This window comes from Bartonella massiliensis (assembly GCF_902150025.1).
Taxonomy (GTDB): domain Bacteria; phylum Pseudomonadota; class Alphaproteobacteria; order Rhizobiales; family Rhizobiaceae; genus Bartonella; species Bartonella massiliensis.
The window spans coordinates 1-57,671 of record NZ_CABFVS010000041.1; the positions used below are offsets into that span (position 1 = coordinate 1).

General features: G+C 37.4%; 45 protein-coding genes, 2 tRNA genes and 3 pseudogenes (1 of these 50 running past the window's edge). 17 read left to right on the forward strand and 33 right to left on the reverse strand.

Annotation, left to right across the window (positions count from 1 at the left end; translation table 11 throughout):
• Positions 1-1,030: 1,030 nt before the first annotated feature.
• The 3 genes from FNZ60_RS09780 to FNZ60_RS08485 all read right to left on the reverse strand — a co-directional run bounded on the left by FNZ60_RS09780 (position 1,031) and on the right by FNZ60_RS08485 (position 2,593).
• Positions 1,031-1,204 (reverse strand): hypothetical protein, encoded by a 174-nt coding sequence (locus FNZ60_RS09780; RefSeq protein ID WP_185913550.1) that lies wholly within the window; start codon positions 1,202-1,204, stop codon positions 1,031-1,033.
• Between the two features lie 551 nt (positions 1,205-1,755).
• Positions 1,756-2,358, reverse strand: a complete 603-nt coding sequence (locus FNZ60_RS10300) for an MFS transporter (protein WP_246054765.1) — start codon at positions 2,356-2,358, stop codon at positions 1,756-1,758.
• The gene (locus tag FNZ60_RS08485) at positions 2,345-2,593 is read right to left on the reverse strand and encodes a hypothetical protein (protein ID WP_142417154.1); all 249 of its coding nucleotides are present in this window, start codon (positions 2,591-2,593) and stop codon (positions 2,345-2,347) included. Before FNZ60_RS08485 ends, FNZ60_RS10300 begins: the two co-directional genes overlap by 14 nt.
• A 270-nt stretch (positions 2,594-2,863) precedes the next feature.
• Here FNZ60_RS08485 and FNZ60_RS08490 point away from each other — a divergent pair.
• A pseudogene (locus FNZ60_RS08490) lies at positions 2,864-3,112 on the forward strand (Arm DNA-binding domain-containing protein); the annotation flags it as partial.
• On the opposite strand, the gene FNZ60_RS08495 reads toward FNZ60_RS08490, so the two are convergent.
• The 6 genes from FNZ60_RS08495 to FNZ60_RS08520 all read right to left on the reverse strand — a co-directional run bounded on the left by FNZ60_RS08495 (position 3,108) and on the right by FNZ60_RS08520 (position 9,830).
• Positions 3,108-3,413 (reverse strand): hypothetical protein, encoded by a 306-nt coding sequence (locus FNZ60_RS08495; RefSeq protein WP_210243984.1) that lies wholly within the window; start codon positions 3,411-3,413, stop codon positions 3,108-3,110. The pseudogene FNZ60_RS08490 and the gene FNZ60_RS08495 overlap by 5 nt on opposite strands.
• Before the next feature lie 201 nt (positions 3,414-3,614).
• On the reverse strand, positions 3,615-4,856 hold the full coding sequence (locus tag FNZ60_RS08500) for a DUF2087 domain-containing protein (RefSeq protein ID WP_142417156.1): 1,242 nt from the start codon (positions 4,854-4,856) through the stop codon (positions 3,615-3,617).
• A gap of 10 nt (positions 4,857-4,866) precedes the next feature.
• Positions 4,867-5,541: a hypothetical protein gene (locus FNZ60_RS08505; protein WP_142417157.1), complete on the reverse strand. Its 675-nt coding sequence runs from the start codon at positions 5,539-5,541 to the stop codon at positions 4,867-4,869.
• Positions 5,542-5,747: 206 nt separating this feature from the next.
• Positions 5,748-6,941 carry an MFS transporter gene (locus FNZ60_RS08510; RefSeq protein ID WP_142417158.1) on the reverse strand — a complete coding sequence of 398 codons (1,194 nt, stop codon included), beginning with the start codon at positions 6,939-6,941 and terminating at the stop codon, positions 5,748-5,750.
• Positions 6,938-8,128 carry a hypothetical protein gene (locus FNZ60_RS08515; RefSeq protein ID WP_142417159.1) on the reverse strand — a complete coding sequence of 397 codons (1,191 nt, stop codon included), beginning with the start codon at positions 8,126-8,128 and terminating at the stop codon, positions 6,938-6,940. The genes FNZ60_RS08510 and FNZ60_RS08515 overlap by 4 nt, the downstream gene beginning before the upstream one ends.
• Before the next feature lie 613 nt (positions 8,129-8,741).
• The gene (locus tag FNZ60_RS08520) at positions 8,742-9,830 is read right to left on the reverse strand and encodes a TIGR04086 family membrane protein (RefSeq protein WP_142417160.1); all 1,089 of its coding nucleotides are present in this window, start codon (positions 9,828-9,830) and stop codon (positions 8,742-8,744) included.
• Positions 9,831-10,820: 990 nt separating this feature from the next.
• Here FNZ60_RS08520 and FNZ60_RS08525 point away from each other — a divergent pair.
• The 4 genes from FNZ60_RS08525 (at position 10,821) to FNZ60_RS08540 (ending at position 17,652) form a co-directional block, all read left to right on the forward strand.
• The gene (locus tag FNZ60_RS08525) at positions 10,821-12,017 is read left to right on the forward strand and encodes a multidrug effflux MFS transporter (protein WP_142417161.1); all 1,197 of its coding nucleotides are present in this window, start codon (positions 10,821-10,823) and stop codon (positions 12,015-12,017) included.
• A 265-nt stretch (positions 12,018-12,282) separates the two neighbouring features.
• Positions 12,283-13,014: an alpha/beta fold hydrolase gene (locus tag FNZ60_RS08530; RefSeq protein ID WP_142417162.1), complete on the forward strand. Its 732-nt coding sequence runs from the start codon at positions 12,283-12,285 to the stop codon at positions 13,012-13,014.
• Positions 13,011-15,179: an isocitrate/isopropylmalate family dehydrogenase gene (locus tag FNZ60_RS08535; protein ID WP_142417163.1), complete on the forward strand. Its 2,169-nt coding sequence runs from the start codon at positions 13,011-13,013 to the stop codon at positions 15,177-15,179. The genes FNZ60_RS08530 and FNZ60_RS08535 overlap by 4 nt, the downstream gene beginning before the upstream one ends.
• 1,603 nt (positions 15,180-16,782) lie before the next feature.
• A complete protein-coding gene (locus FNZ60_RS08540; protein WP_142417194.1) occupies positions 16,783-17,652 on the forward strand; it encodes an N-acetylmuramoyl-L-alanine amidase in 870 nt (289 codons plus the stop codon).
• A gap of 526 nt (positions 17,653-18,178) precedes the next feature.
• Here FNZ60_RS08540 and FNZ60_RS09785 read toward each other — a convergent pair.
• Together FNZ60_RS09785 and FNZ60_RS08545 are read right to left on the reverse strand one after the other, a co-directional pair.
• A complete protein-coding gene (locus tag FNZ60_RS09785) occupies positions 18,179-18,325 on the reverse strand; it encodes a hypothetical protein (protein ID WP_185913552.1) in 147 nt (48 codons plus the stop codon).
• Between the two features lie 1,242 nt (positions 18,326-19,567).
• Positions 19,568-20,800 (reverse strand): porin, encoded by a 1,233-nt coding sequence (locus FNZ60_RS08545; RefSeq protein WP_142417164.1) that lies wholly within the window; start codon positions 20,798-20,800, stop codon positions 19,568-19,570.
• A 342-nt stretch (positions 20,801-21,142) separates the two neighbouring features.
• Here FNZ60_RS08545 and FNZ60_RS08550 point away from each other — a divergent pair.
• Together FNZ60_RS08550 and FNZ60_RS08555 are read left to right on the forward strand one after the other, a co-directional pair.
• Positions 21,143-21,233 (forward strand) — tRNA-Ser (locus FNZ60_RS08550).
• A 453-nt stretch (positions 21,234-21,686) separates the two neighbouring features.
• A pseudogene (locus FNZ60_RS08555) lies at positions 21,687-21,915 on the forward strand (Arm DNA-binding domain-containing protein); the annotation flags it as partial.
• 1,441 nt (positions 21,916-23,356) lie between these two features.
• On the opposite strand, the gene FNZ60_RS08560 reads toward FNZ60_RS08555, so the two are convergent.
• Both FNZ60_RS08560 and FNZ60_RS09790 read right to left on the reverse strand, forming a co-directional pair.
• On the reverse strand, positions 23,357-24,577 hold the full coding sequence (locus tag FNZ60_RS08560; RefSeq protein ID WP_142417165.1) for an MFS transporter: 1,221 nt from the start codon (positions 24,575-24,577) through the stop codon (positions 23,357-23,359).
• Positions 24,578-24,907 carry a hypothetical protein gene (locus FNZ60_RS09790; RefSeq protein ID WP_185913554.1) on the reverse strand — a complete coding sequence of 110 codons (330 nt, stop codon included), beginning with the start codon at positions 24,905-24,907 and terminating at the stop codon, positions 24,578-24,580.
• Positions 24,908-26,246: 1,339 nt separating this feature from the next.
• Here FNZ60_RS09790 and FNZ60_RS08570 point away from each other — a divergent pair.
• The 3 genes from FNZ60_RS08570 to FNZ60_RS08580 all read left to right on the forward strand — a co-directional run bounded on the left by FNZ60_RS08570 (position 26,247) and on the right by FNZ60_RS08580 (position 27,718).
• Positions 26,247-26,837, forward strand: a complete 591-nt coding sequence (locus FNZ60_RS08570; protein WP_142417166.1) for a hypothetical protein — start codon at positions 26,247-26,249, stop codon at positions 26,835-26,837.
• 243 nt (positions 26,838-27,080) lie between these two features.
• Positions 27,081-27,533 (forward strand): hypothetical protein, encoded by a 453-nt coding sequence (locus tag FNZ60_RS08575; RefSeq protein WP_142417167.1) that lies wholly within the window; start codon positions 27,081-27,083, stop codon positions 27,531-27,533.
• Positions 27,530-27,718 (forward strand): hypothetical protein, encoded by a 189-nt coding sequence (locus FNZ60_RS08580; RefSeq protein ID WP_142417168.1) that lies wholly within the window; start codon positions 27,530-27,532, stop codon positions 27,716-27,718. The genes FNZ60_RS08575 and FNZ60_RS08580 overlap by 4 nt, the downstream gene beginning before the upstream one ends.
• 1,483 nt (positions 27,719-29,201) lie before the next feature.
• Here FNZ60_RS08580 and FNZ60_RS08590 read toward each other — a convergent pair.
• From FNZ60_RS08590 to FNZ60_RS09795, 9 genes are all read right to left on the reverse strand, one after another.
• A tRNA-Leu gene (locus tag FNZ60_RS08590) sits at positions 29,202-29,286 on the reverse strand.
• Positions 29,287-29,693: 407 nt separating this feature from the next.
• The gene (locus tag FNZ60_RS08595) at positions 29,694-30,314 is read right to left on the reverse strand and encodes a 2,3-bisphosphoglycerate-dependent phosphoglycerate mutase (protein WP_142417169.1); all 621 of its coding nucleotides are present in this window, start codon (positions 30,312-30,314) and stop codon (positions 29,694-29,696) included.
• 17 nt (positions 30,315-30,331) lie between these two features.
• Positions 30,332-31,141, reverse strand: coding sequence for a 4-hydroxy-tetrahydrodipicolinate reductase (dapB, locus tag FNZ60_RS08600; RefSeq protein WP_142417170.1), 810 nt, complete (start codon positions 31,139-31,141; stop codon positions 30,332-30,334).
• 1,679 nt (positions 31,142-32,820) lie between these two features.
• Positions 32,821-33,513: a glutathione S-transferase family protein gene (locus FNZ60_RS08605; RefSeq protein WP_142417171.1), complete on the reverse strand. Its 693-nt coding sequence runs from the start codon at positions 33,511-33,513 to the stop codon at positions 32,821-32,823.
• Between the two features lie 140 nt (positions 33,514-33,653).
• A complete protein-coding gene (gene yihA, locus FNZ60_RS08610; RefSeq protein ID WP_142417172.1) occupies positions 33,654-34,298 on the reverse strand; it encodes a ribosome biogenesis GTP-binding protein YihA/YsxC in 645 nt (214 codons plus the stop codon).
• Positions 34,295-36,151: a membrane protein insertase YidC gene (gene yidC / locus FNZ60_RS08615; RefSeq protein ID WP_142417173.1), complete on the reverse strand. Its 1,857-nt coding sequence runs from the start codon at positions 36,149-36,151 to the stop codon at positions 34,295-34,297. The genes yihA and yidC overlap by 4 nt, the downstream gene beginning before the upstream one ends.
• Positions 36,141-36,533, reverse strand: coding sequence for a ribonuclease P protein component (gene rnpA, locus FNZ60_RS08620; protein ID WP_142417174.1), 393 nt, complete (start codon positions 36,531-36,533; stop codon positions 36,141-36,143). The genes yidC and rnpA overlap by 11 nt, the downstream gene beginning before the upstream one ends.
• Positions 36,534-36,652: 119 nt before the next feature.
• Positions 36,653-36,787, reverse strand: coding sequence for a 50S ribosomal protein L34 (gene rpmH, locus FNZ60_RS08625; protein WP_005864709.1), 135 nt, complete (start codon positions 36,785-36,787; stop codon positions 36,653-36,655).
• A gap of 466 nt (positions 36,788-37,253) precedes the next feature.
• Positions 37,254-37,424, reverse strand: a complete 171-nt coding sequence (locus FNZ60_RS09795; RefSeq protein WP_185913556.1) for a hypothetical protein — start codon at positions 37,422-37,424, stop codon at positions 37,254-37,256.
• 1,440 nt (positions 37,425-38,864) lie between these two features.
• Between FNZ60_RS09795 and FNZ60_RS08635 the strand changes: the two genes are divergently transcribed.
• On the forward strand, positions 38,865-39,926 hold the full coding sequence (locus tag FNZ60_RS08635; protein ID WP_142417175.1) for an Mrp/NBP35 family ATP-binding protein: 1,062 nt from the start codon (positions 38,865-38,867) through the stop codon (positions 39,924-39,926).
• A gap of 68 nt (positions 39,927-39,994) precedes the next feature.
• Here FNZ60_RS08635 and FNZ60_RS09800 read toward each other — a convergent pair whose 3' ends face one another.
• From FNZ60_RS09800 to FNZ60_RS08675, 10 genes and pseudogenes are all read right to left on the reverse strand, one after another.
• Positions 39,995-40,165 (reverse strand): hypothetical protein, encoded by a 171-nt coding sequence (locus tag FNZ60_RS09800; protein ID WP_185913558.1) that lies wholly within the window; start codon positions 40,163-40,165, stop codon positions 39,995-39,997.
• A gap of 1,391 nt (positions 40,166-41,556) precedes the next feature.
• Positions 41,557-42,339, reverse strand: a complete 783-nt coding sequence (locus FNZ60_RS08640) for a pyrroline-5-carboxylate reductase (protein ID WP_142417176.1) — start codon at positions 42,337-42,339, stop codon at positions 41,557-41,559.
• A gap of 77 nt (positions 42,340-42,416) precedes the next feature.
• Positions 42,417-42,662: a hypothetical protein gene (locus tag FNZ60_RS08645; RefSeq protein WP_142417177.1), complete on the reverse strand. Its 246-nt coding sequence runs from the start codon at positions 42,660-42,662 to the stop codon at positions 42,417-42,419.
• Positions 42,663-42,765: 103 nt separating this feature from the next.
• Positions 42,766-43,134, reverse strand: a complete 369-nt coding sequence (locus FNZ60_RS08650; RefSeq protein ID WP_185913562.1) for a YraN family protein — start codon at positions 43,132-43,134, stop codon at positions 42,766-42,768.
• A gap of 4 nt (positions 43,135-43,138) precedes the next feature.
• Complete coding sequence (gene rsmI / locus FNZ60_RS08655) at positions 43,139-44,026, reverse strand: 16S rRNA (cytidine(1402)-2'-O)-methyltransferase (RefSeq protein ID WP_142417179.1); 888 nt, start codon at positions 44,024-44,026, stop codon at positions 43,139-43,141.
• Between the two features lie 773 nt (positions 44,027-44,799).
• Positions 44,800-45,307: pseudogene (locus FNZ60_RS10305) on the reverse strand (integrase arm-type DNA-binding domain-containing protein); the annotation flags it as partial.
• A 277-nt stretch (positions 45,308-45,584) separates the two neighbouring features.
• Positions 45,585-47,234: an electron transfer flavoprotein-ubiquinone oxidoreductase gene (locus FNZ60_RS08665; RefSeq protein ID WP_142417180.1), complete on the reverse strand. Its 1,650-nt coding sequence runs from the start codon at positions 47,232-47,234 to the stop codon at positions 45,585-45,587.
• Between the two features lie 3 nt (positions 47,235-47,237).
• A complete protein-coding gene (locus tag FNZ60_RS09805; protein WP_185913560.1) occupies positions 47,238-47,393 on the reverse strand; it encodes a hypothetical protein in 156 nt (51 codons plus the stop codon).
• A 3-nt stretch (positions 47,394-47,396) separates the two neighbouring features.
• A complete protein-coding gene (locus FNZ60_RS08670; protein WP_142417181.1) occupies positions 47,397-48,317 on the reverse strand; it encodes an electron transfer flavoprotein subunit alpha/FixB family protein in 921 nt (306 codons plus the stop codon).
• A gap of 48 nt (positions 48,318-48,365) precedes the next feature.
• Positions 48,366-49,112 (reverse strand): electron transfer flavoprotein subunit beta/FixA family protein, encoded by a 747-nt coding sequence (locus FNZ60_RS08675; RefSeq protein ID WP_142417182.1) that lies wholly within the window; start codon positions 49,110-49,112, stop codon positions 48,366-48,368.
• A gap of 287 nt (positions 49,113-49,399) precedes the next feature.
• On the opposite strand from FNZ60_RS08675, the gene FNZ60_RS08680 reads away from it, so the two are divergent.
• The 4 genes from FNZ60_RS08680 to FNZ60_RS08695 all read left to right on the forward strand — a co-directional run bounded on the left by FNZ60_RS08680 (position 49,400) and on the right by FNZ60_RS08695 (position 52,424).
• Positions 49,400-49,624 carry a hypothetical protein gene (locus FNZ60_RS08680; protein ID WP_142417183.1) on the forward strand — a complete coding sequence of 75 codons (225 nt, stop codon included), beginning with the start codon at positions 49,400-49,402 and terminating at the stop codon, positions 49,622-49,624.
• Between the two features lie 6 nt (positions 49,625-49,630).
• Complete coding sequence (locus tag FNZ60_RS08685; RefSeq protein WP_142417184.1) at positions 49,631-50,515, forward strand: hypothetical protein; 885 nt, start codon at positions 49,631-49,633, stop codon at positions 50,513-50,515.
• A 170-nt stretch (positions 50,516-50,685) separates the two neighbouring features.
• Entirely contained in the window at positions 50,686-51,612 is a 927-nt protein-coding gene (locus tag FNZ60_RS08690; RefSeq protein WP_142417185.1) for a sulfite exporter TauE/SafE family protein, read from the forward strand.
• Between the two features lie 2 nt (positions 51,613-51,614).
• On the forward strand, positions 51,615-52,424 hold the full coding sequence (locus FNZ60_RS08695; RefSeq protein WP_142417186.1) for a TIGR02186 family protein: 810 nt from the start codon (positions 51,615-51,617) through the stop codon (positions 52,422-52,424).
• A gap of 22 nt (positions 52,425-52,446) precedes the next feature.
• Here FNZ60_RS08695 and FNZ60_RS08700 read toward each other — a convergent pair whose 3' ends face one another.
• Complete coding sequence (locus tag FNZ60_RS08700) at positions 52,447-52,728, reverse strand: DUF6460 domain-containing protein (protein ID WP_142417187.1); 282 nt, start codon at positions 52,726-52,728, stop codon at positions 52,447-52,449.
• A gap of 1,177 nt (positions 52,729-53,905) precedes the next feature.
• Here FNZ60_RS08700 and FNZ60_RS08705 point away from each other — a divergent pair.
• The gene (locus FNZ60_RS08705; protein ID WP_142417188.1) at positions 53,906-55,531 is read left to right on the forward strand and encodes an ABC transporter substrate-binding protein; all 1,626 of its coding nucleotides are present in this window, start codon (positions 53,906-53,908) and stop codon (positions 55,529-55,531) included.
• An 889-nt stretch (positions 55,532-56,420) separates the two neighbouring features.
• Positions 56,421-57,671, forward strand: the 5' portion of a protein-coding gene (locus FNZ60_RS08710; protein WP_142417189.1) for an ABC transporter substrate-binding protein. The gene runs 381 nt beyond the window's last position; 1,251 of the gene's 1,632 nt are visible here — the first part of the coding sequence; it begins with the start codon at positions 56,421-56,423; its stop codon lies off the right edge, out of view.

Genomic DNA, 57,671 nt, shown 5'->3' on the forward strand with positions numbered 1-57,671 from the left:
AAAAAGCACTTTAAAAATTGTTTTTTTTCTATTCAAAAGGCTTTTACGATAAGGACTTGCTGTGTTAGGGGCAAGGAAAAAACGCGTGAGATTCCAGTCATAATCAAGAACTTATTTATGAAGTTGTAATCTTAGATTATTTAATTTCCACTAAATCACTATCAGGCACCATAGGGTATTGAGAAGTTTGAACAAACGATTTTATTTTTGCAGAGCTTGAAGATTGAATAAATTGGGCTTTACTCATAAAACAAACATGGAAAAATTGTGATTTATTAATAATATCTTTTATCAGATAAGACGATGAGAGCGATGATAAAAGGGCATTTCTTTCAAGACTGTGACGTGAATCAATAAACAATAAAACGCCAACACCGTTCTCATGTTGATTGACTATAATGAGTTGAATATCTGTAGTCGAAAGAGTGCAGCCTTGAAGATTGAAGACATTGATAAAATTGTGAATAGAAATTGAAGTTCCCATAATATTATAGAAGGTTGGTGTTCTTCCTTTAAGGTGTAAGGTATGTCCATGATAACCACAATTACATGATTGATCATAGACAATATGAACAACATCACCTGTGGTGTGCTCAAGTAATGGTGCATCTTCAGGATAAAAAACAGAGACGACTCATTCGTTATTTGTAGGATTTGACTTTGCTTGAATGTGCTCGTAAAGATGATAAATATTACCATCGATCTGAGAACATTGAAAACCTATGGGACCTGTTTCTTGAGTGGTAAAGCTAAGAGGCTTAATACATAGTTCAGGGATGATGTTTTTTATTTTGAATAGAGATTCAGGTTGAAAGATTTCTCCAAGGTAGAATAAGTTTTTTAGAGATTTTAATTTTTTCTCTCGAGATACGATAATAAGTTTATCTGCAAAACTAGGAAGGCATATTATGGTATCGATAGAAAATTTTTCGATAGCTAAACTTAAAGTTTCAAGATTAACCATAGAAGTAAATGGATAATATGTAACTTTGAGAAGACGGCAGATTTCATGGGCAAATAAAAATCTGCCTCATAATCCTCCAGCTGTGAGGCAATTGGCAACAGATTTTACAGAGAAATCCTTAAAGATAGTTTCGAGTTTTTTTGCAGCAGTGTGTGTTACAAACTCATAATTAACCCACTTATGCTGAAGTGTTGTGGGTATTCTTGTTGTACCACCGGTAGCAAAAATGATATACGACATTGAAGTTCCTTATTTTTTCGTTTGTATGAGGCAAAGGCAAGAAGCAAAGGAGGATGCAGTAATAATCATGCAAAAAATAAAAGCGATATAATTGTTGAAATGGCTAATGATCCCTCCACTTGTCCATGAGCCTGCCGCTTGACCAATATTTGAAATAACAAGGATATAACTGAAAAGAACACTGGCAGAGAGGGATGTGATTGTTTTGTTTACTTGATAGTATATCTCTGGAATCATAACAGATTCATAGATACTGTAGGAAATTAACGCAGTTACAGCGGTAAAGGTGCCACCCATGAGGAAAAGTGAAGCAAAACTTCCCATAAGCCATAGCAGGTAGAAAGTTGCTTTATCGGAAAGGGTGAGATGTTTATTGATTATTCCTTGCCAGATACAAATACTGATCCCAACAAAATTCCGCTATAAGGAGCCAAATTGCTGTCAAATTTACTGAGAAGTGTTGTGGTGATGATAAAAATTCCCATGATAAACGTGCAAAGAAAAGCTGTGTCCAGTAAATAAACAATAGCATGATAACGCATGATTTCTTTTCAAGAAGAAAGAAGAGAGGCATTTGTTTTTTTATTCTTTGCAGGAGAGAATTTTTTATGAGGGTAATTGTAAACAATTTTGATGGATACAAAATAAAGATACAAACCAATGATTGCGAAAAATGCCATTAAAAAAGCAGATGCGTTACATTTTATAGCTATCGTTGCGACAAGAGGGGCTATAACGACGACAGCGTTTTGAAAAAAAGAATAAAGGGTTAATGCGCGTTTAAGAGTGCTTCCATCGAGATGTTCTGATAAAATTTCTCTTAAAAATGGCTTTGAAATTGCTTTTGAAAACGCTGTTAAGGTGAAAAAGGCCAGCCATGCAGAAGGTGTGGTTGACAAGATAACGCATAGGAAAGCGCTACTCCTTAAAATAAAAGCGATAGCCATGAAAAGTTTACGCGAAAATCTCTCCAAGAAACCTGTTGTGGTTACCATGAGAATGCTTTCAAGGATTACGGATCTAGCGAGATAAAACGCAACATTTGCAGCAGTTAAAAAAGAAGAGTTTCCAAGGATAGGCAAAACAAAGAAATAGGAAAATTCAGAAAGAAAAACGGTGCTATAGATGAAAAAAGTAATTTTATTTTTGCTCATGAAATTTCCATAGAAGTGCCGTTAAATGATCAAAGATATTTTGTTGTATCTCTTGAGGAAATTTTATTAGCTCTGTTTTTGCTGTACACATTTCGTTGAAATAGTATCCTTCCTGATTTACCAGACAGTTCACTGCAAGGATATTGTTTTTTTCTACGCTGTTTTGAGAACTATCGAGCATTTCAGGATAGAATTTTTCCTTGCCATATGCGCTTATAAAAGTTTCTTTAGTCAAGAATCGTATTTTTGCTCACCGTGTGCACCATTTTGCCAATAGTGCTGTCTCTTTGAGCTGTATGAAATTTCATAAAACAGAGTTTTCCTAATTAGATAAAACATTGATTTATAATGATAATCTAGCGTTATTCATATTGAATGAGAACCCCGAATAACGTAAGATTCTCTCATTTCAAATCTCTTTATTTTGAATCAATCAAAACCACTCATTTGCATATAACAAGTGGGATGAATGTGTGGATAAAATTTATATAAGAAAGGACTAAAAATGGCTCTTATGAACCGTCTTAATGCAAGGTCTGTCGCAACATTGGGGGCTGGTAAATATAATGATGGTGCTGGCTTGTTACTTCATAAGCGTAAAGATGGAGGTGCTCAATGGATTTATCGTTACACCATTCACGGGCGGCGCCGTGAAATGGGCTTGGGGGCTTTAAGAGATGTCTCTTTAAAACAAGCGCGTGAATTGGCAACGGGGTGGCGTTCTGTTTTACGTGAAGGTCGTGACCCCATTAAATACGACGGAAGAGAAATCGAGAAAAATGGTGTTTAATTTTTAACGCAAGCTTATCGAATAATATGCATTTTGCACGTGTTCGTGCGGCGGCATGTTGTACAGCAAATCTCTCTACGGAAGATTTCACAGTATCCCTTAATGCTGGATGACATTCTAACCCTAGATAGGAACATGACATACAGTCAATATAAGTTTTCCCTGATTGAGCAACAATACTGCGCCCTGATGTTTGCACAACAACTGTGAGATCATTAAGACTTTGAACGCCTATCTCCCCTTGATGGTTTTGACTACATTTCATTCTTTTTGTAACCAATTGATATCCCGCATTTTTACTTCTCCTCATAAAGCGCTTACAAAGAGGAGGGACGCATTTCTATAGATTGTCAATCTATGAATTGGATGAGTGATGTGTTTTATGTTTTTTTAGTGAGGAGGTATTCATTTTCTTGAAATAGAGAAGAAGAACGGTAGAGTTTGCTCATCATTTTTCAATGCTCTTTTAGCGTATGCGCTGATATTTGCCCCCATGGCGTTGTAAAAATCCTCTCTCAACGAGGGTGCGTCGTAATCGGGCAAAATCTATCGTGAAGAGGTTGCATATCTTAGAGACTTCTGTTTCGCTATAGATTTTATCCCTTTGAAAGGCTTGGGCAATTTTGGGCAGCATCTCTTCTGTTTCTAAATGGCGGTCGCTTAAATTTTCCCTCTCCCGCTCATGTTTATTTTCTAGCATTTTCCAGAGCGTCTCTTCTGCTTGAAATCCTGCTGTTGTGTTTTGAATAAGACCAAGATTCAAAAGACGATTGATCGATTTGTGAATGGTTTTTGCATCATAATCGATATGTTTTAGGATATCAGAAAGATTTTTCGCACCAAGGATAATGGCGGCGTAAACAGCGCGCAGTGTTGGTGAGGTCATGGCAGAAATCACTGAATTGCGGGTATATCGTTTTTGAAGGCTTTCTTTTCCCATGGGTAAAAGATCATTGCGAAGAGGGTGCTCGTTGATTTCGATGAGTTCTGCTTGGAGCGATTGTGTGCGGAAAATTTGCTCAGCAGGGGTGCATTTGCGAATAATCCCCAGACCACTTTGACGATATTTGTGGTTTTCAGGCAGTGTTAAAGCCTCATAGGTTCCATCAAGTCGGTAGAGAATTTCTTCCCACAAAGGAGTTCTCACACGGCGCACCCGCTGTTCTCCATCGAGAGCAACGGTTGTTGTCATGGTTGGTTCATGCAGACAGAGATAACCACCAGCGGTGATATGTTCCCAAAGTGTGGTAACAAATCGCACATCATCTGCGGGTGTTCCAGCATCAAGCCAAGCAAAATCTATGGGGCCCCAAGATTTAAGCGTTTCATCATCAAGAGAGAAGAAATTCTCATGGATAAATGTTACGGTGTCTTTTTCAATGTTGTCGTCTTTAAGCAGTTTTTGCCATGCTTCTTCAGCTGATTGACCTTCTGCTGAAAAATCATCAATGGTGATCAATTGTGGTTGATAATTTTCAAGGATGCCTGAAGGGTCAAGCAAAGCTGTACGTTCTTCCCAAGTGGAGGATTCTAAAAGTTTTTTATCCTGTTGCCATGCTTGTTTTGCTTTTTGCAGTGCTTTAGCAATAAAGCGTGTGCTATCCCCCGCACCGATTTCAAGAACGGTGCGCGGTCTTGCCATTTGAATGAGCGTATCAAGAATCTCAATACTGTTTTCTGTTCCCATACCCGGTCTTATCAGAGACATTTTTTTCTCCTTATCCTTTTACCAAGCGCAGCATTCCTGCTTTGACAAAAAATGTTGTTGTTGGTTCTATGGGGTGTTGGAGATCTATTGCTGTTGTGGCTTTTTGCAAGAGAGGTTTGGTTTTGGCATTGAGCCGGATTGTGCGCCCGTTGAGTTGATTAATGGCAAGAGTACCAAGAGGAGAATTGACAATACGACATGTTGGTTCTCGTACAAGAGCTGTTGCATGATCTGATGAAAAGGCTTGTTGGTCTGTTTGAATGAGACCGTGTCGCAATAGGGATATCAAAAGATTGTCCCCGTCAAAAAGGCAACCATTGAATTTGATTTCTTTCAAGGTTTGAACGGAACAGCCATCATGAAGCGCTGTAAATGTCCGCAAATCAAATCCACCAAAAGCTTTGTTTTTGGTAGAAACAACGGTGATAGGCTGTATTTGGCGTTTGCCAATGAGTGCTGGTTTATTTTTTATAATCTGTATATCCTTTGCCCATTGAACGTGTGCGAGGGGGGCTAATTTGCGTGGGTAGACGGCAAAAGAATGGATGGCTATGGGCGGTGTGGTTTTTTGTAAGGCAAGGGTGTGGATATTTTCATTTAAGTCATGTTGCATGGTATCTGCTAGTTGCCATACATAACCACCTGTTCCATGGTAAAAATTTAAGCCTATAGGATCTTGTTGCATGATGTTATTGTTTTTTCGCTTTAAAATATCAAGTTTTTGAAAAGGGTTGTTTTTTGCTCCACAGGCAGTGGTTTATCAAAGTCTTATATTAGTTGTTCTGGGGTTGCATGGGAGAAGACAATAATGTGATTGGAATTTTATTGAGATGTGATGTTCATGTCCTTTTTTTAGCAAGGTTTGCTTGAGGGGAAAGATGGCAAAGTTTGTTAGGCATTATTCCATTGTTTTTTTTGCAGAGCGCTGTTTATGATACAGCCTAATATGCCGGTGATCATGGTGGCGATGCCGATGATAAGGAGTGTGTATTGGGTATGGTGCACATGGACAAAACCTGCACTGATAAAACCAATGCATACGGCTGTTTGTATGATGAAGATATAGGCGGGCATTTGGTTGTTTCGTTGTTCTTTTGGAATAGCTTTCATCATAAAACTTGCCATGAGGGCATTTTGCACACCGTTGGCGCACCCAAGGATAAAAAAGGACAGCATCATCAGCCATATAAACGGTGTTAAGGAAAAACAGAAAATCGACAAGCCAATGGTTGCGGCAGCTAGTGATGCACCGGCAGCATTGCCAAGGCGGTGAAAAAGGCTGGAAAAGCAGAGTGGACCGACCACAAGACCAAGACTTAACATGCTTGTGATTATTCCATAGGTTTGTGCACTAAACTGTAGCTCGGTGCGGATGCGGACAATCGACAACACATTGAGAGCCGAAGTGAGGATGATGGTGATAATGAGGGGGGAAAGAGCATAGACAACATTTTTTTTACGCAAGAGCCCTGTTAAATCTAGTCCCTTTTTGGTCTGTTGTTTTGGAGGTATTGTTGGCGCAGGTGTTTTTAAACTTTTAAAACAGACTATGGTGATCAAGGCTGCACAGAAAACCATGATGGATAGTGCAAAGAGCCCTTTTTGTCCGTTTGATAGACCATACAATGCACCCCCCAACAGAGGTCCGGCAATATAGCCAAGATTACGAATTGTTTGGATAAGGCGATTGATGCGGTCTAATTGCTGATCATTTTTTGCCAATTCAGGTACCGCAACAAGGATAGCAGACCAAAAGAGTGAACCCGCACAGCCTAGTGCAAAAGAAAGGGCAATATAAGCCCAAAACTGGTTAGCGATTGCGGCTGTGGCTATGAAAAGTGCTTCAAACAATAAAACAACCGTGATCGTGTGTGCTGACTGAAAGCGATGCAAAAGGCGAGGGGCAATGGGGCCTGCACAAATTCCTCCGATAAGCCCTGCAAAAAGCAGCATGGAAATGGAGGCTGTACTTTCTGCCAAGTGTAAAGCAAAGGTCACCTGAGCCGTTTCATCGGCAAAGCTGCTAAACCCCAAAATGAGGAAAAGTCCTATTTGGGCAAAAATCATAGATTTTTTCTTTATCACAATGCTCCCCAACATGCTAAAGCTTTTACAGCTTTTAAAATTTCTTCCTGCGCATATCTATATGGTTTATCGTTTAATTTTGCACTATCTAATTTTTTTCCTGATGAAAGTTGAGAAAGGAAGTATTCTAGATGAGAGCTATACTCAAAACAAGCGCAATGCCCATTTGCAGCGATGAGGAGTTCATTTGTTTCAGTTAAGGGTACCCATTGGAGGGTTGCAGATGCGCGAAGAGTAATTTCATTTTCAATTTCAGAGACCTTAATAAGGGGGCGACCAACACATAGACGCGAACTTGTATCGTTAATTAATTGAGAAACCAGCATATGACGTTTTAAGGTACCATTTGCGATGGCAGAGCTTAGCACAGAGTGTTGAAAAGCATTGTCAGGGTTTAAATTTGCTCTTCCTGATGTGCGGATATCATGTCGCGTTCGATCATTAAGACGAAGTAAATGCGTGACATAATTTTTATGGTGTTGTGCATCGTGTGCTGTTTCCCAAAAAGCGACATTGATATTTACAGAAACCTTTTCTCCCGTTTCGGCAACATGGAAAGCATCATGAGGGAAATAGGCAACACGATCTGTTCGATTTTGCAGCGCAATTGCTGTTGATTTATGTTCTTCATATTCAGGATATTTGAGCCCTTGAAGGTCTTTTCGTGTGTTGGGCCATGTAAACATTGTTTTACCATCCTGTAGAGTAAAACCAAAATTGTGAGCGTGATCCACATGGACGCCAACATGGGTAGAAGAATATCGGCCGATGAAGCAGTCAATATCCACACGTCCACCGGGTCTAAACCCTAAAGAATGTGCTAATTGATCTGCAAACTGTTTTGCCGTGTCCCACAGTACAGGGGTTGCAGCATATAACCCGTAATACATGACCGCCCAGTCTTTCCCTTCGGCATATTGGTCAACGCGGGCAGTATATCCTTCTATAGTTCTGTCCGTATCTAAAACAAGAAAGTTTGGAAGAGGATGTGGACTCCGCACCCCATTAACCACTGTTATGACTTCGGCTTTATGACTAAGAGCTAAGAGTTTATGAGAACGTAGAGCGTATTGCCTTAGAGCATCCAACACATCCCTTTCATTGAAAGGGATGTGTGAAGTTGACAATTCAGCCGCTTGCTTAGCCCAAACCTCTCGGGAAAAGCTCTCTGAAAATAATTCAAACATGCTCTTAAATATGCTTAATTTTTTAAAGTTGGATGTATCAATAGATCTGTATCAACGATATATTATTAAACTTTCAGCGAACCATTCATATCAAGCTCATCTTGATAAACTTGAATATCGCTACGCTGTGCATATTTAGTAGTCATCATAATTGGCATAACTTCATCATCAGCCAATTCAACAACATCTTCTACTTGATCTAAGTGAAATATTCATATATTCCTCCCCTTATAATTGATAAAAATACGCGATAGTTTAAATAAAAAACCAGCACATTCTAGCATATGGCATGGATTTATTTTTTTGTCAAATGTTATGTTGATTGAAAATATTTCTTTCTCTTTTGAAGAGATATACTGCATATAATGAAGAGTGCTCTGTATTCTTATTAAAAAGATAGATTGTTCTTTTCGAGGATTTTTGATTTGTAGGGAAGATGAGCACGCTGTATCCTCATCAGTCGTTTTCAAATTTAAACTTTTAAAGATTTTGTTTGGATATTGTAAGGCAGTGTATAGGTTGTCCTATTATATAAAAAGCTTTTCAAATCGGTGTAAAAAAAGCTGCACAGATTTGTACAGCTTTTTTGCGTTTGTTTTTAGATCTGGAAGTTTCAAAGTTTGAAAGTATCTTTACGGCTTCTGTAACCATAATAACCACAAATACTGGAAATAAAAGCGCCTATCAGACTGCCTAGAAAGCCCCACCAGCCCATCTTTGTGGCTGTGTTTGTGACTTTTGTGACGGTATTTTTGGCGTCCTTGATGGTCTCCTCAAGATTGTCAGAGAGGGTTTCAGCCCGTTCTTCAAGAACTTTTATTGCTTTTGCAGTTTTTTCCTCTGCACTTTGATAAAGTTGAACGGCACGGTTGGCGGCCGTTTGGGCATCCGCACGGCTCATCCCATCTTTTATGAGGGCATGGATGATATCGTCTTTATCAAACTTTGCTGTCAAATCTTCTACGCGATCAGAAAGGCGTTCTTCTAGATTTTTTAAGGTCGTGCGATAATGAGAAGGATCATTTTTGAAAGCGGTTATTGCAGAACCAATATCGTTGAGCGCTGTCTGATAAGATGTTTTTAAGCGTTTCGGATTAAGGGCAGGAATGTCACTTTTATTGAGAAGGGTGCGCAACTCGTTGCCAAGTTGGTCAAAATTGATGCCACTGTTGCTGTTTTTTGTTAAAAACTTTGCAAAATCCTCACTGTTTAATTTTGTAAGCAGGGGGGAAATATTGGTTTTGAAACCGTCTATGGTCTTTTCGATCATCGAGCTGTTTTCTAGGGCAGCTTTCGTCCCTATTTTTGCTGTACTTGAAACTACGTGAATGGCTTGGAGGGTCATTAGCAGTGTTATGAGAGCCCAAGTTAAGAAGCCATGAAGAGCTCCAGCGGTTTCAGCAAAACGCCCAGCCACCAAACCTCCCAAAGCAAGGCTTATCAGCATAACGATAAGAGAGCCAATGCCCATCGAAAAGAAAGAGTCTCCAAAAGGGGAGGACGAGGTGAAATCCATTTGGCTCAAACCTAAGGCTGCGACCAGAAAAGAGAGGCAGATTGAGGTGGCAAGAGCTGTCACCAGACCGGCAAAGATGGCGGACCATGAAATGGGGGGGTGAAAAAAAGGATATTCTGTCTCTAGGGATGTTTCGCCTAGAAAATTCGTATCGAAAGGTGTGTTTTCGGGAATGCGGGTTTCCATGTTTTATCTCCTTGAATATGCTGGAGATACAATGCCTTATTGTCCATTATGTTCCAAAAGTGATGGAGAGATGCCAAAAATGAATAAGAAAAACGCTTCAACATTTTATGAGAGAAAAAATATTGAAGATAGATCATTTAAAATGATCCAACTTGTGCTTGGAAAAAGGCATGTTGATTCTTATGCTGTATATTATCATCGTATCTCTCACGGGAGAGAATAATTTTGAAAAATTGAATTTTGTCGTTTATTGGTTTCTAGCTTATAAAGTGCGTGGAATATCTGCTTGCTTTGATTAAGAATATGACTGTTCTTATGTGAGGCGTGTTTTATAAAATGGAACTAGAAAGTCAGTCGTATTTCAGTGAAGAATAAATATCAACTCAGAATATTATAAGAGCTCATGGTTTAAGATCAATAAAAAGGCGTGTTGACTTTTTATTCTAGAATATCTTGGGGTGTTTGTTTTTTTGTAGAAGTGTCATTATACTCTGTGGTCTGGTAGAGCTAAACCCTTTACAATCATGGTTTGTGTTGATAGGGTCCTTTGGAGCTGTTGTTGCATTATACGCTGTGTTTATCCCATAGTGATTGGGGGGTGGAGGCGTGAGAAATTGTTTTTCTGCTTTGCGTTTTATCGATTAACCTTGATGGATAGGGTATGAAAACTTTTATGGATATTGTATGGAGGGGGAGGATTGTTGCTACGAATAGAGATTCGTGCTTTTGCTTATGATAGCAATGAAAACAGCAGCGAAAGATTACAGCAAAGTGTGTATAAAGAAGCTTATTCATAGGTGGATTATTTGCATGTGAAACATGTAGAATAGATTTTTAATTATTAAAAAATAATAGAAATTTTATTTCATAAAGTAAAATAATAACACTTTTAATTGTAATTGTTTATCTATATAAGAAAAAATATCATTATATTTGTTATTATTAACCTAATAATATTTAATCTATAAATTTAAAAGTGTGTCTTTATTTATGAATCGTAAATATACTTTACCATTTATTATACTTATTGTATGTTTATCGACTGGGGGATTGATCTCTACGGACATCTTTTTACCAGCACTGGGAGATATGCGTCAGTATTATCAAGTGACTCAATCTCAAATTCAAAATGCGGTGGCTGTTTTTTTGTTTGCATTGGCACTTGGACAGCTCATTTATGGACCGCTCAGTGATAATTTTGGACGTAAAAAAACACTTCTATTGGGCTTATTCTTATGGTTATTGACGACAATTGGTGTGATTTATACGATTCATATTCATGCTTTTCTTGTATTACGTTTTTTGCAAGGTCTTGGAGCTTGTGCGGGGCTTGTCTTAAGTCGCGCGATTATCAATGATTTATTGGATAAAAAAGCAGCAGGAAAACTTTATTTGATTGTTTTTCCTTTTATTGGGATGTCGCCAGCACTTGCACCTTTCATTGGTGGACTGTTGATACAAGCTTTTCATTGGCAGGCGACTTTTATCTTTTTAAGCTTTTTTATATTTTTGACCATTTTACTATGTTGTTTTGTGCTCACCGAAACTCTACCTCTTCAAAATCGACAGCCTTTTTCTCCGGTAGGATTTATGAAGGGATATTTAGACGTTCTCAGAAATAAACAATTTATTTTTTATGCACTTATTCCGTGTTTTTCTTACGCGGCCTATTTTGCTTATATTGTGGAATCGCCTTTTTTGCTGACGACTTTGGGTTTATCGCCGATACACATTAGTTATAGCTATATTGGTGTCTCAGTGCCCTATATTTTGGGAAATTTTTTGGCGCGATGGTTTTTTGAACGCGAGTCTATGGAAAAGACTGTGGGGAGAGGGTACATTATTTTTACTATAGGGGGGGTGCTTTTTGCTTTGCAAATGTATCTAAGCCCATGGCCCCTTGTGACAAGTTTTATGGCTATTGCTGTTCTTACTTTTGGCAATGGTTTTTTATTGCCATTAGGGACAGCGTTGGCTATTTCATCGCATCCACAAGCTGCGGGAGCTGCTTCTGGTGTTATGGGCTCTTTGCAATTAGGAAGTGCAGCGCTTAGTGCGGCGGTTATCGGAAAAATCTCTGGTCATAGTCCACGGGCTATGGCAACGTTGTTGGCAGTGTGTTGCGTCATTGGTTTTATCATTTATATCCAAAAAGCGCGTGATTTTATGCCCTCAGAAACAAGCTGAGTGAAAGCATAAAAAGAGCCTATTATGTGGAAATTTTTTTAATGTTTTCACAAATGGGCTGTTTGTTATTGAATGAATTTTTGCTATGAAGTTAGTTGATTGCGTGAATTTAAAATTTGTCATAAGTTTCGTATGAATTGGACAAATTGATTGGTATGGGGGATTTTATGGGGAAAAAGTTTCAGCATCTTGGTATGTTCATTATATTGCAGGGGAAGAGCTTTGACGCTCATGCGTGTTTTGAAACAAGGGAAGGCATTGATCCATGAGCCTTTCTATTGTTATTCTTTCTCCTGTGATGCCGATTTGGGATCGGGGTATTTTTTGTTCTCCATTGACAAAGCTATGCTTGAGAAAAGGATTTCATGTGACGCTGTTGGATACACTTTCTCTTTTTCCTAAGAGGGATCATTTTTCCAATCATTCTGCTGTTGAGATTTTATCTTTTATGACAGAAAAACTGGAAAAGTATTTGCAAAAGCCCACGGTTCTTGTAGGATTTTCTATGGCAGGAATGTTGGTGCAAATATTGGCTGCAAGGCTGCCTAATGTTCAAGCAGTACTTGCTCTTAATGCACCAGGCTATCCAGATAAGCCTTTGCAACGGCGTTTTGGAGATATTCTGGCTTGCTTAGAAAAGAATGATTTGTCGCAAGCTTTAGCAATACTCAATGATTTTATGCACCCTCGTGGCGTTATAAAAAAACGCGTTGCCTTGAAAATTCCACAAGATCAAAAAAACATGGCGATTGAACGGATGACAAGAGGATTTAAACTATTATTGGCCATGGACGCTCGAGATGAGATTGTTCAATATAAGGGCAAATTTTTAGCGTTGGTGGGGGAAAAGTCGCAACTGGCAACGGTTGATAATCAAACAAAAAGCCCCTGTGTTAATCATGAATATCGGATTATTTCTGGCGCCGCTACGCGTTTGTGGGAGGATAATCCTCTCATGACGAATGCCGTTATTAGCGAATGGATGGAGGGATTATGAAAAAGAAAGTTCTTGTGCTTCCCGGTGATGGTGTGGGACCAGAAATCTGTGAGGCGTCGTTGAAGATCTTAGAGTCATTCCAGTTGCCTATTGAATTTACTTATGGTGAGATCGGTTGGAAATGTTGGGAACAAGAAGGGGATTCTGTTCCACAAGCGACTTGGCAAAAAATAGCAGAAAGTGACGCACTTTTACTTGGTACTGTGACAGATCAAGGAAAAGAAACGGCTTTAGAAGAATTGGCACCGCATTTGAGAGAACAAAACCTTGCTTATGTTTCTCCACTCCTTCAGCTTTGCCAAAAGTTAGGTTTGTTTGCCGATATATACCCTATCAGATATATTATGGGGTCTCGACGGCCTTTTCAGTTTTGTGTTATTCACGAAATGATGGAAGGTTCTTCTTCTGAGGTCGATTTTCGGGGGATTACGCCTGAAATAGCCACTTGGTTACAACATCCCAATTTAGAAAAATATGGTCTTGAAGAAGCAGCATGGACAGTTCATTTGCAAACACGTTTTAGTTTGGAGCGGTTATTTGAATATGCTTTTTCTTATGCACGCAGACAAGGGTTTGGGCGGGTTACTTTTGCTGATAAACCCAATGATATGCGAAAAAGTGGACAATTTGCTCAGGAAATTTTTGAGAAAATCGCGCAAAACTATCCAGAAATTAAAGCTGATATTCATCATGTTGATGCGGTTGCTTTGCAGATTGCAACAAAGCCAGAACAGTTTGGGGTGATTGTTGCTGAAAACATGTTTGGCAATATTCTCTTTAATTTTGCCGCTGGTGTGATGGGCGGGTTGGGGTTTGCTTCTCGTGCAATTATGGGAAATCAGATGGCCTGTTTTAAACCTGCTCATGAAAGCACACCATGCATTGCGGGGCAGAATAAAGTAAACCTTTTTGCGATGTTTTATACGACGGCTTTACTGTTAGAGCATTTAGGCTTTTACGAGGAAGCAAAACAATTGTCTCAAAGTGTTGATCAAGTTATTCAGGCTGGAAAAACGGTTCCTTATGATTTAGGAGGCAGTGCTTCACCCCATAAAATGGCTGAAGCTGTTGGCAATTCTCTAAAAAATTCCGTTTATCGTGCGGCAATTATCACCGTTGGTGATGAACTCCTTTCAGGACAATATTTGAATACGAATTTACAAGGTTTAAGCCAAAGCTTGGAAAAGAGAAATATTCAAGTCACACGTCATTTTGTTTGTGCAGATCAATTACAGCAAATCAGTGAGATGATCGTTTCTTGTCTTGGACAAGAAGATCTTATCGTGATCAGTGGGGGATTGGGACCTACCTCTGATGATAAAACACGCGATAGTGTTGCCCAAGCTGTCAGACAACCTTTGGTGCATCATGAAGATGTTTGGCAAACCATAAAAAGTCAATTAGAGCGGTTAGGAATTGCGCCAGATAGTAATAATGCGCGTCAAGCCTTATTTCCGAAAACAGCAACAGTGCTTGATAATCCTACAGGCACAGCGCCAGGTTTCTCTCTTTCTTGTGATGAAAGTATGCTGGTTGTTTTGCCTGGTCCACCCTCACAGGCTCTTGCTCTTTTAGAGGATTATTTACAGCAAAATAAGAAGAAATATTCTTCGCTATCACGGGCAAGCTATGCTTGGACTTTGATTGGAACTGATGAAAGTACCCTTGCGCATTGGGTTGATTGTCACTTTGCCAATGCGCCCTTTGAACGCCATTTTTTATGGAAAAGCCCTTATATTTTGGTGCAACTGGTTGGTCAGTCTTCCACCCCCTTGGATCAACATTTAATCGAAGAATTTGAAAATCATTTTCGCCCCTATTTGGTTGGGGCAGAAGTGACCACGGCGTCTCAACAACTCGCAAAGTACGCAGAGGTGCATTGGTTGATCCATGATCAACATCTTTTAAAATATTTTAAACCCATAAAACAAAGTACCCAAAATGTTCCGCAGATGGAGGTTGAAGTTCGCTTATCACCTTCCATCGATATCTTAGAAAAGCAGCAGGAAAGTCTTGGACATGCAACCATAACGGTGCAGATGAAAGGCTATGGTGAGGATCATATTCTTTTTGCTTATACGCGACCGCTTTTAAGTGTCGTCTTACAAGAATATGCCGCTTGGTTAGTTTTAAAAAGAGTTTTGCCAACGCAAAAAAACAAATGATATTCTATAAAGAGGTAAAAAAATATTACTCCAATTATGGCATTTTCTGAAACATTAATCGGAACATTAAAGAGAAGGCTGTTTTGAGCTCTTATTGCATGCGACAAAATGCTCTTAACTAACCTTATAGAAGGATATCTTTTTTTGCTCATCAATTTTGTAAGTTAAGGCGTCAATCATACGAGATGCATGTTTCGTTTTTTCCTATCATTCGACAGACCATTTTGAGCAAGAAAATCGCGAGAATGTAGAAAACAAGAAAACATTGTGAAACAGAAGGTGTGCTCGTTCAAGAACCTTTAGTACTTTGGGTCAAAAATATGTAAAACTTGTTTTTGCATCATGTTGCTCTTTTATATTCTCGCGCTAAAATATATTTTCGCGCTAAACATTGTTCATAGATTATCATTCATCTGAGCTTTATGAACTCTAGGGATATGTGCGGCTTCTGTAGGGAGGAGTAAATTAAAGCCTGTTATGGAGGTGGGGAAATGTGTTGTATAAAAAGCTGAAATATTTCTCTAGTCCATTGGCTGGTACATTATTTTCCTTATTTTATAATGTTGGATATTTTATAAAGCATGGGCTTTTTTGTGGCCTGTAAATCAGTATTCAATCTTTAATGGTCCAGCATGTTTTTTTAATATTAATATATTTCAGCTTGTTAGGGTATATTCAGTTTTGTATGCTAGACATGTTTGTATACTAGATATGGGGCAGGGGGAGATGGCGCGCTCTATTTGTGGAATCTCCAAAATGAGCATACGTCTCATTTTGCAAGAAGATAAAAGTGCAAAGGTGAAAAGCAGTTCCCATTTTTATTATCATTCTGTCATTTTGCTTTAAAGCTTTCAAAAAGATTCCACAGCTGTCTCTTTAAAAAAATGAAGGTGTCTATTGCCTTATGCTTTTGTTATGCATGTCTTTTAATGGATTAATGCTTTGTTTGGAATGATTGTTGATTGTTTTATAACTGAAATACAAATCTTTTCTATCGTAAGCTTTTCTTATTTTAAACTTTGATACATTAATCAAGATCCATGTTTCTTGTACATTACAAGGGGGGCTGTGTCGATAAAACGCGTAAAGAACAAGGACAAAAGTGTTTTATGAATCCTCTCAAGGGGCAGAGAGCGTGCTGTTTCGTTAGCAGTCAATAAGCTGTTGTAAAGGCTTCATAAAACTTTATTCCTGATGTTTGTGTGTGGTGCGTGCACGAGATGGTTGTAGGGCTTGAGGCGGTAATATTTTTTTCATTTCATAACAGGAACAGCTATTTTTACTTTAAGATATGACAATTTAAGGCATCATCATTTTACACTTTCATTTTTTTCGATTGATCGTCTGTAGAATTTTTTTAGAAAAATATGTGAGAGGGTGTGTTTGTGGATGCTATCAAAAATATTTTGTGCGTGTGTGTACGAGGCGAAATAAAAATGTGTTTTTATTGTTTTAGAAGAGCGTTGGTGTTTTGGATAAACAAATTTTTGGCATAATTCTCAGTATCTAAATGGAAGGTTTATTGCAATTTTTTTCAACAGTGCGTCTTCTATTTGTTGTGATGTGCGATAGTTTTTATACAAGTGAAAAAGAAAGAGCCTTTATGTATCAGATTGATTACAACAGTTATCGTTCTGTCAAGAGTTTTAATCGTCGTGTTCGTTTTCTTGTCATGCATTATACTGCCATTAATTTTAAAGCCTCGGTCATGGCACTGACAGGAGAAAAGGTTAGTGCACACTATCTTGTTCCGGATCCTTCAGAGCAGACATATCGTGAGGCAGGATTTAAGGATATGCGTATCTTTAATCTGGTTGATGAAAACGAGCGTGCATGGCATGCGGGTGTGAGTTCATGGGCTGGGCATAGCCATCTTAATGATTCATCTATCGGGATTGAAATTGTTAATTTAGCGACCGGTCGTTCTCAGCCTTCAGAAGAGGGGGGGATTGGGAAGGATACACACACCGTAAAGCCCGTTAATGATGAAAATGGATTGCCGGCTCATGTTGATTTCATGGCTTGCCATAATGAGGCGTTTAACTTTCCTCCTTATAATCCCATACAAATTGATGCCGTTAAGGAACTTGCATTGAATATTCTTCAACGCTATCCTGATATTATGCCAACGGATGTTGTGGGGCATAGTGATATTGCCATTGGCAGAAAAAGTGATCCAGGTGCTGCTTTCCCATGGAAAGAACTTTATTGGGCAGGGATAGGGGCATGGTATGAGGATGAACAAAAAAGTCACTATCAAGAACAATTTTCTAAGAGTTTTCCGTCCAAAGAGGAGGTGTTGGCAAAGCTGAAATGTTATGGCTATGATATTTCAGTTGCCTGTACTGAAATGGGATACAAAAATTTAATTCGAGCTTTTCAACTTCATTTTCGTCAAGAAAATTATGATGGGATTCTCGATGTTGAAACAGCGGCAATTCTTTATGCGTTGGTTGATAAATATTTTTCGTGAATTCAATGTGTTTGAATTAAAAGATATTTTATGAGGATATGGGAATATTTTTTGTTTCTTAAAAGAATTTTCCTTTCGCTGATTAGCTTCATATAAAGAAGAGCTTTATCGTTTTAAAAATCGTATGCAGGGTATAAGCTGTTTCATGGAAAGATATGTTATGATTGTCGGTGAGTCTTTTTATTCTTAAGGCAAGCAATTTTTTTGCCTATTGGTTTGATAAAGTTTCTTGATTGTGTAAAAACTATGTACAGAGGCATTTTTTAGAACGGCAAGCTTTTACAAAAAACTTTATGGTTGGCAGAGATTGCGTTTTGCTATTTCTTTGTCTTAAGGCTATTTTCTTTTAAAACTGTAAAGTTGCGCTGTTAAGTAAAACAAAACGCCCCCCAGTTGCCAATTTACGTGCTTTTTTTAAAAGAAACATTTCTCAATGCTCTTAATCCCGTTTTACGACAGTAGTTTGTGAAGGGTGTCATGATCAAGCCCCATGAAAGAATATAAAATCTATAGAGCACCAGCATTTTTATGCTTGATGAATAGGCTTATAAAGAAGTACGCCAGCACCATCACATACTTGCCTTTGAGTGTTGCGGGCCATCCCTTGGGTTTGTAAGACGGTTGATGAAAAGCCATTTTTAGTTCTTTTTGCTTTAGCAATTTTTACCTCCACACGACCATCCCCGCTTTTGACGTGCAAGCCAAGTGATATGAACTGATTTAATATGAGAGGGGTTGTGATGAGAAAGTCTTACGATATTCGGCGTTATAATTCAAGGTAAAAATGATTATTTATCATTATAAATCAATGTATTATTGCCATTCGAGGGGCGTGCTCCTTATGCAAGATAGAATGGCTCAAAAAAATGGATTCTTATTGTACGTTTACCGGTCTGTTTTGAAAAATATTTTTTTGTGAATGTCATGCACATATTTTATGTACGGCATTTGTAAAGGATATATAATCACTTCTGTAAAGTGTGTCATCTATAGCGCATCGTTATCCTTACGCTTCATAAAAAATCAAAGGGGGGCATCACACACTTTGCCAACGTCCAATGTTGCGACAGTTCTTAATTTTTGAACGTTCTTATTATAGGCATTTGGTGTTCTTTGTTATCCAAATTTTATCCACATGGATTCTTGCTTGTGGTGTGTACAGAAAATAATTTTGATTGATTCAATATGGAAGGCTTTGAAATGAGAAAATCCTACGGCATTAAGGTTTCTCATTCAAGTTAAGGAACAATGAATTATCATGATCAATCAATGTTCTGTTTGGGGTGTTTTGTCTGTTTTTAATATCTTACCCTATTATGCCATAAAACACCGTCATTGAAATTAAAAGGGGTGAGAACATAAAGAATAGAATACTTAAATATATTAAGTATTTTAAAAATAGAGCGTGTAAAGATTCAAGGTAAGACTTTTCTGTAGAGCCGCAAGATATATCATCAGTAATCAGTCAATTGATCTCCCTCGAGCAAGTCGATTGTTTTTTTACAAAGCTAATGTTGGAAGGAGCCTTCGTTCTTTGAGCGAGGAGGATGCGGTCTTTGTTCCGTGCCGTTAAGCTGACTCTTTAGGATAAAACTTATTCGAGAAGATTATATCTAAAATGACTAAGGGTAAGATATAAATGACAAAAGAGAGCTCAATTGTGAAATAAAGTAAAGGGGAACGCTTTAAAGAGTAAGGAAGAAATTATTGGAATTGATGAATAAACCCCGCGTAAAGCCGCTTTTATCAAGTACATCAAGTTTATTTTCTGAAAATGTTTTTATAAAACTGAAGCTGTTTTTGTCAGAAAGATTAAGAAAATAACGATCAGAGAAAGATGCTAATGATATGTGGTTTCAAAAATAAAAACTGGCAACATCAGTTACCAGTTTTTCAAAGCTGTAGCCTAATAGAATTAGAATGAACGCTGTAAACGGATCATACCTTGGAAAGCACTTTTTCCATGAAAGAAATGTTTTTCATTATTATTTGCATCTTTTATAACGCGGTCATCGTTCCAAGAAACATAGGTCAATTCAGGGGTAATTACGAACCCTGGAACCAACGTGTATGCAATATTGACAGATGTTGCAAAGGTTTTTACAGCACTATAAGAAACTTGAGCATTCAAATCTGCTTTTGGCGTGAGTTTGTAAGTCGCACCTGCCCAAGCAGCCCATTTACCACCCCAGTTTGCATAGATCGTTGTGCTTCTGCGTGATAATTCACCTGGATTATCTTTATCTTCTGTGTAGTAATCGGTACCATTTTTATAGCCAGCCATTACCCATAGATTGAAACGATCGTTAACATTGAAATCCGTACGGATTTTTCCAGCCCATTTTTTGTAGTAAGCATCGTAGGCAGCAACGGCTGAAAAACCACCCCATTTTTGCATAAACTTTATACCCAAAACAACATTGGGGGTGTAGTTTTTAATTGCTTTACTTGGAAGAGTATCGTTTGTTAGAGAAACAAGTTTACCATCTTTCTCAATATATTGACCCACATACTCGTCGTTTCCACTTCTTAATTCTGCTACTCCAGGAAGTTTATCTGCGTTATTGCCTATTTCAGCGCCGATAATAGCAGAAAAGCCGGAATCACCATTAAAGGTATAGGAAATAAAATTGGTGCGTGTTGTGCCGGCAGGCGCTATGCTGTCATCATTGAGAACATTTCCATAACCACCAACCCAGGTGTTGAAAATGGTATCATCAAGACCTACACGGAAACCACCCAATTCAATATAAGCGGCTGAAAGTCTTGCTCCAGCTTTATTGGTACCATCACCCCAGCTTGAAAAAATTCTTGCATATGAACGAAGAGTTCCCATTTCTGTTTCAGAAGCGGCTTGAAAAACAAGAGTGAGCCGTGATGATGCACTATAGGTTTTTCTTTTGTTTTTCAGTTCAGTTTCGTTGGTTGCATCGATATTATCACCGCCGATAAAATCAGCACGAACACTTCCTGATAAACGCATGCAGGTTTCTGTTCCAGGGATATAGAAATATCCTTTTCCGTAGGCGTCACAAACGCGAATATATTCTACTGGTTCAGGTTCGGCCACAGGGGCTGAAGCAGCGTGTGCTCCGGAAATTGCTAAAAAAGCCGCTGTAGAGCTTAAAAAGAGGGATTTTATATTCATATGGAATCTCCGAGGTCCGTTTTTTTTTAAAATTTAATCTTTTCTTAAAGAGAATTCTTTGTCTAATAAGAGAATTTCTTTGCCTAATGCATTAAAGACAAAGCAAAACACGCGATACTCATTGTTCTAGCTATACTAATCTTTATTAAAGTTTCAAATATGAAATTACTTTTTTGTAATGTATCCATGTACTATTCTAGATGATGTGGTAAAAAAGACACAATTTTTGTTTTGTTAATTTTTGTTCTCTATGAAATCAATATAAGGAAAAAAATTCAAATATTTGGGAAAAAAATCGAAAATGTCTTGAACTTTCTGTTGATACCATTTATGCCTCTCCTTGGAGAGGTGGCCGAGTGGTCGAAGGCGCTCCCCTGCTAAGGGAGTAGGGCTCAAAAGGCTCTCGAGAGTTCGAATCTCTTCCTCTCCGCCACTATTCAATAAAATCCTAGTGTACATATACAAGGTGTATATATGAAAATGTATTATATATAAAATCAGTGTATGATATATGTGATATAAAGGTGAGGAAAGTTGGCTTCCTTTAACTTTTTTAACTTGTTTTTCTATCTCCTTTGCACCTTTTTGTCGTTTTTTCATTGCTTCTATTGCTAGCCGTTGATGATTTGTGCTCTTTGTTTCAAGAAATTCCGTATTATCTTTAGTCCAGCCAAACAGTGTTTTCATTCACGCAAACTTAAGGGTTTGCAGGCAAGAGGTTGATTTGTAATGATAATCTAGCGTTATTCATATTGAATGAGAGTTCCGAATAACGTAAGATTCCCTTATTTCCAATCTGCTTATCTTGAATCAATCAGAATCACTCATTTGCACATAACAAGTGGAATGAGTGTGTGGATCAAATTTGGATAGGAAAAGACTCAAAATGGTTCTTATGAATCGGCTTAATGCAAGATCTGTCGCAACATTGGGGGTGGTAAATATAATGATGGTTCTGGCTTGTTACTTCATAAGCGTAAAGATGGGGGTGCTCAATGGATGTACCGTTATACCATTCACGGTCGGCGCCACGAAATGGGCTTGGGTGCGCTTTGAGAGATGTCTCTTTAAAACAAGCCTGTGAATTGGCAACTGGGTGGCGTTCTGTTTTACGGAGCAGCGTGTAGAGCCGTTTGTTTTTTCATATCGGGGGCTTGGTGATATTTCATAAAACAAGTGTCAAAAACTTTTTTTAAAAGGGTGAAAAATTAAAGTGAAATCAATCAGAGATGTTGCAATTCCCATAGGCTCCATGCAAATCGCCATACCAATTTATCTTTATGCCGATTTATATAAAAGGAGCATGATCTCGTGAAAAAAAAACGTGCGAGAACGTCAAAGGATTTATTTCAAAATTTCAAAGGCTTTTATTGATAAAAGAAGGCGAAACTTTGTTATCAGATTGATGTTTTATCTTTTTGAGCGAAGAATTGCTGAAAGACTTTTATGAATATAAGAAACAGCACGAACGCCGATAAGAATTAAGCAGATGTAAAGCGAGATGTGTTCGGGATGTTATTTTAAATGTGTTTTATATCATCTATTATCATTTCCAATAATTGGGGGGTATATTTGTTGTTTGATGACGTTGTTTGCTAAGCTTTTGCTTTTTCTATGGTGGGTCAAATCAATACCGACTTTTAACACAGTAGCATAGGTTAAAGATAAATATTTAAGGCGATTGATTGCTTTAAACATTGCATCTGCTCTTATAGATTAAATAGGGAAAAGATAGGGTAACTTGTTAGCAAATCATTTTTTTTAAAATGGGAAGATCATTTCATTAAAAAAATATGAAAGTGGAAAAGATAGAAATCAGTTTCCATCTTTATCATCACCTTCATGGATTTAGCTTTACAACTGTCACGAATCTTTAACAGTCGTATTCGTTCAATAATGGAGATTATGTACTTCACGCTTTTGTCTATTCCGTTTAGGAGTATACGCCCCGCGTGTTGCCAATGGACGTATTGCCAATGTATGTGCTGGTTTGAAAGAGATCTCTCTCAACACTTCCAAGCTCATTTTGCAATATGGTATAAAATGCAAAAGCTTTGGTGAATTATAGAAAGCTCGCATATCATTTTGGGACTTGTTAAGAAACAAGGTGCCACAAATCTATATTTGCTGCCATGTTGTCATAGGCTTTATCTATGAGCATTCATAAGTTTTTTCTTTTCTCAATTGTTTTTACTCAACAGAAAAATAGTCAAAAATATAAAAAAGCTTAATAAAGAAAAGAACCGCCTGCCAATGAAAAGCTTGGATCAAAAATCCACAATGAAGAAGTGCAAGTGCTGACGATATTCCAATAAAAGAAAAAATAGTCAAATGTGTTTTTTTCGTTTATGATGTGCAAACAAAAGATTTTGATTATTTCAACATAAAAACAGATGTGAAAAAAATCTTACGATATTTGAGTTCGTATAAATTATTGCTTTATGGATGCGTTGTCTGTTGAAAGCTTGATGTGTCAAAGGTTACAAGAAGCCTAGATCTTTTTGAGAGAAAATCTTAAAAAACATCGTCGATGATAATTTTATCGTTTTCCTCTTATCAAGAAGTGTGAGCGTGTTTCATCCATCTCATGACGATTACACCACATAGGAAAAAAGTAAGGGTCGGTAACATGAGGTAATAAGAGGGCGCAACGTTTGCAGGAAGAAAAGAAATAATACTTAATACGGTGATTGAAAATATTCTTCCGCTAAAAGATACCGCACCAACAATACCGGAAATATGTTGCCTTTGTGTTTGATTCAGTTCGGAGAAAAATAAGCTTTTTGCTCCTATCGGTACCGTGCAAATAAATCCATGGATTAAAGAGAAGGCAATGACTGATACCGCCGTTTGATTGCTATGGACGAAAAAATAAAGTGCGATGCACATCAGAAAAGAAAAGAAGGAAAAATATTTGATAGAGTTCTTATATTTTTTATCAAGAACATGATATTTTGCCATCAGTAAATTTGAAAAATACTGTGCTGAAAAGGCTCCAATATGACAGCACATAAGGACCAACATTTGCGAACCATTAAGGTGAGCAATTTTTTCCCCCTTGCCAAGGATAATTGGTTGCCAGAAATGATAAATAATCTGAATTCCAGCGCTAAAAAGACACATGAGGAAAATAAACCATGCGTCTCCTACGGTGTTTTGAAAGATCCACAGCGTTTCCTTGGCATTATGCAAGATTGTTTTTGTTTTATGTGTTTCAATCGTTGTTTTCTTTTCTTCAGGAACAATAAGGAAGATCAAAAAAATAATTCCCATCATGAGGCATGAGAGAATATATCTCATAAAATATTGTCCAGAATAATAGATCGTTCCAATGCCTACAACCCCACTGAAAATACTTCCGAAAGAGTTCACTTGGTGATAAAGATGAGCATAATGCGAAAAGTGATCATGTTGATCACCAAGAGAATGGTAAATCCAGCCGTCAATGGCACTGACAATGATGCAAATGCCTGCCGCATAGAGAATTTGCGCAATAATAAGCGCTGTCATATTAGGGGCTTGAAGACAGAGAAGATAAAATATTCCGGTCATAAAGACGCCAGCTATTACGGAATATTTACGTCGATATCTGTCCGCTAAAACAGCACAAGGAAAATCAAGCAGCAGAATGGTTGTGGAAAAGACAACTTGAAGCAGCGCCAGTTGCGCGAGACTAACTCCCATCGACATTAAAAAAATCGCATGGTAAACACCAATGAGCATACGTATGGCATTATAGGAGCCATAGGTGAGAGCAAGGGTGCGTGGTCTATTCATTTATGTTGTTCCACAAACCTTACAGTGAGGATTTTTCTTTAGAGAACGTTCTTCTATGAAGAGTTGGTTGCTCCATATTCCTACACGGCGATCAGTGGAAAGAAGGCTGCCATAACCGCCCAAAAATTTCAGAGCATCATTGGCACACATGGCGGCTGAAAGAGCATTCACAGGAGGAAATATAGCCACTTTGAAGTTATTATTAATCGTAACACAAGCGTCATAAATAAGATGGTCGCTTTTTTCCGGAAGACTGCCTATAGATGAGCTACATGCATAGCAACCAGTTTGTCCAGGTATATAAAATAGACCAAAGACAGCTATAGTCATTAACGTAACCGGAATTTATAGAGGCTTGTTTATTCTTTACGCACCATTCATTGATCCATAGTCCTAGCTGATCAGGTGAAGCAGCAGAAATGATCCATAAATCAGCTTTGGGTAATTTGTTGATATCCTTTTTTTCAGTCACCACCATTTGTACCCCCATTTCTCTTTGACTGTTTTGCTGTTTCAATTTACGTTAAAACAACAATTGTTTTTCAGAATCTTTCTCTTTTATTCAATAAAAAATTATCTTGCAAGGTTCGTCACTTTGATGACATCATTATTAATAAAAGACAATTTCCCATGCATCAGAGGAGGTATTCCTATGCATTAGAGGATACAAGCATTGCTGATTCATCATTAAATTCCCCCTAAAATGATGACACTTTTTTTTGCAAAAAAAATATGCTGAAAGCAGGCTCAATGCCTAGTATAACTTTGAAGGTGAAGATGATATCCTAAAAGAGCACTCTTAATAGAAGATAATAGAAGAAATTCTTTGATCGGGCAGACAGAGCAAAACAATCGCTCAGAATAAAAAAGCCCAACACATGATTAAAGTCTTTATCTCATGATGAATAATGACAAATTTTAAATTTCATTGATGCTCTTTTTTGTGATCTGCTGCGCTTTTGTGACCCACTGCGCTGTAAAAAAGGTTAAACTCTCCCAATTTATGCCTCTCATTTATCATTGATCATAAACATTTTTAAAAACTTGCTCTAAAACGGCATCCTTTTACGAATAACAATATATACTGTCTCTTAAATTATAATCTTGCTTATTCATGTGCCTCTGCTGATAAATCAACTGTTCTTTAAAAAAATCCGCTTGAGAAAAATGCAGCCTATCCGTTTCATACTTGATGATCTTTTAATTAATTTAAGGAAGATAATATAGAAAATGAATAATTTTGAATTTTTGTAAAAAAAACGCAATTTTTTACGGCTGCTGTTGGAATAAACAAAACTCTCTTAAAAGGAAACCTCTATATCATGGCTTTTATACCATTGATTGTGTTTCATCCATTTTGATGAATGCATCAATTTCATAATTGTTAATATATAAATTAATCAAAATATTAGTTTTGATTAATTTATCATATCATTTTAAATTCTTTTTAAAGCCCGTATAAAGTGATTAAACTTCTCGTATAAAATAACAGAAAAGTTTATGGTTAATCTGTTGAATAAATTATTTTTATCAGTTTATTTAGTTTATAGAATATTTTATTGGTATACAGCTTATCATTTTTATCATAGATTATCATTAGTAGATTTAATAATTTTTATTATATATATTTTGATACGAATTTAGGTATTTTGTACGAGAAAATAGAAAAATGTTTACAAAAAAAGTTCCGTTGAGAGAAAGCTTATTGCTAGTCCTGTTTTTGCTGACATATCTTATGTCCGTCTCGTGTGGCTATACTGGCATAAGTGAATTCTTTTGTTCTAAAGTCGTTAAGGAACGGGATGATGCTATTGAGAAGTTAGCTTCAGTTGAGTTTGAAAAAGCAAATGCCGAACGGGGATGGAACGATACAATAAGGTTATTAGGGATAGTGGTAGAGGATTTGCAGAGAAGTGCTCTTGAACAGCAGGAGTTCCATTTGGCATTGCTAAAAGGGATGCCAAATAACAAGCAGCTTGCTTATAAATATGAGCTAACTCAAAAACGGAATACAGCAATTTTTGAGCGAATAAAGAAAGTTCTTACTTTATTTGAACATGTTGAAAAACGAACAGAAGCTTTTCGAATGCTCAATGAAGCGAACAAACTTCAGAACCAATCTCAGTCATTAGATGATTTAAAAGTGATATCTCAACATGACGAACATATTAATAAATTAAATAAAGAGCTTGAGAAGCTGGGTCATGAAATTGATGGTTTAAACAACAAGCTTCAAAATTTGAAAAAAATATCGGGATAAAGGAACAGCAGTTGTCCATTGATGCCATGGAAAAGAAGGCATGAAATGTTCAATGATTTTATTAAAGAAGGAATGAACGGTGGGATTTGCCATAATACTCACTCTATCCGTTACGGTTATTATAGGAACTCTTTGTTTTTTGTGTAACAGGAACTGCGAAAGAGCCGAAAGAGCGCGACAGAAAAGATATAGAGAAGTAAAAGAAACATGCTCTGAAAATGAAAGAAGAAAATGAGTTCAATTATGACAATACAAGCCCCCCAACCATTGTGTGAGACACTTCAAAATCCAGATAATAAGGTTTCGGGCGTTTCTTCAGCATTTGACAAAGAATCGAAAGTTTTAGCGTTTAAAGAAGCTATGGTACTTTCATTGAAGGACTATAAAATAATTTTCTTCATATTTGTTATCGGTTTAGCAGTGGATTCTGTTATCCAGGTGTTTTACGAAGACATTATCCAAGTATTTGATGTGGCTATTACCCAAACATTGGATGGAGTCAGAGAGTTCGATATTCTGACTTTTATATGTATTTTGATCCTATTTATTTTGATCTGTTGTTGCTTGGCTATTCCGATTATTTTAATTTTACACATACGATTGACGAAGAAGTTGAAAAAAACACTTCAGCAGTTAGAAGACACTCTTCAGCAGCGAGATAAAGCTCTTGCGCTACAAAAAGGGAGAGAAAAATGACAGCTCTTATGATATTATTTGTTTTTATAAATACAATTATCGATTGTATTTTTCAGATAGCAATCATTATGCTTTGTTATTCTTTTACGAAGCGTTCAAAATTGTATAAAAAGGTTATTGCAGAATTAGAAAAAGTGACAAGAGAGCGAGATGCAGCAGTCGAGGGATTATTCGAGAAACAATAATAAAAGCAGCACAAGGTTCGAATTTTTTTATGGAATACGTTTTAATTTTAAGCATGGAGATGTGTAATAGCGGTGATTGACGATACCATCTAATGGTTTAGATAGAACAAAAGAAGAGGGGGGACAAAACTCAAGGTGTGTGATTAGAATTTTTCTCATGACAAGTAATTTTACACTCTATGTTTCTAAGTTTTTTTCTTGATCCATGGAAGTGTGAAAAATAAACTCTCCCAATATTATTGAGATAAACTGTTTTGAGCTTGCCACTCAGCAGTATTCTCTTGTATGAATGAGAATGTGTACGGAGATTTTTAAAATGCATTTCTGCTTCGTTATAGTCTGTATAATCCATTTTCTTTGAACTGTTACGATTTATCATTTTGTGCTTATTTTCCAATTTTGAGGATTTGAAGTTTAGTGAATTGCGGGGTATTTTGTTGGATTATAAATAACAAAGCGTAAAAAATTGTTTTTCATCAATCATGATATCGGTTGTCGAAATATAATATATGAGCCCATTTAAGGAGCGTCTTTTTGTTGGGGGGGAGAGATAATGATTATCAGACTTTATGATTAAGGGGCTTTTATCTTGATTTAACAGGCTTTGTAGGGAAATTAAATTTTCCCTTATGATTTTAAAAGATATAGTTTTTTAACATGAAAGCCCCATCTTATTTTGAGGTACGAATGATTGTCATGAGAGAGATTTTTAGAGACTTGTATTTAAAAAAAGTAAAGCTCTTTTAAAACACTGGTAAAGTCAAAAAAATATCTCGAAAAGACGTTTTGATTTGCAATCATTGAGCGAAATCTCAAAAGGGTTTGTTCGATTTACAAGAATATTTTTTCTTCTAACAAAACTTTTTAGATGTTTACATCATTTGGTAAAATTTTACGTAAACTTTGCGATCACTCAGAACAGCTTTTAAATATGGTTGAAATTAGACTGTATCTGTAGCGTTTTTGTCTTCTGTCGAAGTTGGCAAAAAAATCAGCACCCATTAGTATAGAAGACAAAAATCATAGAGCTGTATGCCTTAGATCAAGAGAAAGTTTCTCTGTTAGAAAAGAAGCCTATATATCTCAAAAGAGTTTCACAATCAAAACTTCTGATTCATTTAGACGTGAAGCTGCTGGCATGCTTTTTAGAAACTTAGAGAATTTTTCACAAAAGGACTTAATAAAATTTAAAAAACTATTGGAGAAATTCAACGAAAAAACAGGCGTCTTATTATAGGGGCATGTTGCAAAATCCTATTCCAGAACCTTATTATGTAACCCCTAATTATTAAAAAATATAAATAAAGTCAACTTGTTATACTATACAAATGATTTGAACTCTCTCATTCACAATCGCAATATATAGATAATGGTGCAATTTGGTAACGTTATGAATTTTATATATTAGGTGGTTCAAAAGGTGGCTTTATTTTTAATAAGTTTTTGTGAGCTCACTGAAAAAATACAAAAAAACGCTATTGAATGGTGCCCAAAAGAGGACTCGAACCTCCACGCCTTGCGGCACAGGTACCTGAAACCTGCGCGTCTACCAATTCCGCCATCTGGGCTCATAAAGTTCATCTAAGCTTGTGAAGCAATTCTGTCAATAAAATTATCGATAGTGCTGTCAAACATTATGTTTTGGTACGGGGTGGTAAAGCTACTTTTATGTATATCATGTATGGTATAAAGTGTCATGTTGTTGATACCTGATTTTCGTTTTTTATTCATCAAGGATAAAATAACAAAATTAAACGAAAGAGTGAGAGCGAAACTATTCGGAAAACCAAGAAGCCCATGAGTTTTTACAAGTAAGTGCATGGCAAGAGAAATGCATTTGATGGACAAGCTGATGGACCTTTAGGGGGGAAAGTTGAAAAATTTATCCTTCATCGTGGGGAGGAGAGGGAGCTGTTTATTTGAAAGTGGAACAGTATTGGATGATATTCTCTCACTCCATTCAATTTTTAAGAATTTAAGGTGTGATGATCGTCTTTGATGAAATGGTTGAATCGGGATTAAAGGTGTAAATAATAGGAATGCCGGTTGCTAATTCTTGAGAGATAATTTCTTCACTGGTAAGACCTTCAAGCGCCATAATAAGAGCACGAAGAGAATTTCCATGCGCTGCGACCAAAACAGTTTGAGAGCGCAAAATATGTGGCTGGATATGGTAAAGATAATAAGGCCAAATGCGTGCACCGGTATCGCGTAGGCTTTCTCCATTCGGGGGGGCGACCGTATAGGAGCGGCGCCATATTTGTACCTGCTCTTGCCCCCATTGTTGGCGCACTTCATCTTTATTTAAACCAGAAAGTTCACCATAATTACGTTCATTTAATGCGGCGTTTTTGATCACTTCTAAATCGGATTGTCCCATTTGTTCTAAAATATGCTGAGCCGTTTTTTGGGCACGTTGTAAGGCTGATGTATAAGCAATATCAAACTTCAAACCAGATTCTTTCAGTTTTTTTCCTGCTGCTATCGCTTCGGCATGACCTTTTTCTGTTAAGTCAGGGTCTTTCCAACCGGTAAAAAGATTTTTGAGATTCCATTCACTTTGACCATGACGGATGAGTACAAGTGCGCGTCCCATTATGAATTTCCTCTATTTTATTGATTGTTTAATCCCAAGACATCGAGCATTGAATAAAGACCTTTTTTATGGTTTTTGGCCCACAAAGCTGCTTTTAATGCACCATTGGCAAAGATGGAGCGTTCTTGCGCTGTATGGGAAAGAACAATGCGCTCATTTGAACCGGCAAAAATGACACTGTGTTCGCCAACAACCGTTCCACCGCGTGAACAAGAAAAGCCAATGGAGCCTTTTTCGCGTTGACCTGTATGCCCATTGCGTTCATTGACACGTACATCTTGCAGCATAACATTGCGACCTTCAGCTGCAGCTTTCCCAAGAAGAAGAGCTGTTCCAGAAGGGGCGTCAACTTTGTTTGCGTGATGCATTTCATAAATTTCGATATCAAAATCATTGGCTTCTAATGCTTTGGCTGCTTTCTTTACAAGGTTGGCTAAAAGATTTATTCCAAGGCTCATATTTCCGGATTTGACAATTGTGGTATATTGGGCAAAATCTGCAATCTTTTCTTCTTCTGTTTGGCTAAATCCTGTGGTGCCGATAATATGGACAAGTTTTTTTTGAGCAGCATAATCAGCATAAAGAATACTGGCTTGGGGTTGTGAAAAATCTAAAATACCTTCTGTATTTGAAAAAGCATCTTCGGGATCATCGGTGATGCGAATTCCAAGAGAATCTGAACCAATTAAGGCACTGACATCTTTTCCTACAAAAGATGAACCTTTGCGTACAAGAACAGCACAAAGCTCTACATCTTTCCTCTGTCGGATTGTTGTAATGAGTTCACGCCCCATTCTTCCATTTGCACCAACAACTGTAAGGCGCATTTTTATCTCCTTGTGATACTTTACTGCCCCGTAGTATAGGCAAATTCTTGTCTTCTTTCCAAGGGTTCTTTTTCTTTATAGGAAAAATTTTTCTGCTTTAATTTATTCTTTTGTGTCGTAAAATTATCTCATTGAGAATAAATGATCTAAGATCTATAAATTTACAGAGAGAGGTTTTTTGTTATGTTATGTGATGGAGAGCGAAAGGCTTATTTATAAAGCCTAAGGAAGGTTGCGCACGTGCTTTAATTTTATTTCTTTCGTTCTTTAGTGGGGCCGCGATCCTCATGCACCACGGTTCTCATGTAAAAGAAAACGCCATTGATTTGCACATTCACGGGCTTTTTTTAAGAAATATTTCTCAATGCTTTTAAAGTTCATTTCACGATGGCGGTTTGTGAATGGTATAATGATAAATCTATTGAGCGCTCACATCTTTACGCTTGTGAAGAAGCAGTTCGGTATCATTGTTATATTGGTCCAACCTTTGAGTGTTACAGACCAACCCTTGTGTTTGTAAGACGGTTTATAAGAGCCATTTTTATGATACAGTTTTTATCTGCACACTCAATCTCACTTGTAATGTGCAAACAAGAGATACAGATTTAACATGAGAGAATCTTACGATATTCAAGGTTCTCATTCAAGTTGAATAAAGATAAATCATCATTATAAATTAATAGATTGTCCTTATGTGGAGGTGCATTTCTCATAATAGAACACTCCAAATAAAATACACTTCAAGGGGCAATTGATTGCGCTTGTCTTAAAAGAAAGAGGGTCTCAATGCTCTTAAAACTCATTTTATGATGAGACGTGTGAAGGCTAACGATAAAGCCTAATAATATAAAATCTATTCTGCACCACTACGTTTCATAAATAAGAGAGCACTCTATGTTTGTTCAGTCGGCAATATGGCTTGACAGCCCTTAGGATTTGTAACGATTCATCGGTATTTTTATTCTTTTTTATACAATTTTTTTCATATACTAATCCCAGTAGTGCTGTAGAAGAAAAAGATTTTAATTGATTTAAATGCGAGGAGGATCATACGTGAAAAATATTGGGAGTTTATGATGCAATTTAAAAATTTATCATTTTGCATCAATATTTTTTATTTATGGATAAAAAACACATAGAAGGGGGAAAACAGAAAGGTATCTGAGACGCTGAATTTTTGATACACGGGCGTTGGTCGGATTTTTTATCTTTTAGGCAAGCGTGTTGAAAAAATTGTTCTTTTGTAAAAACGTATGATGGCGCTAGGGCGCTTTTTTTATTTAGAGTAAAGAGTTATGTATGTTATGGAATGCATTTTTTTCATATATTGGGGAGGAAATCAAAGGATAATATGTGCTCAGTATTGTTATTTTAGTTTCTTCGCTTTCTATGGTGCTACAGCTCTTGTCTTTAAAGAGAGACTTTCAAAGCCTTTGTTAAATATCTTTATCTCTAAACTGATCTTTTTGTGATACGGCAAAAAAGACTTTTTGGGATGTATGATAAGAGGACTTGAAAATAAAAGATTATGATGGATTCTGTTTTTTTGTTTAATAGGAGTGTGAATTAATCTATTTTTGTTTATAGGTATGCATATTTATACGTAAGCGTAAAAATTCATAAACGGAGAAGTTTCTTTTAGGCAAAAGATCACTTTTATTTTTGTTTATGAGAAGAGACTAGAAATCAAGATCAGCATAGTGAGCACTTGCAACAATTCCACGGACACGATCTGTTAAAAGAGAACGAAAAGAAGGGCGTGATTTAATCCGCATGTACCAGTCTCTGGCAGCAGGGGATTGTTCCCAGTCAATTTCTCCTAGAAAGTCAAGGACAGAAACAGAAGCTGCCGCTGCTAAGTCTGCATAGGATAGAGTAGAACCCACTAAGCTATCGCGAGAGGCACAAAGCCAATTAAGATAGTTCATATGGGGGGGAATATTAGCGCGAGCATTGCGTAAAATTTGTGAATTGGGAGCGCCACCCCCAATGGCAAGAGGCATTTCACGTTTATGGATTCGTTCTCGTACAATATGGCGCGTTGCTTCATTTTCAAATTTATTTAAAAACCAGTCATTAAGGCGGCGTACTTCTGCACGATCTAAAGGATTTTCTGGAAAGAGTTTATTTTCTTGTCGTAAACTTCCATGGGTTTCATCTAAATATTCGCAGATAACAAAGGGGCCTGATAATGGAACCTCCTGTTCATCGAGAAAAACAGGAACATGACCACCAGGATTGAGAGCAAGAAATTCGTGTCTTCTGGCCCATTCATATTCTTCAATCAGTTGCGTGGTTAAACCATATTCCCCAAGAATGAGGCGTATAAAGCGCGAAGCAGTGGATAGAGGAGAGTGAAAAAGTGTCAGCATAATTTACACAATTAAGTAGAGTTGATGAGAATTCTTTCAAGTCATCTTTTTTTATAAAGATGCTTGATTGGAAGTACAAGATCATTAGCAGTGGCTCGTAATTATGCTTAATAAATTGTTAAGAATATGAAGGTGTTCTTTTATGCAATGCTTTGCAAAATGGCAGTACGTAATTCTTCCAAACCGTATGCTTTTTCTGAAGAAGTGGCAAGGATCTGTGGATAAGCGGCTGGACGTTTGAGAAGTTTTGTTTGTGTGGTCATCATTAATTTTTCCAAGGCATTTGATTTGATTTTATCACTTTTTGTCAAAACAATTTGGTAAGAAACAGCCGCTTTATCAAGGAGTGAAAGAACATCTTCATCATTATTTTTGATTCCGTGCCGTGAATCAATCAAGAGGTAGACACGTTTTAAGGTTGTGCGCCCCCGTAGATAACTAAAAATCAAATTTGTCCACGCATCAACCAGATTTTTAGGAGCAGCAGCAAAACCATAACCAGGCATATCGACCAAAGCGAAAGGAGGAAGATCTTCTTGTTGTCCACTAAAGCCATCGGGGACAAAATAATTAAGCTCTTGAGTGCGTCCTGGTGTATTTGAGGTCCGTGCTAAGCCTTTTTGCTGGACGAGTGCATTGATTAAAGATGATTTTCCAACATTGGAACGTCCTGCAAATGCGATTTCGGGTGGCCCTTCAGGGGGGAGAAAGCCTATTGCAGGGACACCACGAATAAAAATCCAATTGCGAGAAAAAATTCCAGAAAGGGAAGAATCTCTCGTCATTTCTGTACTTCTTTTGCAGCCTGCACTTCTTTTTTGGGTGATTTTCTCCACATGGCTTTTAAATTATCAAATAGCTCAATTTTGGCTCCTTGACGCTTCATTATGATACCTTGCTGAATGATTGACAATATATTGTTCCATGCCCAATAGATGACAAGACCAACGGGGAAAGAGGCAAGCATAAAAGTAAAGACAACGGGCATCCAGGTGAAGATCATGGCTTGGGTTTGGTCTTGCGGAGCGGGATTCATACGCATTTGTAAAAACATCGTTATTCCCATAATCAAAGGCCATGCACCAATCATAAGAAATGCTGGCGTTGTGTAGGGCAAGAGGCCAAACAAATTAAAAAGAGACGTTGGATCAGGGGCTGCTAAATCTTTAATCCAGCCAAAGAAAGGGGCATGGCGCATTTCAATGGTGATATAGAGAACTTTATAAAGAGCAAAGAATATTGGAAATTGAACCAACATTGGCCAACAACCGGCGAGGGGGTTAATTTGTTCGGTTTTATACAGTTCTATGATTGCTTGTTGCTGTTTGTTTCGGTCATCGGGATATTTTTCTTTTATTTCTAGCAATCGCGGTTGCATCAGCTTCATGCGTGCCATAGATTTATAAGATTTATTGGCGAGAGGGAAAAGAAGTATCTTTAAGAGCACTGTGACAAGAAGGATGGCAATACCAAAATTTCCTGTTTGCTTATAAAGAATGTCGATGAGAGCAAACATGGGTTTGGTGATGAAATCAAACCAACCCCAATCGATTAAGAGAGCAAACTTATTAATTTTTAGATCATTTTGATAGTGATTAATAATTTCAACTTGTTTTGCACCTGCAAAAAGACGATTTGTAACGGTTTTTGTTTCATTAGGGGCAATCGTTAAAAGCGATCCTAGCAAGTCAGATTGATAATGCGTTTGCAAACGATCAAAATAAATAAAACGGCCTGTATATTCTTTATCTTGTGGGGGGATAACGGCTACAGCCCAATATTTATCCGTAATCCCAATCCAGCCTCCTGTGACTTTGGAAAAAGTCACGCTCTTTTGTCCATTATCAGGATTGGGATCAAGTTCTGCTAAGGTTTTATATTTTTCAGTTTTGAGAGAATCTCCCGCAATACTGATCATCCCTTCATGCAGCAAATAGGTGGCATTTGTATGTTCTGGTGGTGCTGCACGTGCAACGCGAGCATAGGATGAAAGATGTATCGGTTCATCGCTTTCATTGCTGATAGAATCCTTAATGGTAAACATGTAATGATCATCAACAGAAAGGGTGCGACGGAAGATTTGTCCTTGTCCATTATTATAAATTAAAGTGATGGGGGTTGAAGGGGTTAGAGTTTTATTGTTTCCCTCTATTTGCCATAGAGTATCAGATTGTGGCAAGGCTTTTGCTGGCAAAGATGCACTTGCAAAACCAAACTCAGCAAGGTAGGTCGTTTTGAAACCTTTAGGATTTAGCAAACCGATTTCTGGTGATTTTTTATCGACTGTTACACGATATCTTTTGAGGTGAAGATCATCAAATTGAGCACCAACAAGATTAATAGAGCCTTCAAGTTCATTGGTTTTGATCGCAACACGTTCTGTTTTGGCTAATACAGCTTTGCGAATTTCAGGAGTCATTGGTTGCTCAATGATTGAAGTTGCTTGATGCGTTGAGGTATCATCAGAAAAATTCGTCGTGGCATTAGAAAGGGTTGATTGTTGCTTTTGCTGTTGTTGTGCAATGATTTGTTGTTTTTGCAACTTTGCTTGTTTGGGAGCGACATGAAGAAATTGCCATGCGATAAGCACTAGGAAAGATAAGCCAATAGCGATGAAGAAATTGCGGTTATATTCCATTCGTACACCCTTGTTGTCGTTGCTGATGTTTTGTTTTTGGTTTTATTCGCCGATTTAATTCATTAATCAAAGAGGGGAAAGGGACATGTAATACATCACGATATGCCACAATGACATAGTCTGTTCCTGCTTCCATATGGTTTGCGACACCAATTCTTACGGCTTCACGCAAGCGCCTTTTGATACGATTACGTTTTACAGCATTACCGTTTTTACGCGTAACAGTGAAGCCCACACGTGCAACAAGAGAAGATTTTTTTTCTGTTGTTTGTTCACGAGATTTAACTTCGAGTAAAAAGAAAGGACCTCGTCGTTTTTCTCCTGTACGGACAGCTAAAAAATCTGCTCTTTTGCGAATGCGGCAGGGATGTTTTTTCTTCATAAAAGAACATTTCGCAATTTCACTAAATGCTTGGCTGACCAAGCATTAGAAGTTCATAAAAAAAGCTTCACAACGAAGAAATGGTGAGCAATCCTTCACGGTTGTGAAAATTTCAACAGTTAAGCAGAAAGCCGCTTACGTCCACGAGCACGTCTTGCAGCAATAACTTTACGTCCTCCAGCTGTGGCCATGCGTGCACGAAACCCATGGCGACGTTTACGGACAAGTTTAGAGGGTTGGTAGGTACGTTTCATTTATTTAAATACCGCGGCGTGCGGCCCTTCTTATATTTTAAGTTTTATGAACAGTTATGCGCGAAATGAACAATTTTATCTTAATCAATACGGCTGATAATCCATAAGGAAAAATATAAAAAAAGTCAATCTTAGATTGTTTTTCTCGCTCTCTTAAAAAAATACAAATCACTTTATAATTGTTTGTGACACTTGTTTTATGGTATTTTAAAGTGGCACAAATATCATGATTGCGTATAGAGAAAATAAATGATTAAGGCGTTAAAAAATGAGAGAAAGTGTGACGAATTGTTGTAGGATCAGTTTTAAATATACTTTTTATATTCAGTGCTTTTTTCAGTTTGGCTTTTTATAAAACTTTATCAGACAATTCTTTAAAGTCGTTATTCCAAGAGGAGCATGATTTTTCATAAAAAAGCAAGCATTGTGAGAAAGCAGACGCGTTTGTTTTAGAGTTTCTAATACTTCAGATGATAAGGGTCATGAGAAATTTTATTGTCGCATCACGCTTGCCTTTCATACCCTTGAGTCCAAGAATAGTCCCTATATTCCCCTCAATCTGATCTTTACAAATATGGCGTAAAAGGTGTGTATAAATACTTATAAGGATAAGCAAACGTAAAGCTAAAGGTGTCATTGTTGTTTTTTGACAAAGCGTTTTTTTATAAAGATAACAAATTGATTTATAATAATATCGTGTTATTCAATTTGAATGAAAGTCACGAATAACGTATGATTCTCATTATTTCAAATCTGTTTATCTTGAATCAATCAAAATCACTGGCTTGGCACATTATAAACGGGAGAAGCCGGTGTGAATACAAGGCGTGTGGCGCGAGACTGTATAAGATGAGGACTAAAATGGCTTTTTATGAACCGTCTTACAAGCCCAAGGGCTGGTCCGTAACATTTTAGGACTGGGGCAAAGCCGGCACATCTTTCCAATCCATTGCTGGGAATAGTTTTATGACGTTTGTTTGCCTTAACAAGAGCTTTTGTTTTTTTGTTGCTGTAAGTCAATATTCAATTCCAGAGCAGTCGCATGTTTAAAGACAACGATTAAGACAGTTTAGTGCAGCACGAGCTGTTCTATATTTTCTATGCTAAATAGGGGAAAGAGTATTGTGTATCTTTCGTTTGGGGAATCTCTAAAACCGACAGACCATCTACTTTGGCAACCTAATTTGTCCGCCTAATTTTGGGGGAAGAATATGCCGCTTTAAAGGTGAAAAACAGTTCCCATCTTTACTGTCATTCTTTGAATTCAGTTTTATGACTTTCAAAAGCATCTAGAGTTATATCTTTTCAATAGTGGAGATTTTTGTTTCTTACATGGTCTTTTAATGGGGGCACGCCCTTTACGTAAAATAGAACACCCAAAATGGGATATAGGCCCCAATGGAATATAGATATGTTGCCAATTCCCAGGCTTGTTTTTAATAGAGACATCTCTCAAAGTGCACACTACAGCTATTTCGCGACGGCGCTTGTAAAGAATATAACGGTAAAGCCCCTGCGAATGGTATAACGATAGAGCCCCCCGTAAATAGCCATTAAGCCCACGCGTCTTTACATTTGTAAAGAAGCACGTCGGCACCATCATACACTTGTTGCCAACCGTTGAGTGCTGCAGATCATCTTTTGGGCTTGTAAGATGGTTTATGAAAAGCCATTTTTAGTCCTTATCTTATACAGTTTTGCACCACACGCCTTGTATTTACACGGGATTTCCCCGCTTATGATGTGCCAAGCCAGTGATTTTGATTGATTCAAGATAAACAGATTTGATAATGATTAGAATCATACGCTATTGACTTTCATTCAAGTTGAATAACACTAGATTATTATTATAAATCAAAGTTTTATGCGAAGAAATGTGCTTGATAAGCTTTTATAGCAGATTTTGTGTTTTAATTTCTTTATTTTAAGGGTGTTTTCTTAATTTTTAAAGAGATAAGATAGAAGTCATTTATACTTTATAGTTTCTGAGTAAAGTAGAAAATTTTAGGTGATAAACCTGTCAATATTTTTCGTTCTTATGCTTGTATTTTTAGCATTTTTGTAGAGAGGAAAGAACGTGGATCCTATTACCAGTGAGACTGTCCGCAACGTATTACGTGAGATCAAAGGACCAGATCTTGAAAGCGATATTGTATCGTTGGGGCTTCTTTCAGAAATATTGATTGCTGATGGTAAGGTTTTCTTTTCCATTACAGTTCCCGATGGACGTGTACAAGAATGGGAAACATTGCGTCGTGCTGCTGAAGAGCTGGTGTGCGCTTTGGAGGGGGTAAAATCTGTGGTTGTCACCCTTACAGCAGAAAAGACAACAAAGGCAGTGCTAAGACGCAGAACCAATCCCTTACCCGTAAAAATGCCTATAGAAGGTGTGAAGCATGTGATTGCTGTTGCTTCTGGAAAAGGAGGGGTTGGAAAATCTACGATGGCGATCAATGTCGCCTTAGCTTTACAAGATTCTGGCTTCAAAACAGGGGTGATGGATGCGGATATCTATGGACCATCTTTGCCACGTTTGACAGGGCTTGTTAATCAAAAGCCGCAGCTTATTGGAGGAAAAAAGATTCAACCTCTTGAAAAATTTGGTCTTCAATTGATGTCGATGGGATTTTTGGTGGAAGAAGAAAAGCCGGTCGTATGGCGTGGTCCTATGGTTATGGCGGCTGTAACGCAATTATTACGAGATGTTGTATGGGGGCCTTTGGATGTTTTAGTCGTGGATATGCCGCCAGGGACAGGAGATGCGCAATTAACGCTTGCGCAACAGGTACAATTAACCGGTGCGTTGGTGGTTTCTACACCGCAGGATCTTGCTTTGGTTGATGCACGTAAAGCGATAGAAATGTTTATGAAAGTCAATGTTCCTATTTTAGGACTCATTGAGAATATGAGTTATTTTATTGCTCCAGATACAGGAAAACGCTATGATATTTTTGGTCATGGTGGGGCACGGTCAGAAGCAGAGCGTCGAGAGATTCCTTTCTTAGCAGAAATACCGCTTGATGCCGCTTTACGATTTTCTTCAGATGAGGGGACCCCTATTTTTGTTGCTCAGCCTGATGGCGAGCATGCTCAACTGTATCGTACCATTGTTGATCAGATAAAAAATAAACTCTTTTGAAGGGATGTTTGTTTAAGAGCGTTTGCTAAAATACAATCATGAAAGACATAAAAATAGTTGTTTTTTTGCTAGGGGATAAGGGAAGCTTTAATGGTCGAGTGGCGTATAAAGAAATAGCTCTCAAGGCGTGTCACACCCATTTTGTGACGCTTTTCGTGAATGGTTTGACGATAATCGATTGAGCCTTCCATCTTTACGCTTATGGAGTAATAAGCCGGTATGATCACACACTTGATCATATATTTATGCCAGCCTTTGAGTGTTGTGAACCAACCCTTGGGGTTTGTTAAGACGATTCATGAAAAGGCATTTTTAGTTCTTATCTTATACAGTTTCCTCCATATGCTCCCTTATCTTCGTGCAAGCCAAGGATATTGATTGATTGGCGATAAACAGATTTGAAATGAGAAAATATTACAATGTTGAGGTCTCTCATTCAACATGCAAAAAGTGAATAACCTTTATTAAATCAGTATCTTGTATATCGCTTAAAACAAAAAATGCATTATGTATTGAGGGAACTTGAATAGGAAGAAAACGGAGCACTAAAGCTTTGAGGTAGAAAAAATATTGGCATTGAGGCTAAAAGAAGAACACAGAATATAAAAAATAATTTGAGAAAAACTGTAAAAAATATTTTAAAAATCAATGGATTTATAAAACGGTCTCTTACTTTTCGTGTAAATAAAGTATTTTTCGATACATGTTTGCTCAATATAAATCTCAAAATTACAAAGTTTGTTTTAGAAGATAGAAAAATAAAATATTTTGGTGAAATATATTTGACTGAGAGCGCGTGATGTTTTTTATCACTCAATCAAGGTGGATTTGGAATATGTGGATTTAATAAAATCACTTTTGAAAAGATAATGTATTCTCTAAGGATTTTTAGTGCTTTTGATGATCAAGACATCTAAGGCTCTGTTATTATTCCCTTATGTTGATCTTTTGCATTCTGTTGTCAAAATATGCTTTTTACAAAATAACAAAACTCTCAAGGATACATTGATATTTCTTATGTAATAAATTGTTTTAAAAGATAATATCTTTTAAGCTGTGTCATTTATTTCACGCTCGTGCCTGTAAATAATATAGCATAAAAATTCTTGTGAAATGTATAGATCTCATAGTATTTTTATTTAAAATAAAAGGTATATGCCATGAGCCACTATGCGTTATGTACTTTCCTCTCGCAAAGCTTTTCTCTACTTTCCTCTATTTTGTATAAAGAAGCCACTTTACGCTCTTTTTCAATGATTTTATTGCAATGTTGTTTTCTTTTTTGATAGACAAACAACCGTTTTTTATTTCACGATAAAAAAATTTAAGAGAAATGGGAAAAGATTTTGTCAGTATTCTCATTTTATATGTTAAAGAATTTATATATTAAAGGGTGAATGATCTTCCTATAAGCAATTTTGTGCGATAAAAATATTGTGAAGCTTAATCGGAGGATTTACCTCTATCCATTTAAGTTAAAGGGGTAGGATAGGGGGGAGACGCTCATTTGTCTTGCTCTTCAAAAGATCTATAGCAGACAATTTTATCAATTCATGCTCACAAAAAGCTCAATTAAAAGATCCATAACGCTTTCTTCATTGAGATGAGAAAAGATATTGGTCAAGTCTTTTTAAGGAGCATTCATTTTTTGTAAAGTCGCTTCAAGAGCCGCTGTTAAAGCATTCCTTCCCCCTTGATGAGAAAAATAATTGGATAAAAACTCATTTGTCCCCCCCTTTGTTGAAAATTCTTTTTCAAGCTCTGCAAAATTAAGAGCGGTAGAACGATCTGTTGCGATAATTTTACGCATTTCATCCGTAAGATTTCCAAACATCATGGTAAGGAACTCTGCTGATTGCTGCTTTTTTAACCCTTGTGTTATAAACCATTGATGGGCTGTTTCTATAAAATTAAAATATACGCCCATAAGAGAACCCGCTGTCATAAAAAGATTAAATTGTTCTTCTTTATCGAGCACCAATGTTCCCCCCAAGGCATCAAATAAAGTGCGTAAAAAGGGGTGATCGGGATAAATGGGGGTTAAATTTTTGCACTCTGCAACAAAAGGTAACGGAACAGCACGATAAACTTTATGGTTGATCCACGCTTCCACTTCTGCGGCTTTTGCCATAGCAAGAACGGAAATAACCTGTTGTTCTGGACGAAAACGAAGAGAACGCAAAACGCTTTCTGCAATTTGGTTGGGTAAACAAAGGAAAACACAATCACTCATATCGAGCAATGCTTGGTTATTTTTAGCAATCATCACTTTACCATAAGTGCGTGAAAGACGCTCTGCTGTTTGTGCATTGCGCGGTGAAACAATAATGGAAGAAACATTAAAGGCGCTTTTCATCAGTCCATCGACCATTGAAGCGCTGATTGTGCCTGTTCCCAAAAAGCCAAGTCTCATTTTTATTCCTTAGTTTTGTTTTTTTATTCTTCAGTTTTACCTTTTAAAAGGAAGCCCCATCAACATCTTTAAGTGTTTTAACTAACATACATGCTAATTGAGGAAGCAACAAAGAGTATAGAAAGAATAATCAACCCCAAATAGATTTTGGGCTTGTCAAACAGAATGGCAAAAGCAGAAAACCAACCCACAACAGCGGCGGCTAAGGCAAATAAAAAACCTGGTTTATTCATCAGTACAATATGCATTGCCATTAAACCACCAATAATTAGCGCTCCAAAAACAATGAGTAAACCTGTTGCAAACTTTTCATAATCATCCATATTTTGCTCCTTATAGCGCTCAAACGCTTACACACTTTTTAACGCATATGCACATAAAGGAGAAATGTTTTTTATTGAGCATGGTTAAAACGGGTACCTCCTCTTAGTGATCCGATGTAAAAAATGCAGGGATATGTTGTGGCCAACGCCAAGGTAAAATGGCAATCAAATCAAAGCGTACAGACAAAAGAGCATAATCTTTTTGTCGTGCAAGCCAAATATCAGCGGCGGCCTCAATTCGTCTTTCATTGGTTCGAGAAACCGCTTCCATTGCTTCCATCAACGTTGAACGTGCTTTAACTTCAACAATTAACACAAGATTTCCACGTCGTGCAATTAAATCAATTTCCCCACACTTTGTTTTAAAACGCATTTCCGCAATGTGAAATCCTTTGAAACGTAACCACCACGCGGCTAGTTTTTCTGCACGAACCCCTCGATAAAAAGACTTTTGTCTCTGTTTTTTTTGTATCGTCTTACGCATTTTTTAAAAAAATCAACCGCTGAAAGAGTTTCTGCTTTTTAACTCCAGTCTTTTTAGCAACCAAAGCTGCTGCTTGAGCAGCAGAATGTGTTTGTGCATGTTCTAATAACATTTCATCAACTTCTTGATCACTGATCACATTTAAAGCAGAAGAAGCTTCTCCAACAAGCACAACAATTTCCCCACGAATCTGTGTCTGTTTTTTATAATTTTCCAACAAATCCCCTAAATTGGAAACATTAATGGTTTCAAACTTTTTTGTTAATTCACGACAAATTGCGGCTGGTTGCTCTGCTGAAAAAACAGTGACCATATCCTGTAAAGTTTCAACAAGACGATGTGGTGATTCATAAAAAATCAAAGTTGCTGGAATGTTTTTTAATTGTTCCAGTCGTTTTTGACGCTGTGTTTTGCGTGCATTCAAAAAACCAGCAAAGAAAAAGCTATCGGTTGGAAGTCCTGTCGGTATTAGAGCCGCTAAAAGAGCTGAGGCTCCAGGGATTGGAACAATTTTATGCCCCGCTGTACGGGCTTCTTCCACCAATCGAAATCCAGGATCAGAAATAAGTGGTGTTCCTGCATCAGAAACAAGCGCTACCGTTTTGTTTTCCGCTAAAGCTGCTAAGAGTTTCGGACCTGCTTTTTGCGCGTTATATTCATGATAAAGGAAAGTTTTTTTCTCAATACCGTAACGTTCCAATAAAATACGCGTTACTCGTGTATCTTCACATGCTAAAATGTCAACGCTTGCCAGCACTTGCAAAGCGCGAAGTGTAATATCGGCAAGATTTCCAATGGGCGTTGCCACAAGATAAAGCCCTGGTTCTATGATGGGTGCACAATAAGCATGCGCACCTATAAAATATGCGTTTTCACACATGCTCTTGTCTCTTCATCAAACTGCCCTTACTACAAGATCTTATCAAGATTTGTATCCATATCGATAAGTTATTTTTGCCTATTTTTTACCAGCACATCTTTATCCTGACAATGGTTTAACAACAGCGGCTTAACAATGGCTTATTTGTTCGGGTTTAACTTGCTTGAATAATCGGTTATTTCACAAGGAGATCCCTTTACTCTCATATTTAAATTTTCATCTCACATTATCATTTATTTTGGTCATCATTATCTTATTTTTAGTAAAATAAACTTCAGCTATCAACATCCTATCAGTTCGATCATTTTTTACAAAGTCTTCCTGTCGAGAAGCAAAAAACAATTTTATCTATGCTACCCTCTCACGTTTGGTTGGGCTCTTTTAAAGGCTTAAGCTTTCTGGATTATTTTCATAACGGCTCTTTTTCAAAAGCTTCATTAATATTTTTTCTGAGCAAGTATAAACAGACCTTTTTGAAATATAAATAGCTAACTTACAGCTCTCTTTATCGTTATTGATTAAACATAAGTCCTTATCAGAAAAATATTTTGTTATATTCTCTATATCCTTAACAATATCAGGTTTATCTTAGAAACTTTTAAGGTTCATTTTTATCTTAATAATTTGATTTATAATAGAAAACTTATCACTTTTTATCTTGAGTAAAAGCTTTTAACTTATCACACTTTACCCCTCTTACAAAAAGTTGGGCTATCTCTTAATAGTCGGTATGTTTTACGTTTTATGGTGTTGTTTGCCTTATAGAGAGCCTATGCTTTTTCGGTTGCTGGTAAATCAACATCTACACTTAAGGTCGCCGCATATTTTGCGACAAAGATTTAAGACACATCAATGCCATTCAAGCTGTTCCAGCTTTTTTATGCCAGATGGGGCAAGGGGATAGCGTATCTTTTGTTGGTGTAATCTCTGAAATCGGCAGACAGTTTAATTTAGGGAGGATATGAAGTTTTAAAGGCGCAAACCAATTACTAGCCTTACCATCTTATTCACTTCAGCTTTGCGACTTTCAAAAGTCTCTCAAGCAATATCTTTTAAATCATGCAGATTGCCTCACGCTTTTGTTTATTGCGTGTCTAATGGGGGGCACAACCTTTACGAAGAATAGAACGCCATTGGTGTGCAGTTTCACGGGCTTGTTTTAAAGAAACATCTCTTAAAGAACGTCACACCCATTTTACGACGGCGCCCATGAAGAGTATAACGTTAAAGCCATTAAGCAGTCCCATCTTTATGCTTATGAAGAAGCAAGCCGGTATTATCACACATTTGAGATCTGCTTCCGATTTTGTGACAGTTCTTAGCACGTCAGACGATTCATGAAGAGGCATTTTTATTGTACAGTTTTTATCCATACGGGCTTTCCTACTTGTAACGTGCAAACAAAATGAATTTGATTAATTCAACATGAGAGAGAATTGAGTTGATTAGAATCTTCCAGTATTCAAGGTTCTCATTGACGTTGAATTATTCTATATCATCATTATAAATCAATATATTGATATTTTAAGAGAATAAACAATAATGAGTTATTGGGGGATTACATATTGGGATAGAAGGGGCCCTCATTGCCTTGCGGACAGAGCCAAGTGATATTTTGGTTTGGATCTTTGATGTCGCATGTTTTGCAATGTATGCAATTTGAAGCGTTAATTATATACGTTAGATGATCATCATGTTCTAGCCATTCGTAAACAGCGGCAGGGCAATAGCGTGTGGAAGGTCCTCCATAGATTGCATATTCGGAGTCCTTTTGTTTTTCTAATGAGTTTATTTTTAAATGACAAGGTTGATTTTCTTCATGGTGCGTATTGGAAAGGGCAACACTTGTCAGGCGGTCAAAAGTTATCACACTATCGGGTTTTGGGTAAGCAATGGGTTGAAATTTTTCTGCGGGTTCAAGACAGGCGTAATCTTCCTTGTCATGGGAGAGTGTTTTAAATAAGGAAAATCCGAACAGTTGCTGCCACCACATATCAAAACCGGCAAGTTTAAACCCATATTTTGTCCAGAGTGGTTTGGCATTTCGCACTTGATAAAGATCTTTGCCAATGGGGCCTTTTCGCCATTGTTCTTCGATTTCTTTGACCTCATCATGGGCGCGTCCTTGCGCAAGAGCGGTCGCAATTTTGTCGGCCGCTAATATGCCCGATAAGATGGCATTGTGTGATCCTTTGATACGAGGAACATTGACAAAGCCAGCAGAGCAACCAATAAGTGCGCCACCAGGAAAGGTGAGTTTTGGTACAGATTGCCAGCCTCCTTCACTGATAACACGTGCCCCATAAGAAAGACATTTTGCACCTTTGAAGATTTCATAGATTTGTGGATGTGTTTTAAAGCGCTGAAATTCTTCAAAAGGAGAAAGATAAGGATTTTTATAATCTAAGTGCACAACAAAACCAACAGAAATGATATTGTTTTCTTGGTGATAAAGAAAACCACCACCGCCGGTATTTTTGTCTAAGGGCCAGCCAGTGAAATGTTGAACTAAGCCGCGTTGGTGTTTTTGGGGATCAATTTTCCAGAGTTCTTTGAGACCAAGTCCAAATTTTTGGGGATCACGATTTTTGTTCAAGTTAAAATGTTGTATCAGTTGTTTTGCAATGGAGCCGCGTGCGCCTTCCGCAATCAGAGTATATTTTGCCAATAACGCCATACCAGGCATATAATTTTTTCCAGGGCTTCCATCTTTGTTAAGCCCCATATCACCGGTGAGAACACCAATGATAGCGCCGTCCTCGTTTTGGATGGTTTGTGTTGCGGCAAACCCTGGATAGATTTCAACACCCAACGCTTCGGCTTTTTTGCTGAGCCAGCGGCAAACATTGCCAAGCGAAACGATATAACACCCGTCATTGGATAAGATTTTAGGATGTAAGATATGGGGCAATCGTGTTGCTTTTTGAGGCTTTAGAAAAAAAAATTGGTCACGGGTCACAGGGGTTGTGAAAGGATGGTCGTGGTCCTTTCGCCATTCTGGTAAGAGTGTATCGATCCCAATGGGATCAATAACGGCGCCAGAGATAATATGCGCCCCGACTTCGGTTCCTTTTTCAACAATGGTAACAGAAAGCTCAGGATTAATTTGTTTCAGGCGAATTGCAGCAGAAAGTCCTGCCGGTCCTGCTCCGACAATGACGATGTCAAACTCCATACTTTCACGCTGATCATGCAGAGGTGCTTTCATAGTTTATAAAGCTTTCTCCAATTCTGGAACGGTTTGGTGTGGATTGACCACAAGAGGTAAAGCAACAATGTGCATAGCAAAAAATTTTATTGGTTTTTCTTCAACAACAATTTTGCTAAATATCGTCTTTTCGTGTTGAAGAGGCTGAGGAGCATGCATGGCTTATAAAGCTTTCTCGAATTCTGGAATAATTTGGTGGAGATCTCCAACAAGGGTGTAATCAGCGATTTGCATGATAGGTGCTTCTTCATCTTTATTAATGGCAACAATAATTTGTGCATCCATTATACCGGCTAAATGCTGGATTGCACCGGAAATGCCAACGGCGATATAGAGTTTGGGGGCAACGACTTTTCCTGTTTGTCCAATTTGCCAATCGTTAGGAGCATAGCCTGCATCAACCGCTGCGCGGCTGGCTCCTAAAGCGGCTTCTAATTTTTTTGCAAGGGGAAGAAGAAGCGCCATAAATTGTTCTTGGGAACCAAGACCACGTCCACCTGAGATAATAACACGTGCAGAGGTAAGGTCTGGGCGATCACTTTTATGCGTTTCTGCTTTGACGAAAGAAGAAAGATTAGGATTGGGCGCTGGTGTTATTGTTTTAATGGGGGCTGCCTTATTTTGGGAAGGCGTTGGTGTGAAAGAGGCGGTGCGAATGGTTATAATCTTTTTGTGATCATTACTGCGGACTGTTTCAAGTGCATTGCCTGCATAAATGGGGCGTTTGAAGGTATCGGGTGAAAGAACGGCGGTAATATCTGAAATTTGCATAAGATCAAGAAGAGCAGCTACGCGTGGCATCACATTTTTTCCAGTTGTGCTGGAGGCTGCCATGATCACATCATACTCATTGGCTAATTTGATGATTGTATCTGCCATCGGTTCGGCGAGTTGATAGGCTAAATAATCAGCCTCAGCCATAAGAACTTGCCGCACACCATCAAGTTTAGCACTGTTTTCGGCTATTGTTTGAATGTTTTCTCCGCAAACCAAAATATCGATATCGTTACCGATTGCACGCGCAGCGGTGAGCGCTTTTGCGGTTTCTTGTGTATTATGATCGGCCAATAAAAGAATTGCCATAAGTTTTTTTCCCTTTATATGTGCGTATTGCTTTGACTCTAGAAAATATTAAATGCAGTCTTTTTGTTTTAGGGCACTGATAAGCTCTGCGACATTCGCCACTTTAATCCCAGATTGACGTGGTTTGGGCTCTTCAATACTTAAAATTGTCAAGCGTGCTTTCGTATCGATATCAAAATTAGCAAGTGCTTTTTGTTCAATGATTTTCTTTTTTGCTTTCATGATATTGGGAAGAGAGGTATAACGCGGTTCATTGAGCCGTAAATCGGTGGTCATAACCATGGGAAGGGGAAGACAAAGGGTTTGTGTTCCATTGTCGACCTCACGCGTAACGATAGCCTGCCCATTTTCTATGTTAAGATGTGAGGCAAAAGTTGCCTGCCCCCAACCAAGAAGAGCGGCGAGCATTTGTCCCGTTTGGTTGCTATCGTCATCAATCGCTTGCTTTCCTAAAAAGACCATATCGGGTTTTTCTTCATCAACAATGGCTTTGAGAACCTTAGCAATGCTTAAAGGTTCAAGTGTTTGATCTGTTGTGACAAGAAGGGCGCGATCAGCCCCCATTGCAAGCCCTGTTCGTAAAGTTTCTTGGGCGGCTTCCGGTCCAATTGAAACAAGAACAATTTCTGAAATTTTACCAGATTCTTTCTGGCGAATGGCCTCCTCTACGGCTATTTCGTCAAAAGGATTCATAGACATTTTTACATGAGACAGATCAACATCAGTGCTATCGGGTTTGACGCGTATCTTGATATTGTAATCAACAACACGTTTGACAGCGACAATTATCTTCATAATGATCCTCTTTGTTTATATGATCACAAGTTTATAGCAAGACTTACAAGAAACCAAATTGTTTAGAATAAAGTTTCATTTATAACTTGTATTCTCTTTGAATTTAAACCTTTTTTGATGTTTACTTGTACTTTCTTGTCATCATTTTCAATCTTCATTTCTTTTGCATGGTCATAATTGCCTTATTTGCTTGAATAAAAGGTAAAAAAAATCAATCTGTTTTGTGAGAATATTGTTTTTTAGTTTTATAGGCTTTTTTTATGATGATGCGATAGGGACTTTATGCCATGAAAAATTTAAGTAAAAAAAATAAAAGTAGGGGAAATGACTATGCTCTTCAAATCTTGAGAGTAGGGGAAATATTTTTTCTTTTAAATATTTTGGATAATGATTGGGGGAAAATATTTTTAATAAAAAAGTTTTTGGGAACTCTTAAAGCTCTATTTACTAAAATAGAGCATACTTTCTTATCATTTCTTGTGTTTTTTTTCAAAAAGGTTAATGAGGGGTAGGCGTTTGTGAATACGAAGGGTCATCCGGTCGACCAAGCAACCAATCAGGTTCAAAGTCATCAGTTTTCTTCTTTTATTGAGCAAAAGGAGAGAATAGATACACCTGTAGAAGTAACAATGTCGGATATTGCTCAAAAATTACGCACGGTTTATGCACAAATGCAAATGAAACCTTCGTCTCGTCCTTTGAAGCAACAGAGCTTTGCCGAAGAACATTTTAAATCTTATTTAGATGATATTAGTCGGGCCATTTTAGCTGAATATTATATCCGTCGGCAAAGGGAAAAAAAGCTTTTTGAGTCTTTAGAACAGATTAAAATACTTGTTCAAAATTTGCAGCGTGAAAAAAAAATCCTAGAAGAAGCAACGGTAACACGACAGGTGTCTCGTTCCAAATTGTCTGATTCTGTTGTGCAAAAACTTGCTCATATGGAATGTGAAGGAGATCAAGAACGCTTACGGCTTTACAAGGGACAAAACTTTTCCAAACAAAATAGTATAGCACCACTCCAGACAAATGTTGAAAATGGGTTACAGCAAGAAAATAAAAGCTCTGTGTCCAGTAATGTCCTTTCACCAAGGGATGCGCTTTTGCCAGGGAATGTTTTAAAGCCTGCTTTTAAACAGGGGGAGAAAACAGTTAAACAGGGTGAGAAAACGGTGGAGCGTGCTGTGATAGAAGAAAAGGGGAACGGTGTTCAGACCTCTAATCATCGCATTGAGAATGACTTTTCTTCTGTTTTTAAAGCGCGGTCTTACAAACGTGTATCGTTTTTGTCTCATTTTCTAAAAAAAAGTATTCTTTGTTTTTTTACCATTGCATTTGTGGGCGCGATAACGGTATGTTTTTATAGCTTTTTAAAAGGAGTTCGTTTTTTTAATTTTTTATGATGTTGATGTTAATAGATGTGAAATGTATTGCGCATTCGTGATTGTGCGAAAACTATACCCGTTAAAATTATCCTTTTAAACACGCAACAGAGATTATTGGACAAGAGGGATCGTTGGAGGGAAAATCTCCAGCTGTTAAAAAGCCTCAAATTATCTTGAAGGTTCTATCCGTGAGTATTTACTTACCCATTGCTGAAATGTCACTCAATATGCTGATCTTGATTGGTATGGGAGTTGTTGCTGGTTTTTTTTCAGGTCTTTTTGGTATTGGTGGTGGTTTTCTCATCACGCCGTTATTAATTTTTTATAATATTCCCCCTGCTATTGCTGTTGGAACAGGGGCTAACCAGATGATTGCATCATCGGTAACAGGGGCGATTACACATTTTAGAAGACGGACGCTTGATATCAAACTTGGTATTCTTTTGGCACTTGGAGGAGGGGCTGGTTCATTAATCGGAATTCAGATTTTTTCTGTTTTGAAAAAGTTAGGTCAATTAGATCTGATGATTTCGCTTCTTTATGTGATTCTTCTTGGAAGTGTTGGAAGCTTGATGATTATTGAGAGTTGGTACGATATGATGCGCAAGCGTAGATTAGGAAAAACCAATGTTCGTCTTGCAGGTCGACAGAGACATAACTGGATTCATCGCTTACCGTTAAAAATGCGTTTCCGGACATCTATGATCTATGTCAGCATTATTCCTGTGTTAGGGATTGGTCTTATCGTGGGGTTATTGTCTTCTATTATGGGAATTGGTGGGGGTTTTTTTATGATACCAGCATTAATTTACCTTCTGCGTGTTCCAACCAGTGTGGTGATTGGAACTTCACTTTTTCAGATTACATTTGTATCTTCCTTTACGACAATTTTACAAAGTATAACTCATCAGTCCGTTGATATTGTTTTGGCTTTTTTATTAATGCTTGGAGGAAGTATTGGGGCGCAATATGGAACACGGGCTGGACGGAAGTTAAAAGCTGAACAATTGCGTATGGCATTGGCATTTTTGGTGTTGGTTGTGTGTATGCGTCTTGCTTTTCAGTTATTTGTACGCCCAGATAATCTTTTCTCTCTGGATATTTTGATGAGATGAAAATGGGTCGATTATTATCTTTATGCATCATGGCAGGTTGCTTTTGTTTTGTTTCTTTTCCTACATGGTCACATTTGGGGACGACAGCGACATTCGTTGATAAGGTTGATCATGAAACTGTCCAAATTATCGTAACAACGAATACGATTACGGTGGATGCAAATTTTGCTGGTCGCGATCTTTATATTGCGGGTGTTTTAGAAAATATTGATCCCTTATATTCTCGACAAAACCGTTATGATGTTGTTGTAAGCTTAGAGGGACAAGGGCGGACAATGGTGATGCGGGAAAAAAAACGCAATGCCGGTGTATGGGTTAATACAGATTCCCTTATTTTTAAAAAGGTTCCTCTTTTTTATTCTATGGTTACAACACGTGAAATTGATGAAATTACAAGCATTGAAAATTATAAACGCTTGGGATTAGGGTTGCCTTATTTGTCCTTGCAGACAAATGAAAAAGATCAGAAAAAAATACAAACTTTTCGTGATGAGCTTGTGAAACTGCAAAAAGCTAAAAGTCTTTACTATGAAGAAGTAGGCGGTGTTCGTTTTGGTTCTGACACACTTTTTACAGCACATTTTCGCTTGCCAGCCAATATCCCTGTTGGACATTATAAGGTTCGTGCTTATCTCTTTCGTGATGAACAGTTTATTGATAGTGCAACAACAACGCTTGAAATTGTTAAAGCACATATCGCTTATACAATTTTTTATGCTGCACACAAGTATCGTTTTCTCTATGGTGTTATTGCGGTGATTATTGCTATTACCACCGGATTTTTATGTCGTTTTATTTTTCGAAAAGATTAGTCAAAAAAAATGTTTAAAGCGCTTATTTTCTATGAAGAATGCGCAAGACAAGAAAAATAGGTACAACAATAATGGCGCCCATTATGGTTATATGGAAGAGGTTTGTAAGTGTTATAAATCCTGTTTCCCATAGAGATTGAAAAAAATCGACTATTTTTTTTATGAGACTTCGAGGCGTCCATCCCAAAAAATTCATTACGATACCAATGGAAAATGAAAGGATGAGCAATTTTAGACTGACACGGCTGAATGTTCCTCCAATAAACGTATGAAAAGAAGCTGACAATTTTTTCTTTCGGTTCATTTTAATATACTTTCAAATATTTTATTTTTTTGTCGTATCATTATAGTATAGTGATGTCCTTATCATAAATAATGAGAAGAAATTTTTATTTTTTGCGTTTATTTATTCGTATTAGTGTAATATTAGTCATAATATTTTGAAATATTTTCGTATTTTGTTGCATTTTTTGCTAAATTTTCATTGTATTTCTTTTATTAGATATTGTGCTTATTTTATTAGATTGAGTGATATACTTTTCTTTATAAGAATTTGTAGAGCACATTTATAGTATTTCAATATTTCGCATTACAGTGAGTGTTCTCGTATGTTAAAAATTTTTTAACGGACTTAATTATTGTTCTGTGTATAAAAGTAATGTTTTAAGACAGTTTACTAAAAAAAAGACTATCTATTCTGATAGGGGTATGTTTATATAGATATTATATTTTGATATTTCAACCTTAGTTCATTGAAAATATATTTTTTGTTCAGAAATATAAGCAATGAATAAGGGATTGAGTGCTGCTAAAGGGACAAAGGTATTTAAAGCGATGTTGAAAAAAGTTTTGTTTTGTATGGGCGCTTAAGGAAATGTCAGGGAACCTATGCTTCTTTTTATTTTGAAATAAGATATAATTTATATTTTGGAATAAGCTAATAATTAAAGGCTGTTATTTTACGAGCATGATAAGAAAATTCAAAGTTCTTCTTGTAGAAGAGGGTGAGGTGCTTGATGCTGAAAAATGGGTGAATTTTCCTATCCTATTGAAAGATCAAAATATTAAGTCTTCTTGTTTATGAAAGTACTTAAGTCAACAGGGGACGTGCTTTGATAACATAAAAAACGCTAGAAATAAAAAATGCGAAAAGTAGAGAAGAAACGTTAGAAGAAAAAAGAGACAAGCTCGCTCAACAAGAGCGAGAAGAAGTTTTGGTTGTGTCGTCATTTAAGAGTAGGCGTTTGTTTTATCATCAATATATTTTGTTATCGGTTATATCATTTATCGTATATCAGAGTGTTTTTCGGTGTATATTTTAGTTTGGCTCATATGGGGGTAGGAGGTGTGGTTGGTAAGTGGTATTGCTTAAAAGTGTTAATCGTTTGTCTCTTAGAGCCTATGGTTCGCCTAGCACTATTATTTTACACGTTTTGGTTTGCGTGGGGAATTTATACAATAAACGTTAAAAGGAAAAATCTATGAACTTGAAAAGAAAAATATTGAAAAGTGGCGGTTCTCTTGTTTCTGCTCTTGTGGCACTTGGAGTGGTTACACAACAGATTGAAGCGAAAACACCTGCTGATACGCTTGTAATGGCTTGGAATCTTGATGCGGTCAGTACGTTTGATCCTGCGCAACTTAACGATGTTTATGGAAGTGAAATTGTTCGCAATGTTTGTGATAACCTCGTTAGTACGGCGACAGATAATCCTGCTAAAATGGTACCGGCATTAGCTACACATTGGGATGTTTCTGGGGATGATCACAGCACGGTAATTACTTTTCATTTGCGTGATGGTTTGATGTTTAATGATGGACGGCCTGCCAACGCCAATGATCTTGTTTGGAGTATGAAACGGATTGTTAAATTAAAGATGGCCAATGCAGCTATTTTTAATGAATATGGAATTGTAGAAAAAAATGTTGATGAGGCGCTGCAAGCCCCGGATGAGAAAACGGTGGTCATGAAGTTTGAGAAACCTTATCCAGCAGAGCTTATTCTTAATAATATTGTGGCAAGTCCTGCAACTGCTTTGCTTGATCGTAAGACGATTATGAAGCATGAAAAAAATGGTGATCTGGGCAATCATTATTTGAAGGGGCATGCTGCTTGTGTTGGTCCTTATCAGTTAAAAAGTTGGCGTCCTGGAGAAGCTCTTTTGTTGCGTGCCAGTTCCCATTATTGGGGAGAGGCACCGAAGCTGAAGCAGATTCTCATTCGTCATGTTGCAGAGCCTGGAACACAACGTTTGTTGTTGCAAAAGCACGATATTGATGTTGCGCGTAATTTAACCCCTGAAGATCTTGCAGACTTGAAAAAAACAACAGATGTTAAAGTTGAAGAAGTCTTAGAGCCATCTATGATGTACTGGGGATTTAATATGACAAATCCCATTTTTGCGAAGGAAAAAGTACGTTTGGCCATGCACTATCTTATCGACTATGAAGGTCTTGGCAAGAAACTTCTCAAAGGGATTGGTATTCCACGGTCAAGTTTTATTCCGCTTGGCAATTTTGGAGCTTTAGATGAAAAAGAAGGGCAACCCTTTAAACTTGATATTCAAAAAGCCAAAAAACTTTTAGCAGAGGCGGGGTATCCGAATGGATTTGAAGCCAATTTTCTTATCTCTAATACCCCTTATACTTTGTTGCTTGCGCAATCGATCCAAGATAGTGCTGCGCAGGCAGGGGTGCGTCTTAAAATTGAACGTGTGGCAGGGACACAGTTGTTTTCAAAGGTAAATGCACGGGCTTTTGATACGACTTTTATCGGATGGAATAATGATTCTGCGGATCCCCATACCATGGCTTCACGTCTTGTTTATAATCCGGATAATCGGTTTGAGGCCAAAAATACAGCCTATCCTAGTTGGCAGCATGGGTATTTTGATGAAGCTATGAATCAAAAAGTTGAAGAGGCGTTGTTTCAAAAAGATCCGCAAAAGCGGGCGCAGCTTTACGCAGATTTACAACGTGAGCTGATGCAAAAAGGACCTTATGCGTTTATTTATCAGAGATATGGTGTTGTGGCGATGACGCCGGATGTCAAAAAGTGGGTTTGGAATAGTGCACCCCATATTTTTTATAGTAAAATTGAAAAATAAGTGTGTCTATAATGCTGTCAGATACATAAAAAGCTTGTCATGATCTATTCGGCGTTTTGCATCAGTTTTCGAGCCTTGCAAGACGTCGAAGATTATAAATAATTCGTATTGTTAAATATTTTTGACATAACTCATTGAAAAGCGGTGTTTTATTCTCACGAAAGATGTATTTGCTTGGATGTTAAGATTGAACATAATTTTTGATTTTTGCAGTGAAAAGGGATCAATTTATTGGCTGAAAAAATCAGTGCAACATGTGTCGCATAATTTAGTCGTGCTGAAGGCGCAAAGACTTTGCAATATGGAAAAAAGTTTTGTGTATACGAGAAAATATTGTTTTTTATGGAGCCTATATTTCCTTTTGCTTCTAAAAGGTGATGAGATACGAATGGAAGATATGTTGTGTTTCAGGGAGGGGGAAAAATTCAATTTTTCTTTTGAGAGAAAGAATAAAAGTTGTTGCACTTGGCAAATTGCCGAATTTTCCTGTGTTATCAAAACGTCAAATTATTTATAATGAAGGCTTTTGAGCCAACGGGAGTGCTTTAATGATATTAAAGAATGCTAGAAGAAAGCAGAGACAAGTTTACCAACAAAACAAAGATGAAAACTTTATCGAGAGTCTTCAATGGTAGACGTTAGGATACTATGAAGAGAAGATACCATGAAGTGGTTCTGTTATGAATGATCATTTATCCTATTGTTTTCTTTTATGTTTTTTTGTCAGCCTATAAGTGTGCAAGGGCAGAAGGGACTGATTGGCAAGAGGGGAATGGGTTGAAGGTTTTAAAGCTTTGTTTTTAGGAGCTTATGGTTTGTTTAATTTTATTATTAAGCAAGTTCGTGTTGCGTGAGGAATTTACATGATCAACGTTAAAAGGAAAAGTCTATGAACTTTAAGAAAAATATATTGAAAAGGAGCCGCTTTTTTGTTTCTGCTCTTATGACACTGGGGATGTTTGTACAACAAGTTTCCGCAAAAACACCGGCCGATACACTTGTGATGGCTTGGAATCTTGATGCAATAGATACGTTTGATCCTGCGCAAATCAATGATCGTTATGCCAATGAAATTATTGGTAATATTTGTGATAATCTGGTCGATTCTGCGAAAGATGATGCTGCTAAAGTCGTTCCTTCTTTGGCAAAAAGTTGGGATGTTTCAGATGATGGCCAAGGGACGATACTTACGTTTCATTTGCGTGATGGTTTGAAATTTAATGATGGTCGACCTGCTGGTGCTCATGATCTTGTTTGGAGTATGCAGCGGATTGTTAAATTAAAATTGTCGGCAGCGGCAATGTTTAACGAGTATGGAATTACTGAACAAAATGTTGATTCTACTCTTCAAGCCCCCGATGATAAGACAGTGGTGATGAAATTTGATAAGCTTTATCCAGCACAGCTTATCCTTAGTCATATGGTTACTCTTCGTCTTGCTGCTTTGCTTGATCGTGAGACAATTATGAAACACGAAAAAGATGGTGACCTGGGAAATCGTTATTTGGCTAGTCATACGGCTTGTGTTGGTCCTTATCAGTTAGAGAGTTGGCGTTCTGGCGAGGCTGTTTTATTGCGTGCAAGTTCTCATTATTGGGGAAAAGCACCGCAATTAAAGCAGATTCTCATTCGCCATGTTGCTGAGCCTGGAACACAACGTTTGTTGTTGGAAAAACACGATATTGATGTTGCGCGTAATTTGATACCAGAAGATGTCAAAGATCTGAAAGCAACAACAGATATTAAAGTTGAGAAAGTCTTAGAACCATCTGTTATTATATGGGGCTTTAATGCTACAAACCCCATTTTTGCCAATGAAAAAGTACGTTTGGCTATGCGTTATCTTATTGATTATGACACTCTTGGAAAAACACTTCTCAAAGATGTTGGTATTCCACGGGCAAGCTTTATTCCCATTGGTAATCTTGGAGCTTTGGATGAAAAAGAAGGACAACCCTTTAGACTTGATCTTCAAAAAGCTAAACAACTTTTAACAGAGGCAGGCTATCCGGATGGTTTTGAGGCCAATATTTATGCAGGGGCCTCTCCTTATCCTTTTGCTTTGCCTATTGCTCAGTCTATTCAAGATAATGCAAAAAAAATAGGCGTACGCTTTAAGATTGAACATTTTGTAGGAACA

What these genes read in the sequence shown, in the direction of transcription:
- FNZ60_RS09780 (WP_185913550.1), bottom strand. Translation starts at nt 1,204, where the DNA reads ATGTCGTATATCATTTTTGCTACCGGTGGTACAACAAGAATACCCACA.
- FNZ60_RS10300 (WP_246054765.1), bottom strand. Translation starts at nt 2,358, where the DNA reads ATGAGCAAAAATAAAATTACTTTTTTCATCTATAGCACCGTTTTTCTT.
- FNZ60_RS08495 (WP_210243984.1), bottom strand. Translation starts at nt 3,413, where the DNA reads ATGAAATGTAGTCAAAACCATCAAGGGGAGATAGGCGTTCAAAGTCTT.
- FNZ60_RS08500 (WP_142417156.1), bottom strand. Translation starts at nt 4,856, where the DNA reads ATGTCTCTGATAAGACCGGGTATGGGAACAGAAAACAGTATTGAGATT.
- FNZ60_RS08505 (WP_142417157.1), bottom strand. Translation starts at nt 5,541, where the DNA reads ATGCAACAAGATCCTATAGGCTTAAATTTTTACCATGGAACAGGTGGT.
- FNZ60_RS08515 (WP_142417159.1), bottom strand. Translation starts at nt 8,128, where the DNA reads ATGTTTGAATTATTTTCAGAGAGCTTTTCCCGAGAGGTTTGGGCTAAG.
- FNZ60_RS08520 (WP_142417160.1), bottom strand. Translation starts at nt 9,830, where the DNA reads ATGGAAACCCGCATTCCCGAAAACACACCTTTCGATACGAATTTTCTA.
- FNZ60_RS08525 (WP_142417161.1), top strand. Translation starts at nt 10,821, where the DNA reads ATGAATCGTAAATATACTTTACCATTTATTATACTTATTGTATGTTTA.
- FNZ60_RS08530 (WP_142417162.1), top strand. Translation starts at nt 12,283, where the DNA reads ATGAGCCTTTCTATTGTTATTCTTTCTCCTGTGATGCCGATTTGGGAT.
- FNZ60_RS08535 (WP_142417163.1), top strand. Translation starts at nt 13,011, where the DNA reads ATGAAAAAGAAAGTTCTTGTGCTTCCCGGTGATGGTGTGGGACCAGAA.
- FNZ60_RS08540 (WP_142417194.1), top strand. Translation starts at nt 16,783, where the DNA reads ATGTATCAGATTGATTACAACAGTTATCGTTCTGTCAAGAGTTTTAAT.
- FNZ60_RS08545 (WP_142417164.1), bottom strand. Translation starts at nt 20,800, where the DNA reads ATGAATATAAAATCCCTCTTTTTAAGCTCTACAGCGGCTTTTTTAGCA.
- FNZ60_RS08560 (WP_142417165.1), bottom strand. Translation starts at nt 24,577, where the DNA reads ATGAATAGACCACGCACCCTTGCTCTCACCTATGGCTCCTATAATGCC.
- FNZ60_RS09790 (WP_185913554.1), bottom strand. Translation starts at nt 24,907, where the DNA reads ATGACTATAGCTGTCTTTGGTCTATTTTATATACCTGGACAAACTGGT.
- FNZ60_RS08570 (WP_142417166.1), top strand. Translation starts at nt 26,247, where the DNA reads ATGTTTACAAAAAAAGTTCCGTTGAGAGAAAGCTTATTGCTAGTCCTG.
- FNZ60_RS08575 (WP_142417167.1), top strand. Translation starts at nt 27,081, where the DNA reads ATGACAATACAAGCCCCCCAACCATTGTGTGAGACACTTCAAAATCCA.
- FNZ60_RS08580 (WP_142417168.1), top strand. Translation starts at nt 27,530, where the DNA reads ATGACAGCTCTTATGATATTATTTGTTTTTATAAATACAATTATCGAT.
- FNZ60_RS08595 (WP_142417169.1), bottom strand. Translation starts at nt 30,314, where the DNA reads ATGGGACGCGCACTTGTACTCATCCGTCATGGTCAAAGTGAATGGAAT.
- dapB (WP_142417170.1), bottom strand. Translation starts at nt 31,141, where the DNA reads ATGCGCCTTACAGTTGTTGGTGCAAATGGAAGAATGGGGCGTGAACTC.
- FNZ60_RS08605 (WP_142417171.1), bottom strand. Translation starts at nt 33,513, where the DNA reads ATGCTGACACTTTTTCACTCTCCTCTATCCACTGCTTCGCGCTTTATA.
- yihA (WP_142417172.1), bottom strand. Translation starts at nt 34,298, where the DNA reads ATGACGAGAGATTCTTCCCTTTCTGGAATTTTTTCTCGCAATTGGATT.
- yidC (WP_142417173.1), bottom strand. Translation starts at nt 36,151, where the DNA reads ATGGAATATAACCGCAATTTCTTCATCGCTATTGGCTTATCTTTCCTA.
- rnpA (WP_142417174.1), bottom strand. Translation starts at nt 36,533, where the DNA reads ATGAAGAAAAAACATCCCTGCCGCATTCGCAAAAGAGCAGATTTTTTA.
- rpmH (WP_005864709.1), bottom strand. Translation starts at nt 36,787, where the DNA reads ATGAAACGTACCTACCAACCCTCTAAACTTGTCCGTAAACGTCGCCAT.
- FNZ60_RS09795 (WP_185913556.1), bottom strand. Translation starts at nt 37,424, where the DNA reads ATGACACCTTTAGCTTTACGTTTGCTTATCCTTATAAGTATTTATACA.
- FNZ60_RS09800 (WP_185913558.1), bottom strand. Translation starts at nt 40,165, where the DNA reads ATGATCAAGTGTGTGATCATACCGGCTTATTACTCCATAAGCGTAAAG.
- FNZ60_RS08640 (WP_142417176.1), bottom strand. Translation starts at nt 42,339, where the DNA reads ATGAGACTTGGCTTTTTGGGAACAGGCACAATCAGCGCTTCAATGGTC.
- FNZ60_RS08645 (WP_142417177.1), bottom strand. Translation starts at nt 42,662, where the DNA reads ATGGATGATTATGAAAAGTTTGCAACAGGTTTACTCATTGTTTTTGGA.
- rsmI (WP_142417179.1), bottom strand. Translation starts at nt 44,026, where the DNA reads ATGTGTGAAAACGCATATTTTATAGGTGCGCATGCTTATTGTGCACCC.
- FNZ60_RS08665 (WP_142417180.1), bottom strand. Translation starts at nt 47,234, where the DNA reads ATGAAAGCACCTCTGCATGATCAGCGTGAAAGTATGGAGTTTGACATC.
- FNZ60_RS09805 (WP_185913560.1), bottom strand. Translation starts at nt 47,393, where the DNA reads ATGCATGCTCCTCAGCCTCTTCAACACGAAAAGACGATATTTAGCAAA.
- FNZ60_RS08670 (WP_142417181.1), bottom strand. Translation starts at nt 48,317, where the DNA reads ATGGCAATTCTTTTATTGGCCGATCATAATACACAAGAAACCGCAAAA.
- FNZ60_RS08675 (WP_142417182.1), bottom strand. Translation starts at nt 49,112, where the DNA reads ATGAAGATAATTGTCGCTGTCAAACGTGTTGTTGATTACAATATCAAG.
- FNZ60_RS08680 (WP_142417183.1), top strand. Translation starts at nt 49,400, where the DNA reads ATGAAAAATTTAAGTAAAAAAAATAAAAGTAGGGGAAATGACTATGCT.
- FNZ60_RS08695 (WP_142417186.1), top strand. Translation starts at nt 51,615, where the DNA reads ATGGGTCGATTATTATCTTTATGCATCATGGCAGGTTGCTTTTGTTTT.
- FNZ60_RS08700 (WP_142417187.1), bottom strand. Translation starts at nt 52,728, where the DNA reads ATGAACCGAAAGAAAAAATTGTCAGCTTCTTTTCATACGTTTATTGGA.
- FNZ60_RS08705 (WP_142417188.1), top strand. Translation starts at nt 53,906, where the DNA reads ATGAACTTGAAAAGAAAAATATTGAAAAGTGGCGGTTCTCTTGTTTCT.